We start from the raw sequence: 57,671 nt of genomic DNA on the forward strand, positions 1-57,671 counted from the left end.
TTCTATCCAAATTTTTCGTCTGGGTAGAATTCTATTTAATCTTACAATCTACCAAATATAAAAAAAACAAACGAATAATTCGTTTGTTGTCTTCAATTTTTTGATATATTACAAATTATCTTTAAAGAATGAATCAAATTTATCAAACGGGATCTTATCCATTTGATCGTACAAATCCACATGATCTGCACCCGGGACGACGACTAATTCCTTATGATCCTTAATGTGATTATATGATTCTTCGGCCATATAACGAGAATGAGCATTTTCACCAGTCACAATCAGGGCAGGGCGTGGAGAGATTTCATCAATATGTGCCTGTAGATGGAAGTTATAATATCCCCAAGGCGTCCCTGCTGTCCAACCGTTAGTTGAATTGACTGAACGTGGGTGAACAGCATGATCTTTATAGTAATTGAAGAAAGCTGTCGTTACTGGATCAGTGTTCTCTGGCAATTTAACTGGTAAAACCGCAATTTCCGTCATAGATCTATTGTCAGCATCAAAGTTCAATTCATGGGGACCATTAGCAGGCGTATCAATCACGAATACTATTATTTGGGCGATTTTTTCGGGACCTAACACACTCATAGATTTTTTATATCGGTAGATACTTGTTTACGCAAGGGACTGTTATTGATAGAACTAGCAAGCTCTGTAGCAACTTGTTCAAGGTAAATTGTGGTTGATTTAATTTCATGTTTACCTTTAGCAACATTAATCATTGTTAGTATTTTTTTAAATACAACTTGCTGAAACACGTTCAATTGCAAAATTGTTTAGTGAGTATAGTGCCATGAAGAGGGAACGACCATACAGAGAATTCATATCTTCTCGTTTGTTGGTGTTATCAGGGATACTGGCTAAAATTGGTATCAATTTATCTAGGTCGTTATCCGATAAAAAGCTTTTTTCTGGCAGGTGATGTGTCAGAGCAACGGTAAAAGAGTATTTGGGATGAATTGATCGTAGGTGCGCAAACTCACGAATAATATCGATATAATCATCAGCAGTATCATTTGGAAAGTACTTTTCAAGTACATTATCGTAAATATCACCATAATGTAATAGCCAAATCAAAAAGTCATGACTAGTTACGTATTGTAAGTTCATATTGATTCCAGCATAACGATTAATAACGTCCAAGACATTGTTGAAATCTAGCCAATCCATGAAAGAATGGAAGTATTGTTCAATTTTGTCATTGTTACCATCGCCAATACTAGACAAGCCACCAAAGCTAGCTATCTTCTCTTCAATGATATTTTTCTCAAAGTTCTTCATTAACATACAAGGATCCTCATATTTTTGTTAGTCTTATTTAAAATACAATACAAACATTAGGGAGACAATTACAAGGTTAAATTCTTATGTAGAATTTAACCTTTCATGGTATAAACAAACCGTTTGATATCAACCGATAGAACTAAAAAAAAGATGCCACACGATAAGTCTGAATGAAAATCCTCGTGTGGCATCTTTTTACAATCACTATGTTTTCAATATCTTGGATAAGTCCTACTAGAGACTCAGTCAATTGATTTCACATGAAATCACTAAAACAAAAGTGACAAGGTATTCATATTAATAGTGATAACGACATTGAATAATGGAATCCCTTGTCAGGGTATAAACAATACGATCAGCCTTATTTATTCTTCGAGACCAACAGATATCGAGATTATATTTTAACGGTTCTGTTTTTCCAATTCCTTCAAATGGATGTAGAACTATATCATCAATTATTTTATTCATGGTGATGATTTTCTAAGTAAATAACAAGATTTAGCTTTCGTTGCACATCAATCTGTTTACTGCTAAGTCCATTAAGAATAATCGTATAAATCTAAAAAATAATTAGAACTAAGCCACCGACCAACATTAAAATGTAAAAAATTAATTTATCTGACATAATCTTTCTGCCAAATTGTTTTGAGTTACTAATATTACCAACAATAGCAAAAATTGCTAGGATTATTAATCCTATACCCAAAAATATAGTCATACAAAGCCTCCATATTTATAAAAATTTCAAACTGATAAAGTCGTAGACCTTTTGTTATGAACAATTTTATTCATAACCTTCTAAGCTAATTCAAATGTGTCTTAATAATGGTATAAATGCTATCAATTCCGTACCTTTTTATATCTTCTTTTTCAGAAGGTAAATGTTTATTATATAATAACTCATCAACTAGAGCGGATATATAATCGAAAATAATAGTAGATAAAAGTCTAATTTCATGAACGTCCGTGTTATTCGCATAATATAAAAAATACTCATAGATTAAACTCACAATTTGATCATTATGTTTTTTTCGCAGATCGAATACCTTAGGTACAACAAAGGATAACATCTCAATTTGTAAGTGAAACTCTTTATCCTCTGCATCAGTTAACTGATCTATTAAATAAGATAGCCAGGATTTAGGATCGATTTTAAATGTCTGAAAGGATTTTTGATCATTTATCTTTTTCAAAACGAGTAAAAAATAATTATTATAATCATTTAGGAGTGCAGCAAGAATATCATCCTTGCTAGAAAAATATGAGTAGAGTGTTCCAATTGAGACCCCGGTTTGTTTTGCAATCTCATTCGTCGAAACTTCAAAATAATTTTTTTCTATAAATAGTTTTCTTGCCGTCAGAAGAATTCGATTCTTCTTATCTTTTCCTCTTTTTTGAATAGGGATTCTAGTATCTTTTCTTTTATTCATTCTTCCACTTCATTTATATTTTTTGTAGTAGTTTAGTATATCACATAAACATGAGTTTAAGCTCGCTTATTTTGCAAGTATTTTGATTAATATTATTTTCAAAATACTGTTTTCAAGCTCATCATTTGATACTCTTATTAAAAAGATGAGCTTTTGCTCATATATGAGGTGATGTATGAAGATTACTATCTTAAATTATTCCGGACCATAAAGAATCAACCGATTTAATAATATATTTATCCTTTAAACATATTTAAACGAAAGATCAATTACTGAAATTTATTACGGAGGAATGATTTTGAATAGAAAAATAAATATAACAATAGCAATGGCTTTAGGAATATTTCTTGTTATGCTCGATACCACAATCATGAATATAGCATTACCAGCTATACAAAAGGGAATTGAAGTTGATTACAATCAGCTTTCTTGGGCCTTAAATATTTATACGATTATATTCGCCACATGTACAATTCCTTTAAGTAAATTTGGTGATATTTTTGGAAAGAACAAAACCTATATTGTCGGATTAATTCTATTTGGATTAGGCAGTCTATTTTCAGGTTTTGCTACCACATTTATATATCTGATAATTGGACGAATCTTTTCCAGTTTAGGAGCTTCAATCTTACTTCCACTAGGAAACGCCATAGGTTTATCTACTTGGGATATAAGGAATCGATTTAAAATAGTTGCTATCTTAGGATTGACCCAAGGAGGGGCTGCTGCAATAGGACCAACGTTAGGAGGAATTACCACTGATCTTTTTGGCTGGCATTGGATCTTTTTAATGAATATTCCAATTGTTCTTATTGGAATATTTTTATCTGGTATTTCTTTGAACTTTAACAATGATATAAAATTGAAAGAAAAAATCGATTGGGTAGGTAGTCTTATCTCAATGTTGAGTTTATTTTTTCTAACACTTGGGCTGATTAAACTGAAAGATTAGGGAATTCAAGATTTTAAAACTGTTATGTGTTTTCTAATTAGCATTGTTTTAATAAGTCTTTTCATATTTGCAGAAAGAACCGTGAAACATCCGATGGTAAATCTAAACTTATTCAAAGTTAAGGACTTCTCCGCATCTGCAATTGTCGCTTTACTAGCACAATTTTTTTATATAGGAGTAGTAGTTGTTATTCCAAGTTATTTAACAAATGTAGATCACAAAACGGCGTTGGAAGCAGCATTAATTTTATTGCCGATGTCTTTGACTGTATTTGCATTCGGAGGATTAGGCAGTCTGGTTATTAATAAATTAGGGCCAAGATTATTAGTTCTTGTCGGTATGATTAGTATATTGCTGTCTTACATTTTGATTGTAATGAACGGAGCAACAAATTCTACTTGGCTTTCTGTAGCATTGCTTATATTGGGTATCGGCTTTGGCATAATTGCAGGCCCAATAAATGTATTGGCAGCTTCTAATTTTAGTGGGTCATTACTTACGTCATCACAAAGTGTCATTAGTGTGGTGAGACAAATAGGTTCAGTTTTAGGTGTATCTGTATTTTTATCAATGATGAGTTCAAATCTAAAGATTTTAAGGGTTATAGATCTAACTAAACTTAATCATGCATATCTGTCGATATATAATATTTGGATTCCTGTTTTGATATTATTATTACCAGTTATGTTTTCATTTCCCACAAAGAAGAAGTATTTGGTAAAAGAATAAATTATCATATAACAATATCTACTAGATATGTGAACAGGAACATATAATTTATAAATTATCGGAGTATAGCTTATAATACAATTATTCTATAATATATGTTACTCATCACATAAATATTGAACTAATTGGGGTTAGTAGCAAATCTTTATTTGCATTGTATGTGTCACTGATACGTTTTCTATGATTGCTTCGATATAATATACACCATCAACTACTAATAAAGAGTCATCTGATCCGTCAGAATATTGTTAAGTTAGCAACTAAAAAACACATCAATCAAATTTTTCTGACTGATGTGTTTTTTGATTTTCATTTAACAGAACCAATGTAATAAGTGGGAAATAACAGAGTAGCCAAGATTCATTAAATTTAAGGAAGAGTGCTATTTTTATATTTAAGGTTACATAATATGTATTATAAGAAGTTATGTTATTTGGGGACGTGTCAAGTCCAAGTGCAACATCTTATCAAGCATTCTAATATGAGTTATTCAAAAAAGATCAAAGATATAATAACATCTTTGATCTTTCAGTTGCTAATCATTTTCTAAATGTTTTAAATACGACAAAACATCGGGTTTGTAATCATATTTAGTAATGATTTCATTTAAAGCATCATTATTATGAGTAAAAGCTTTGCCTTCAGTAAAAATACGTTCATATAATTCATAAAATGGTAATTTGTTAGCTTTAGCAAATGCTAACTCATCATCAATTGAATAAGAGACTTTCCGGAAGTCAATTCCACGATAACTTGTCTTATCAAAAGTTAAAATAGCGTACTGAGCGCGTCTGTCAGCACTAAATTTATTCCAAGCAGTATAAGGTTGTCCAATGGAGCCCGGATTGATAATTAATTGATCTTTGCTACTAGTTCGCATTAATTGGTGGTGTGTGTGACCATAAATAGCAATGTCAAAAGTTTTATCAAAAAGAGGCTTGTCAAAGTTCTTTTGCTCTGCATAAGGTAACAGTTCATGACCAAAATTCTTTTTAGGGTAATTGTGAGCCAACACAACATTAAAGTTGCTGATAGTGGTTTGATCATAAATAGGCCATTGACGCATCTCTTTTAGATATTTAGGGTCTAGGTGATCATAAATATACTTGTACAATTCTACTATATAGGTAGTTTGGGGTTCATCAATATAGGCTTTGCTAATAGGTAAAATATCTTCAAAAAGAAAATCGTCCCAGTTTCCTCTTAATTTAATAGGGGCATTTAACGAATCAAGCAATTTTAGAATTGAATTTGTTCCTGGGCCGGGCATTAATAGGTCACCTAGAAACCAATATTCATCAACGCCCTCTTTTTTTGCATCTTCGACTACCCTCTCAAATGCTGTGAAATTCCCATGTATGTCCGAAATTATGGCAATTTTTTTCGTCTTAGTTACCTTCTTTTTTGTTTTTTTGATTTGTGTTTTCGTAAAATATTTAATTTAAAATTAATAATCTAAAAAATCTTGATGTCTGAGAGACGTTCTCAGACATCAAGTTCATCATTTTTAACCAAGAGCTCATCATAAAAATCTATTTTTGAACACATATATAGCTCATAAAATGGTCCTCTTACCTTTTCAAAAGCCTTATTATACTTTTTTCAGCTTCCCTATATTTAATAAAGCTTATTATATCAGTATTTATGAAGAATAAATTATTCTTTGCTGTTTTCGTAAAACAATTAGCTTAACTACTCTATCATTTAACTATTAGACCTTTAATTCCTTCTGATATTGTTCTATTTTCGAAATAAACTTTTCACCGTACTGTTCCAATTTTACTTTTCCTACTCCACTAACGGCCAGAAATTCTTCACTGTTTGTTGGCATACTCTGACACATATTCTTCAAAGTTTTATCGGAAAAGATCATGAACGGTGCTATACCCTGTTCACGGGCTAAATTCAAACGTAATTTACGCAATTGTTCAAAGAGTGCCTCATCGAAACTGCCATCAGCAACGATTGACTTCGATTCTGCGACTACCTTCTCTTCTTTTCTTCTAACAACCGAAGTTTTTCCTTTCAAGACATCTAAGCCCTTGTCAGACAGCAATAAAATGGGATACTTTCCCCCACTACTCTTTAAAAAGCCGTTTGCTGTTAAAAAGTCCAATAGACGGCTAGTTTGTTTCAAAGTAATGTCCTTAAAAATGCCAAAGGTAGATAATTTTTCAAAATGATGCCAATCATTAGCCACGTCATCTTTTCCTACTAAAACTCTTGTCACCATCTTTTTACCGTATTTCTGATCCATTCTCACAACACAGCTCAATGCTTTTTGAGCATCTGAAGTGATATCGACAATTTCACGGTCGTCTAAACAGTTGGAACACTTGCCACACGGTTCAGTATTTTCTTCGCCAAAGTAATCCAAAATAAATTTCATTAAACAGGATTCGGTTTCAGCATACTGACTCATCTTAAATAACTTATTCTTTAAGCTTAATTTATAGTCGTCATCACCTAAAGACTTATCAATAAAGAAACGATGCAAATTCAAATCAGCTGGTGCGTACAACAATACTGCTTCGGCTGGTAATCCATCACGTCCTGCACGTCCAACTTCTTGATAATAATTTTCAATTGTTCCAGGAATGGAATAATGCAAAACATAACGCACATTAGTCTTATTGATCCCCATTCCAAAGGCGTTTGTGGCAACAATGACATCTGTTCGATCATAGAGAAAATCTTCTTGCTGTTGATGCCGTTCTTCATCACTCAAACCGGCGTGATAACGTCCGATACGAACGCCTTTACTTTGAAAATAATTATATAGATTATCAACATCTTCACGTCGACCAGCATAAATAATTCCTGACTCTTTTGCATGACTTTGAAGATAATTAGAAACGAATTTTAATTTATCAACACCATGTTCAATCTTTAAGGTCAAATTAGACCGTTTAAAGCCAGTTTTAACGATATTTTGTTCTGGTATATCTAAGATGCCTGCCAAGTCATCTTGAACCTGTTGGGTAGCTGTAGCAGTCAATGCTAGCCAAGCTGGATTTCCAGGTAGTTTTTTCAAAGACGGTATCATTTCTAAATAACTACTACGAAAATCATGACCCCAAGAAGATAAGACGTGAGCTTCATCAATAGCAATCAAAGAAATATCTAATTGTGATAACCAACTGTAGAATTCATCATTAACGATTTTTTCAGGTGCTACAAATAGTAATTTGACGGCCCCAGTTTCAATATAGCGCATACGCTCTTCACGGTCATGCCATTCAACGGTACTATTCAAAAAGGTTGCTGGAATACCGACTTCATTTAAACTGTCAACTTGATCCTTCATTAAAGAAATCAAGGGTGAAACGACCAAGGTCACTCCGGGTAAAACAGTGGCCGGTAGCTGATAACAAATCGACTTACCACCACCGGTAGGCATTATCCCCATTGCCTTTTCACCGGATAAAACTTTTTCAATTAATTCTTTTTGGCCGATTCTAAATGTATCATATCCAAATTCTTCTTTTAAAATGGCTTCTAAATTCAAGGTAAACTACCCCTCAGACTGTTTAAAATCAATTAAAATAAGCATATCACACTTGGCAAATGGAACTATTTTTTAATTGCTAAAATTATTGTATGTTCGATTTTATTTAAATCAGATTCAATCTGTTTTTGATCATCAATTTGTAAAACACGCTGGCTCTGTAAGAAATACAATAGAATTTGTCCAATTACGGTTCTTAAGAACTGTAATAAATCAAGATCATCCCTCAACTCACCGGTTGCAACAAGTGGTTGCCAAACATTATCAATAAATATATCTTTCATCGTTTGAATTTCATTAAACAACATATTTTTAATTTCATCGTTAATTAGAAGCTGTGAAATCAAAATAATTGCTGCATCCTTGTTTTGAACTAGAAATTGATAGCGATTGAAGACAATAAAATGAATAAAACTAGTTAAATCGTCTCCATTATCCCGTAACTTTTGAGCAAATGATTTACCGTATCCTGGCAAAATATGCTTAATCATTGGCGTTACTATAAATAGCAACAAATCATCCTTTGATTTGAAATATTTAAAGATCGTTGCTTGGCTCATTTTTGACAACTCCGCAATCTGAGCGGTTGAAGTCCCATTGTATCCCTGCTTAGAAAAAAGTGTTATAGCAGCCTGTAGAACCCGCTTTTTACCATTAGGCATCTTCTCTACTGCCAACCAATCATCTAGATCCTGAAATGCTTTCTCCATCCAATCAAACCTTTCTATATTTCTTTAGTCCTAAGACATTCAATATTGTCAAGATGACTAAGAATCCTAATAATATTAAGATTGGTGTTACTATCTGTTCAAAGCCATCTCCTGACATAATAATTCCAGTTAATGCATCACCTGCATATTTCAAAGGTAAGATATATGAAATCACTTTAACACCATTAGCCATCGTGTCTAACGGAATAATTCCCGAGAAAAAGACCTGTGGAACTATTACCAATGGGATGAATTGCATCATCTGAAATTCCGATTTAGCAAATGTCGACATCAAAATACCAAATGCTAATGCGACCAGTGCTAAAACGAAGTTAATTAAAATTACGTAAAAAATACTACCAACAACTTCAACATTTAAAGCCCATACAGTAAATAAAACAATTACCAGCGTCTGCAAAATAGCAATCATGCCATAGCTGAGCATATAGCCGAAGACAATTTCAGATCTTTTGACTGGTGTAGCTAATAAACGACTCAAAGTTCCCGACGTTCGTTCATTTAATAAAGCCATTCCTGAAATTAAGAATACAAAGAAGAAGACGAAAAATCCCATTAAAATAGGTACTATCTTGTCAAAGAAATTTGTCTTCGAGCTTCCATAAACATAACTATTATAAATCTTCGGCTTACTTGCTGACACAGCTTTATTTACTGGTATTCCTAAAGCTAGTTGTAATTTTTGTAACTGATGCCTCATTTGGATAGCTGAGTTACTCAGTAAAGTACTGTTTAAAGCCAATTTAATAGCTTTAGTTTTACTGGCGTCGACGTTGCTATATTCAACGTAAAAATTATTATTACGATAATTGATTATTGCATCGACTTTCTTATCATTTAAAGCCTTCTTAGCTTGTTTAGTTTGATTGTATTTAGAAACTGAAACATGGCTAGCTTTATCCAGACTTTCATTCAAACTAGTATTAACATTTACCGTTGCTACATTAACATCAGTCTGTGAATTAACCGAAAAAACTAATTTCATCAAGAATAATATCAAAATTGGCGCCAAAAACATCAGTACCAAGGTTCTTTTATCCCGAAACAATTCTTTAATAACCCTTTGTGCAATCATCAATGTTCTCATTTTTGTTGTGCCTCCGCTTTTAAAAAGACTTCCTCAATTGAATCTACTTGATAAGTTTGTTTTAGCTTAGTAGGAGTATCGTCAGCAATAATCTCTCCACCCAACAAAAGAGCTACCTCATCAGTCAATTCGGCTTCATCCATGACGTGTGTCGTCACTAGAATCGTTTTTCCTTCTTCTTTCAATTTTTCTAGCTCTGACCAAATCTGTTTGCGCAATGCTGGGTCAACACCTACCGTCGGTTCATCCAAAATTAAGACCTGATTGAAACCTAATAAAGCGATGGCTAAAGATAATCGGCGTTTCATCCCACCAGAATAACCGCCAGCACGTTTATCTAAATCAGCTACCAAATCAACTACCTGTGCTACGTGTTTAATCTGCTTTACAGCATCTTGTTTGGTTAATCCCTTCATGTCGGCATAAAATTTAAGATTTTCACGTCCGGTTAATTGCTCATATAAAGCATCTGTCTGAGCCATATAACCAATTTTTCCCAATAACTTTCGATTAGGCATCTTTTTATCAAAAATCATCGTCGTTCCAGAATCCGGTACTTCCATCCCTAAAATAATCTTAATGACAGTTGATTTACCAGCACCTGAGGGACCAATCAATCCAATAATCCTCCCCTCTGATATCTTCAAATTGACATCTTTTAAGACTAATTGCTTATCAAAGCTCTTAGATACATCGTTTATGGAAATAATAGTTATTGCCATCTATAGTCACCCCTGGGAAAAAGTATAGTGAGTAAGTATTTACTCACCTAAATTCAAAGGTAAGTTTACCCCTTGATTACAAGAAAGTAAACCATTATTAATTAATTGCTCCTTCTAAGGTTAACAGTTCCCGTTTCATTGCTAATCCACCACGATAATTACCTAATTGTTGACTCTTGTTTATAACTCGATGACATGGAATAACAATTAATACAGGGTTTTTGCCCACCGCAGATCCAACAGCCCGAACAGCTTTAGGATTACCAATAGCCTGGGCAATCTCCGTATAACTAGTCGTTTGACCATACGGAATTTTTTTTAATTGTTCCCAGACTGATTCTTGAAATTTTGTTCCAGAAATATCTAATTTTAAAGTAAACTCTTGTCTTTCTTCTAATAAATACTCATTTATCTGACGCCAATAGCTTTCTAACGATCCACTATCTTTTATAAATTTCACATTGGGAAAGAAATCATCCAATTGAGAAAAATTATTTCCTACAAATGACAGTCCCTTTAAAGACCTTGCAAGAACATATTTATCTTTTCCAAAATTAAAATCTCCATAATATAAAGTATGCACTCATACCACTCCTTATTTTAGACAAAAAAGTAGATCTATATTAACTATAGACCTACTTTTGTATTAAGAAGTATTATACCTTAGATTTTACTATCCATTCATGCTGCTCTATCATAAAATTCAAAGCAAAAATAGAACATAACACATATAAGACAATAGATATTAAATTATTCATGTGGGGGAAAACCGCTTTAGGAATAACTACTACTAAGAACGAAGCCGCAGCCCAAACCCAACGATTAATTTTAATACCATGAGATTTACCCCATTTTAAGAAACGTGTACAGAAAAATAATAAAGCAATAAACGCGATAAAAGTCATAAACCAATTAAGGTAAGTCATGTTAACACCTCTTTAAATTAAGCATTCTGAACATTTGTATCTGATGCACTTGCATCAGCATTTTCTGTGGAATCACCATTTTGTTCAGTTTCCAACATATGTTTATCATATGCCTTAACAAATGGATAGTAAATAATTGTTGCTACAACCAAGTTAACTGCAATTAAAACAACTACTCTCCAGTCATTTCCGGCTGACAAATATCCACCAATAGGTGCTGGCAAAGTCCAAGCAGGAATTGTTGTAAATCCATTAACCCAACCAAACTTGACCGTAAAGTAACTTATTGTAGTTAATACAAGTGGTACAAGATTAAATGGAATGAACATATAGGGATTTAACATCATTGGAGCACCGAAAATCATTGGTTCGTTAATGTTAAAGATACTAGGAATGATTGAGAAACGACCTACTTCTTTTAAGAACTTCGACTTACATACTACTAAGAACAAGAATGCAACAACAAGCGTAGCACCGGCACCACCAATAGTAACTGTCCATTGATAGAATTGTTCTGGTGCAATGTATGGCAAATGTGTAGCTGAAGTACCATTAGCCAAAGCCTTGGCATTGCCATCCAACATAATCAACCATAGAGGTCTTACTGCTGAACCAACAATACTCATACCATGAATACCAAATGACCATAAAATATGAATAAAGAACATAGGTAGTAAAGCACCTAACAAATTATTACCCAAGATTTCTGTTAGGGGTTGGAATAATTTCAATAATAAACCATTAACATCAATGTTAGCAATATCACGGATAATCCATACTGATGTTAAAATAACTGCTCCAGGAATCAAAGCCTCAAAACTACGTGCAACTGCGGGTGGAACCTGTTCAGGCATCTTAATCGTTATATGATGCTGTGAAAAGAAACGGTAAATTTCAACAGCAAAGATCATTGCTAAAATACCAGAAAACATACCTGATGCGCCTAAAGAATTCATTGGTAGTACAAAACCAATTGGTGCCTTCTTAGGAGTCAAAATATTAATTGGAACTTGTAACATGAAAAATGCACCTAATGAAAGAATACCGCCAGTAACAGCATCTAATTTATAGGATTTTGCTAAATCCGATCCCATAACAAAAGTTGCATAAATTGACATTAGACCCATAGTAATACGATAAGGCAAAACTATTGTATTAGTATATGGTGCTAAAGCGTTCTTCCATGATTCAACTGGCAAATTAACAAACACCATGAAGAATGTACCAATCAAAATCAATGACAAAGTAGAAACAACACCATTACGGATGGCCAATAAATGTCGTTGTGAACCGATTTTTGCCATTGGTGGAACTACTTTATCTTCTACCCACTTCATAAACTTATCCAAGGAAAATCACCCCTCTATAAAAAATATATATATTGTGTATCCGTTTACAAATTAAATTGTATCACGATGAAATTATATTTCAATAAAATACTTAAAAAACATATTTTTTTGATTATTTTTTTTATTAGCCCTGTAACCCTCTTTTATATTGTTCAATTGCATTATGTGAATCAATAAGCACCTTAGAGCTTGAATCATACGTTTGACTGACAAAATAATAAAAAATTATATCAATTATCATAAATTGTGCCAAAAGAGAATTAGTGGCGGCAATTCTATTGGGACTTTCTTTTGGTTGAGAAGTATGTACCGCAATATCTGATAATTTTGCCAAACTATTTTTTCCAAATCTTGTTAAAGATACAAGCTTCAAATTATATTTCTTAGCATTCTTAGCGGCAATTAAGACCTCAGGTGATTCCCCTGAGTTAGAAATCACCCACAAAATCCCTCCTTTCTTAGCATTTACTAGCTTTGGTACCAAACTATTTAGATCATCATCTGCCACAGTAGGATACCCAATTCTATTCCACTTTTGTGAAATATTTTCTGCCACTAAATTGGAGGCTCCAACGCCAAATAAGAATAACTGATTAGATCCAATTATCGCTTTCACTAACCTAGTAACCTCACCTCTATTTAGTTGATCCGTTGTCTCCCGAATAGATTCCAACGCACTAGTTAAAAGTTTGCCTTTGATTGAATTCAAATCCTCATTAGGCCTAATATCATCATTCATTTTGGGATCAGATTGATTCTTTGTTAAGTCAGATGACAAAAGAATTTTTAAAGTTGTAAAACTATCTATTTCTAAGTGCTTAGTCAATCTTATTACCGAAGCTGGGCTAGAACCGCTAGCCGTAGCCAACTGTACAGCGGTCATTTGAATTGTTTTATTAGGATTTTGCAAAATGAATTCTGCTACCTTCCTTTCAGCTGCTGATAATTCCGATTGTGAGTTCAGTATTCTTCCTCTAACTGACATACCATTACCTTCCATTCCTTAAAAATAAAGGGATACCCTTATAGGACATCCCTTAATTATTTAAACTTTTTATTGCTTTTGCTATAAACCCATCGTTTTTCATAAGAATGTTTCTGGCCATTTCATAATTACAGTTACCCATAATCATTACAATAGCAACTTTGGGATTGTGCCTTGATTCTTCATAATACTTTTGGGCATCTTCTTTGGACACTCCGGTTGCTTCACAAATTATTCTCTTTGCACGATCAACTAGTTTAACGTTGGTTGCTTTAACATCCACCATTAGATTACCATACACTTTACCGAGCTTTATCATACTAGTTGTTGAAATCATATTTAAAATCAATTTCTCGGCTGTTCCTGCCTTCATTCTAGTGGAACCAGTTACTACTTCCGGACCCACAACGGCTTCAATAGATATTTCCGCATGTTGTCCAATTAATGAATCTTTATTACAGCTAAGTGCTGATGTATGTGCTCCAATCTCCTTAGCATAATCTAATCCTCCAATAACATAAGGCGTAGTTCCACTCGCTGCTATTCCTACTACAAAATCTCTTGAAGACAAGTTATGATTTTTTAAATCTTCTGCACCCTTTTGCCTGGAGTCTTCTGCACCTTCAACTGCCTCCAGCATTGCCTCTGATCCACCGGCAATTAAACCTTGTACTAGTTCAGGATCCGTCCCATATGTAGGAACACATTCTGCAGCATCTAGTACACCTAAACGTCCACTTGTTCCGGCTCCCATATAAAATAATCGACCATTATTCTTTAAACAATCAACTATTATGTCTACAGTTGCTCTAATGCTTTTAATAACTTCAGTATCACTAATAACCTTAGGAACTTGCTGATCTTCTCTATTAATTAATTCCAATACCTCAAGTGTAGACATTGTATCAATATGCATACTTTTAGCATTTCTTCCTTCAGTAACTCTACCCATTTTGATTAAAATCTCACTTTCTTTTTAATGATAACCACAAAAAGACCTTTTCTATTTCTGAATTCCAATAATCCCAGTCATGTTTACCTTCTTCAATACTATAAGTAATATTGAGATGTATTTTCGTAGTTAAAAATTCATTGAAAGAATCACTTTGCTTTCTCATAAAATCCTTATTTCCTGTGGCCTGGTACCATTGTATTCTCTCTAAACTGCTAGCATCAGCATTTTGAGACATATATCTCAGATCATTTTTTCTATCACTAATACCATCTTTTCCAAATACCGATTGATAGTCTGGCATTATACTTGGTACTACCGACAAATCAGTAACCGGTGAAAGAAAAGCAACCTTAGAAAACCAATCAGGATATTTAAAGGCAAGTTTTAAAGCTCCATAACCACCCATTGAATTACCAATCAAATAGTTAAATTCTGGTTTACAACTTAATGGGAAATACTCTCTCATTTGAGGTATTAATTCCTTCACCAAATAATCCCAATAGTTATTCCCGTAAATACTATTTGTATAAAAGCTTCGTCCCATATTCGGCATTACTACAGCTACTTCATATTTACTTACAATTTGTTCTAAATTTGTCTTTCTTTTCCATCCAGTACCATTATCACCTAATCCATGAAATAACCAGATTGTTGGTATTTTCTGTTGAAATTTTATTTCATCTGGTAATATAACAGAAACATTGGTTTGCATATTTAATATTTTTGAGGATCTTAGTAGACTTATTACTGCCATTACTTTCCCTCTCTTTATTATTATTCTAACTATATTTATAAAACAAAAAATCAAACATTTCAATTAAATGTTGAAAAAAAATTTCATAATTATATAATTGGGACGTATAAGTTTAAAAATAAATACAGTTTACTTAAGAAGGAGTATCCAACTATGGAGTATGTTATCGGTGTTGATAGTGGTGGCACACATATTGTCGCCCAGGCATTATCACAAGATGGTAAAATCATGGAACAATCGGAATCTGGACCAGGCAACATCCTTTTAAATCCAGAACAGACAATCCAAAATTTAAAAGATGTCATAGAAAGTCTATTTCTAAAGCAAAAAAGAATTGATTGTAAATATATTCTAATTGGCATCGCTGGAATAGAAACCACTGGAAATTCTAGTGAAATATCCCAACTTTTGACTGATTATTTTAAAGTAACCACTTATGTTATAAGTGATGCCAAACTTGCACTTTTAAATGGCTTAGAAGGAAAAGACGGAACTCTTATAATTTCAGGTACAGGATCAGTGGTATATGGTAGACAAAATAAAGAGATGCTTCGTTATGGCGGATGGGGTAACCTCCTTGGCGATACAGGTAGTGCATATAAAATTGTTTCAGCTTCGATGCAATTAATTTTAAAAAAGCATGACCTAGGCTTTATATCCTCACTTGAAGATATATTGTTAAATCTATTAAACGCATCTGACGTAAAAGAAGGCGTCAAAAATTTCTATCAGCTTGATAGAAAACAAGTAGCATCCATCGCAGTGACAATTGCTAAAGCTGCGGACAAAGGGAATCTAGATGCAATAACCATCATTAAAGAACAAGCCATGGCACTGAGTAAAGAAGCTCTAGGTCTCATCTCCAGGTATCAAAAACCATATCCTTCAAAAATAGCCTTTTCAGGATCAGTTTTATTAAACAATGACTTATTCCAAAAAACATTATTAAACAATTTATTAAGTTGGTACCCCAATCTACAAAGTATCACTGTATCTACTAACAACTCTAGAGGGGCTATTTTTTGGCCTATATGGAACAATTGAATTTGATAATTATTTTTTAAATAAAATAGTATAAAAAGGAGAAGTAAAATGACTATGAGAAAACTTGGATTATCAATCTACCCTGATCATAGCAAGTATGAAGATAATAAAAAATACCTTGAGCTAGGACATAAATACGGTTTTTCAAGAATATTTATGAGCATGTTGGAAGTTCAAGGTTCCATAGAGGAAACTAAAGCTAAGTATCAAAAAATTGTAGATGTAGGAAATAAATTAGGTTATCAGACAATAATAGATGTATCACCTAGAATTTTTAAACAACTCAATATAAGTTATAGTGACTTAAAGTTTTTCAGTGACTTACATGTTTCAGGTATTAGATTAGATCAAGGTTTTGATGGAGCTACTGAGGCATTACTGTCTTACAATAAATATGGATTAATAATCGAATTGAATATGAGTAATAATGTAGATTATTTAAACAATATTATGAGCTATCAAGCCAATACGCCATATATCTATGGATGTCATAATTTTTATCCACAGGTTGGAACTGCACTTCCTTACGACTTCTTTATGGAATGTAGTAAAAGATTCAAGAAGTTTAATATTCATACTGCTGCTTTCGTTGCCAGTCAAGTAGGAAACATGGGCCCTTGGAATGTTAATGATGGACTACCTACCCTAGAAATTGATCGACGCTTGCCCATTGAAGTACAAACTAAACATCTATTCGCAACTAATATGATTGACGACGTTATTATCGGTAACGCTTATGCTTCAGAAGCCGAATTGGCAGCAATGGCTAATCTTAATCGATATCAAGTTGAATTTCATATTGATTTTGTTAAAGATATTAATGATATTGAAAAGAAAGTTGCCTTAGTTCCTCAGCATTTCAGAAGAGGAGATGTAAATAATCTAGTAATCCGTTCAACGATGCCACGTGTCACTTACAAAGACATTCCTAATGCTCCCCACGACAATACTCAAGAATTCAAACGTGGCGATGTTCTAGTTGGTAATGATAATTTTGGTATTTATAAAAACGAATTACAAATTGTTTTAGAACCTCACAAAGAAGAAAGAAAAAATAAAATCGGTAGTATAAGTAAAGATGAGTTAATTTTATTGGACTTTATCAAGCCTTGGAGTAAATTCAAACTTTCAAATTAGTAAAAAGGCACTTGCAAATATAATATATTTATCTATAATTGAATTAATGTGTTTTTGTAAGCGCTTTATAAGCCTGCAAAAAAGGAGGAAGATTTAATTATGGGGTTGTTCTCTAGAAAAAAAGTTGATGAATTTGTTGCACCTGCAAATGGTAAATTAATACATTTGGATAAAGTTAGTGATCCAGTCTTTTCACAAAAGCTTATGGGTGATGGTTTTGCCGTTGCTCCATCAGATAATACGATTGTAGCACCTATCGGTGGTGTGATTGGTACAGTGTTCCCTACTAAGCATGCTTTAATGATTACTTCTAAACATGGTCTAGAGATCATGTTACATTTAGGAATCGATACAGTTGAATTAAAAGGTAAACCCTTCGAAATGTTTATTAAAGAAGGTGACACCGTTAAAACTGGTCAAAAATTAGCAACAATGGATCTTGAACAAGTCAAAGCTGCTAAGAAGGATTCTTCAATTATGACAATCATCACCAATTCTGATGCTGTTAAGGAAATGGGTACTTTCGAAGAAAAAGATGTCCTAGCTGGTGACCAAGCTTTAGATGTAACAATCAATTAATACAATAGCATCCCTTAGTGACAGTGATCATAGATTACTGCCACTATTTATTTGGTCAAAATTAGACTAAATTTGGTTAGTCGTTTTAACTAACGGTATAATGTTGACAAAAGGAGGGTCTCACATGGTAAAAATCCCCTATTTAGCTGGTTTTGAAGCTCATTTAAAAACTAGGCATATTTCCGATAAAGCACACACAGAATATCTGAACTCACTGACTGACTTTTTCAATTACACGGTTCAACACAATACTGAATATAAAATATCCGAAAACATTCAAGATGTTCATGAGATGGACGTTCGTCTCTTTAAGGACTTTATGCTCGAAAACTTGCAGCTCAGTCCTAGCACAATCAACAAAGTTATCAGTAACCTCAATGTTTACTTCAAGTATCTCTTTAGTGTTAAAAAAACACCTGAAATACCAACTTTGAATATCAATAGTGTTACAGTCCCCAAGCAAACTGATTTTCCTACGGTTGTCTTCTTGAAACTACCCGAATATTTGAAATCAGATTTGAGTGTTTACACAAGATTACTGATTCTAATTATTTCTAAAGGCTTTAACTACAAAGAAGCGTTGGCACCCAATTTTTATCGTAAGTTTAATCAATTGACTTTTAATTCTGATGAGCAAAAATTTCTTGATACTTATAAAACTTATATTGAACCTTTCAAGTCATTTTGGGATGATCAAAATCTTTTTCTGAGTCGTAATAAGGCCGCCAATACTCCGCTACTGACCGTTCCTGCTCTACACCGTGACCTTAAACGTGATAGTGAATCTACAGGCTTAGATTTGTCACCTAAGAAACTTTATACAACTTTTATCCTGTTGGCCCTGAGTACTAAAGAACTCTCTGACGATCAACTACGTGCCCTGGATGCTCTAGATACTGCTTCAGTTCTTTACTACCGTCGACTCAAGCGAGAAACTAATTTTGATATTTAATTACGAGGCTAAGAAATGAAAAATATTGCTGTTTATTGTGGTGCCTCTACTGGTAACCAAGAAATTTATACTACTAGTGCCCAAGACCTTGGTCACTGGTTAGTTCAAAATAATTATGGTCTAACTTATGGTGGTGGTAATAACGGTTTAATGAACATTGTTGCTAACAGTGTTTTATCTGATAACGGCTTTGTACATGGTATTATTACTCAACAACTCTATGACCGTCATCTAGCACACGCCAATTTATCCAAATTAGACATTGTTCAAACAATGTCAGAACGTAAAGAGGCAATGTTACAAGATTCCATCGCTAATATTGCTTTACCTGGTGGTCCTGGAACACTTGAGGAAATCTCCGAAACATTTTCATGGACCATTATCGGTGTCAGCACACATCCCTGTATTTTTTACAATGTAAACCACTATTATGACAAATTGGAAAGTTTTTTCAATGATATGGTTGACCAAGGATTCATGCTACCTGAGGTTCGTAAAACATTATAATTCAGCGATTCTTTGACAGAAATCTATAATTTTATTCAAAGCTATACTCCACCAAAATTACGGAAATATCAAAAATAATTTCAAGACATTTTATTTAACATTCTTTTTAAAAGGAAGTATATTATAGCCGTCAGATAGAAATAGACAAAAATATCTGGCAAAAATATTCTCCTTAGATATATACATTACAAATGTGATTTTCTCATTAATACTACTTATAATAAATATCCTCCCAATTTGTATAGTATTGAGATACAAATCAATTAAATTTATAAACTCTCTGATATAAAATCAATAAATAAACAAAACACGCCGAATTAATTTTCGACGTGTTTTTTAGTTTATTTGAGAACCGATTCGCGTTTTGGAATTGACGGAAAGGCTCCTAATTTTTGAACCGTTAATGATGAAGCTTTACTTGCATAAACAATTGCATCATGAATGTTGGATAGATTTGGATTCAATTCAGACGCTAACGCACCAATAAAAGTATCACCTGCGGCTGTAGTATCAACGGCTTTGACTTTGAAAGCTGGAATTTGTTCTGACTTACCATTGAGAGAAACAAATGAACCTTTTGATCCCAAAGTAATAATGACACCGCTGATTCCTAAATTATGATAGAACTCAGCTGATTTTTTCAAAGAATCTTCATTAGTAATCTTAATACCAGAAATCAATTCGCTTTCCGTTTCATTAGGAGTAATGATATCTGTCAATTTTAAAAGTTCCTTAGGAATTTCTTTGACGGCAGGAGCGGGATTCAAAATAGTCACCTTCTGAGCTGTATGGGCAACTTTAAAAGCAGCAATAGCAGCAGGAATTGGTGTCTCGAACTCCGTCACGATAAAATCACTCTGTTTAATGATCTCTTGAGCCTGATCAACATCTTCTGCAGTTACCAAAGAATTAGCACCAGCCTGATAAATAATGGAATTCTGACCTGATTTCTGTAAAAGAATGTAGGATTGTCCTGTATCTTCCTTGGGAACCACGGTGATATGTTGTGTATCTATGTGATCTTCTTTTAGAAGTTTCAACATTAGCTTTCCATTACTGTCATCCCCAACGCGACCAATGAAACTAGTCTCCGCTTCTGATCTAGCTGCTGCAACAGCCTGATTAGCACCCTTGCCACCTCCAGCTTTTGAAAAAGAATTCATTTTGATGGTTTCACCAGGTTTAGGTAAATTATCAATATGCATGATGCTGTCAACGTTAATACTTCCAATTACAACTACCTTATTTATCATTTTGCTCTCCTTCAAAAAAAGGGAACATGAAGTAAATTCACATTCCCTTTTAATTCATGTTAATTACTATTTATTTAAACTATCAGTTGTTACTAACTTCAATGGTGATTCAATATTCTTTTTAACCTTTTTACCATTAAAGTGATCATATGCGGCTTGTAGTGCTAAACGTCCCATCTCTTCTGGTTGTTGAGCAACTGTTGCAGCCATCTTACCTGACTTAACAGCTTTGATACCATCCTCTTCACCATCGAAACCAACAATGGCAATATCTTTATTAGCTGATTTAACGGCTTGAACAGCTCCTAAAGCCATTTCATCATTTTGTGAGAAGATCCCAACAATATCTGAATTTCCTTGAAGAATATTTTCCGTAGTACTTAACCCTTTGGCACGATCAAATCCCGCTGTCTGCTTTGCAACGATATCTAGTTTACCTTTAGCATATTTATCAAAACCTTTACCACGTTCACGTGTTGATGAAGCTCCTGGAATTCCTTGTAACTCAGCAACTTTAGCGTTGTTACCTAACTTTTTGATTAAAAACTCGGCAGCCATCTTACCACCTTTTGTAGAGTTAGAAGCAACTAACGTCAAAACTTTGCCGCCATCACTGGAACGATCAACGGTAATAACCGGAATGCCGGCATCATTAGCATCTTTAACGGCCGGTGTAATAGCTGATGAATCCACTGGATTAACAATCAAGACATCAACCTTTTTGGTGATCAAATCTTCAATATCATTATTTTGTTTAGCCGTATCATTTTGTGCATCAGAAACTTGAACACTCGTTCCATTTTTCTTGGCCAAATCATTGATACCTTTCTTAACAGATACGAAGAATGGATTAGACAATGTTGAAAGTGATGCTCCTACTTTAATATCCTTAGGTTTCTTAGTTTCTACTTTGGAATCGCTTGATTCACCTGAATCAAGACCTGATTTTCCACATCCTGCTAGAGTAAACATAGCTAACGCAGAAATACTAACTGCTAAAAGTACACGTTTTAAAGATTTTTTCATAACTGAAAATCCCCCTTAATATGATTAATCATTTGATGAACGTCTATCTAGTAGTACAGCAATCAAAATTACAATACCTTTAACGATTTGTTGATAGAAACTGGAAATTCCCAACAAATTCATACCATTGTTCAATGTACCAATAATCAAGGCACCAATTAAAGTTCCGAAAATTCTACCTTTACCACCAGCTAATGATGTACCACCTAAAACAACAGCGGCGATAGCATCCATTTCATAAGAGGTACCTGCATCCGGTTGAGCAGAACTCAAACGTGAAGTTAAAATAATTCCGGCTAATGATGCCATCAATCCAGAAATAGTATAGATCCACATTGTAACAATTTTTGTCTTAACACCAGCGATGTAAGCAGCTTGTTCATTGCCACCCAATGCATATGTTTTACGTCCAAATGTTGTCTTATGTAACAAGACATATAAAATTAAATAAACAATTGCCATAATAAATATTGGAACAGGAATACCTAATAAGTAGCCACGGCCCATGAATTGGAAAAGAAAACTATTATTCATCTTGGCTCCAGTAATAGGATTACCATTTGTAAATACATATGTAGCACCACGGAAAATGGTCATAGTAGCTAGTGTAGCGATGAATGGTGCAGCTTTACCATAAGCAATCAAAACTCCATTTAGAAAACCAAGGAGTCCACCCATTAAGAATCCAACTAATAAAGCGATAATTGCCGAAGTACCACTGGCTAACATTGAAGCCGTCACCGCACCAGTTAAAGCAAGGATTGAACCAACTGACAAATCAATACCGCCCGTTAAAATAACAAAGGTCATCCCGAAAGCAATCACGGCATTAATTGATACTTGTCTTAATAAATTTAATAAGTTACTAGGTTGAATAAATCCCGGACTTAGAGCAGTAACCAAGATAATCAAAATGATTAAGGCTACCAAAGGTCCTAATTTACTAATAAACTTTTTGAAATTGAAAGTACTCTTTTCGCCTTTTTCAGCGACTTTAGTTTGTTCTTCCATCGTTTGATCCCCCTGTCGCTAAAGTCATAACCGACTCTTGTGTTGCCGTCTTTGTATCAACAATTCCTGTGATTTTACCTTCATAAACAACCGCAGTCTTATCACTCATGCCTAAAACTTCTGGTAGATCACTTGAAATCATAATAATAGCAACATGTCGATCAGTTAATTCATTCATCAAGTCATAGATTTCTCGTTTAGCACCAACATCGACACCACGAGTAGGTTCATCTAATATTAGTACCCTAGATCCTGAACCAACCCATTTAGCTAAAACTACTTTTTGCTGATTACCACCACTTAAACTTCCGGCACTAACATCAGCACTCTGAGCTTTGACCGTTAAGCGCTTCATCAACATATTTGTGAAATCGTTTACTGATTTATCGTCAATAATTCCGTGTTTAACAAAACCATTGATTGATGGTAAAGCAATATTATCACGTAATGAATCATTCAAAATCAAACCTTCATCCTTACGGTTTTCCGTTAAGAATCCAATTTGATTCTTGATAGCTTCCTGGGGAGAATGAATATGCACTTCTTTGCCATCAATTAAAATTTTGCCTTCGTTGTGCGGATCAATTCCAAAGATAGAACGCATAATCTCTGTTCTACCAGCACCCATTAATCCTGAGAAAGCTAATATTTCTCCTTCGTGAACTTGAAAGTTAACATCATTGAAAACACCTTTCTCTGACAGATGCTGAACCTCAAGTGAGACCTTACCAAAATGAGGATTACGATCTGGATAAAAGTCTCCAATTTCACGACCAACCATGTCTTTAACCAGCTGTTTCATGTTTACATCTTTAGTTGAATACTCATTGATAGAAATACCATCACGCATTACAGTTACTTTATCCGCAATTTCAAAAATTTCTTCCATACGATGAGAGATATAGATAAAACCAACACCTTGCTTCTTCAAATCACGTACTACTTCAAATAATTGAGCAATTTCATTTTCAGTTAAAGCTGCCGTTGGCTCATCCATAATGATAATTTTAGCGTTAGTCATCAAAGATTTAGCAATTTCAATCATTTGCTGACGCCCAACACTCAATGTTCCAATTGGCTTATCAACGTCAATTTTAGTACCCAATTTGTTTAAATAGAATCTGGCTTGTTCACGCATTTTACTTTCATTCATAATGCCAAATTTGTTCTTTATCTCCTTGTTCAGGAACATATTATCAACAACTGACATTTCCAAAAAATTATTCATTTCTTGGTGAATAAATGAAATTCCGTGTTGCTCTGCATCGAGTGGGCCACTAAAATGTGTTTGTTTGCCATCAACATAGATTTCTCCACCGTCATCACCATAGAGTCTGGTAAGAATATTCATCAACGTCGATTTACCAGCGCCATTTTCACCCATCAAAGCATGAACTTCCCCGGATTGAACAGTGAAATTAACGCCTTCCAAAACCTTATTAGTACCAAAGGCTTTAGAAATATTTTTCATTTCAATCTTCATAAAAATCACCTCCGGTTAAAATGTGACCCCGCTCTCCAAAATGATGTTTGAATATGGACTAGCCTCTCCAGTACGGATAAAAGCTTTATTAGTGCTCAATTTCTTTTTCATTTCATCATGTGGAATAAATTCAATTGGTACATCGATCAATTTTTTGATATTAGCTAATTGATCAGGATTCTGTGTCTTAATTTCTTCTGCCAAATAAACTTTTTGAATTTGTAATTCCGACAATACATTTTGTAGAACATCAATAAAACTTGGTAAACCCTTCTGAACAGCCAAGTCGATTTTCTTAGTTCCAGCGGGTACCGGCATACCTGCATCTCCAATTGATAAAGTATCAAAATGGCCCATATCAGCTATTACTGCTGAAATTTGAGTATTTAAAACTAAACCCTTTTTCATCGGTTCGTCCCCCTCTTATATTAGTTCTCTCGTAGAATCTCCAATTTTCAATTTGGTATTTAAAATAATTGTCTTCTTAGCACTACTGGGATTCTTGATTCGGTTAATTAATAACCCTACTACTTGTTCACCAATTTCATTTATTGGCTGAGCCATAGTCGTTAGACTCGGTGTTAGATATTTATTTAAACTAATATCATCAAAGCCAACGACCGAGTAATCTTCAGGTATTCTTTTATTTAATAAATTCAGACCTTTGTAAACACCCATTGCCACATCATCATTAATGGCTATAATGGCTGTCGCATTAGTTTGAACAATTTTATGTGCTGCTTCAACACCACCCTTTGGTCCAAAAGTTGCTCTAAAAACCAACTCCTTTTCAATCTTTAAGTTATATCTTTCAAAAGCTTTTTCGTATCCGGTAAAACGTTTTACTAAGTTCATTGTCAACGTTTCAGGTATTACAAACGCAACATGCTTATGTCCTAAAGATAATATATGCTCCGCAATTTTTTCTCCTGATTCTTCCTCATCAATCAAAACTCGATCATCATTAATATTCAAATCGGCTTGATCAGTCAGTACCATGGGAATATTATTATGTGTCGATAATTTATCAACAATTTCTTTAGACGCTCCCGGAGCTGCTAAGATCAATCCCTTTTGCGTTCCAGAAGCAAATTGTTCAATAAAGTAATCGATATTCTCTTTAAAACCATTAACACTAAAGATTTGAGGAAAATAACCCTTGGGGATAGCAGCCTGTTCAACACTTAATCCTAAACTAGCAAAGAAAGGATTCATAATATCTGGAATTACAATCCCAATTGAATTAGTTCTCTGTCCAACCAATCCCCTTGCATAATAGTCCGGATAATAATCTAATTCAGTTTGGGCTTTGTGAACTTTTTCCTTCGTCTCTTCACTGAATCGTTCACCTTTGCCGTTTAAAATTAAAGAAACTGTCGTGACTGAAATACCCGCCTTATTGGCAACATCTCTAATTGTTGTCTTACGATTTCCTTTCAAAATGAATCACCCCTCAAATCAGTAAATCGTTTTACTTAGGTTACGAGCACATCATATCTTTTTGTGTAAGCGCTGTCAATAATGTTTTTGTATACATACTGGAGAAAAATAGTCTCAATCCTTTCGGATCAAGACTTAAATAATTTTTATATAAAAGCTGTGATAATTCCCGCTACAACTACTAAAACCAAACCAGAAATAACCATGATCATTTCTTTATGAGTTTTGCTTTCATGCAAAATATAGATACCACCAAGTGTTCCGATAATAACATTCATTTGAGAAAGAGTAAATCCAGTAGCTAATCCGTTCACATCTTTACGTGATGAGATCAAATATGTCAAAGCAGCAAAAGCAAAGAAGATACCACTAATTATATTTAAATAAGTGCTCTTAGATCTATATGGCTTAGCTTGGCGATTGCTCTTTGTAATAAAGGCAAAAATAGTTGATGCAACTGCCATACCTAAGGCTTGTGGCAAGAATGCTTGAAAACTGTCGACAGACACTGCCTGTGGAAACGCTGAATAACCAACATAACCGATCGTAGCAATTAATACTAAAGAAATACCCTTAACGACGCTTGATTCACTCTCAGCAATTTTTTTCTCACTATATGTTGTTAAGTAAACTCCAATAATAATTAATACAATTGAGAAAAAGCCAATCAACTTAGCCATTACTGAAGGCCATTCACCTAAAACTATTACACCCCACAATGAAGTACCGATCAATTGAAAACCAGTTGAAACTGGCATTGTTTTAGAAACGCCCATTTCGCCAAAAGCATAGAATACTAAACTTTGTGCAATAGACCAACAAGCACCAGATAAAAAAGTAAATAAGAAATTTTTACCTGTTAGCAACGGCGTTTGCATAACGACCGCCACAACAATTGCAGATAGTAAAGTACCATATGTAGCACCAATAATTTGATTAACTGGTTTCCCTCCGAACTTTCCAGTCATAATTGGGAAGACACCCCAACCGATCATTGGCATAAGGCCAATTAAAATATTTACTACATTCATTTTATAAAACTCCCTCTAGTTCTAAAATAAAAAAAGCATTTTTCAGCAATGTTGCCATTATATCAAACTTAAGAATGCGTTTTCAAGGAAAATGTTTATTTTCATTAATTTTATTATCAATATTTTAATTTTAATAAGTCAAATAAGACCGATAGCCATAGCACTTCTTTAAATCTCTTAAATATTCTTTATAAAACTTATTATGAAAACGCATGTTGGAATTTCTGATAGTTTGCTTTCCTATAATATAACGATTTCAAAAAATTCTAGCCACAAAAAAAATAAGAAACCCGAAAAGGATTTCTTATCTTTTTAAAATCATAATATTAAATTAGAATTTAGCATCCAATGGAGGAACAACTTGTTTCTTACGTGATACAACACCAGGTAAACTAGCCTTGTTGTCTGAAACCTTAGTATTAAGTGCTTCTTCAAATGTCTTGATAGCACTATCGTCACCGATAATAATACCAGTTGTGTCGCTTGTTAGGATATTTGTAATTAGCAATACGAACAAATTGTAACCTTTGTCAGCACTTTCAGCTTTAATATCCTTAACAAAATCTGCTTCGCGTTTAAGGGTGTCATCAATGTCAACAGTATTAACTTGAGCAATACGTACACTATTACCCTTCATATCAAAGCTCTTAGCATCCATATCAATTAGTTCTTGTGTTGATTTACTGTCAAGATTTGTACCAGCTTTCAACATTTCAAGACCATATGATTCATAGTCGATACCAGCTGTCTTAGCTAAGCTCTTCAAAGCAGCTCTATCTTCATCAGTTGTTGTAGGTGATTTCAATAATAGAGTATCGGAAATGATTGATGAAGCCATCAAAGCAGCAATCTTAGCAGGAACTTCGACGTCATTTTCGTTGTACATCTTCCAGATGATTGTACTTACACAGCCAAGTGGTTCTGCACGATAATATAGAGGCAATTTTGTTTCGAAGTTAGCAATTCTATGATGATCAACAACATGAGTGATTTGAACATCGTCGATATCAGGAACACTTTGTTGTTTTTCATTATGATCAACTAACATAACCTTTTTAACTTCGCCATTAATGGCTGAGATAATACGTGGGTACTTAGCATCGAAATGATTATAAACAAATTTTGTTTCCAAGTTAGGTTCACCCAAAGCAACTGCTTCAGTATTATATCCTAATTGATTTTGTAAGTATGAATAAGCAACAGCTGCTGAAACTGCATCTGTATCAGGATTTCTGTGTCCAAAAACTAATTCTTTTTCTTTTGGCATGAATTTGTGCGCCCCTTTTTAATATTTATCTAGAAGATTTAAGACGATCAACATAGCTCATCTTATCTAAGAAATTATCCCATTCATTGAGGAAATCTTCAATTCTTGGAATCTTTTCTTTATCCCCTCGATATACAAATGATAAATCACTTGTTATAGCTGGTTCAAGTGGTGTTTGATAAAGTTTAAACATTGATTGATGTGCAATACAAAAACTCAATGGTAAAACCGTATAAACTCCGGATGATTCCTGTGCAAATTTTAATAATTGATAAGGTGCCGAGAATCGAGCAATTACTTTAGGAAAGTCAACCAATGCATCTCGATATCTCTCACTAATCAATTCATAAAAATAATAGCTCTTCAAATAAGTAGCCCACGGCTTAGCCGTAGCATCCTTGTAACTAACACTTTTCTTTTTATTAATCTTTTCATCATCATGAACTAACATAATATTGTCGCTCATAATCTTCTTAGAACGATATATTTTCCAACTCTTAATACTTTTATCCGGCAAGTACATAATGGCTAGATCAATTTTATTATTTTGGATATTATCCCAAAGTTCCTTACGAGTTAGTAAGTTTAAGTCAATGATGACATTAGGATTAACTCGATTGTATTCAACAATAAAATCCTCAATTACAACCGATTCGGCAGTCGACAAAAGTCCAATACTAATTGTACCGGATCTTTCCGAGGATTCTTGTTGAATCTGATCAGTTACATCATTGATCAAGTCAAACATCTGATGTGTTGCTTTTAAAAGCAGAGTACCTGCATCGGTTAAATAAATCTTCTTACCAATACTATAAAACAGCGGTGCACCAACAACTTTTTCAATTTTTTTGATTTGTTGTGTCAATGCTGGCTGCGTGATTCCTAACAATTGAGCAGTTTTTGTATAACTCATATTCTTAGTTAACTCATCAAAATAATTTAATGCTTTAGAACTAAAAACACGTCTCGATTTCTCATCTAACAATAAGAAGATCCTCCTAGTTTGTGGAAGTAAAAAATAATGTAATCAATAAGATAATAATACTATATAAAACAAAAATCTGTCATTCATATTACTTATTTTCTAACATTTTTTTCACAAATCTAAGTGGAATACCATCCGTCTCAGGATCCATAATAAAGGAACCATTAGAATAACGGTCAGCATTCTGATGCATTGCTGGATCAATTTCAATCTCTTTATTTGAATCAGTTATGATCGATAGTTGTATATCATTATTAATATTTGTTACCAAACAGATTCGGTGTGGTTGACGCTTTAACTCTCTGAGAGTCAAAACACCACGACGAGCACGACTAGTTACGGGTATCTCAGATAATTTCATTTGTTTATATGATCCACGTTGTGTCAAGACCGCAATTTTATCACTGTCGTTAGCTGCTAAGAAGTAGCCAGCCAATTGATCATCGTCTTTCAAACTGACAAATTTAACACCCATTGCTTTTCCACTAACAACTGGTACTTCTTCAATTGGAAAGGCTGAAGCATAAGAATGCTCTGTAAAGACATAAACCAATTGTTTAGAATCATTTGGTACATAATAAACATCCATTACTCGTGAAGTATCGGACTTCAACTTACAGTACTTGGAAGCTCTAGATTTGTATGTTCTTCCTGGTAACAAATCACTGAATGCCACTTGCTTAATATAATTTTCGCTAGTTCCTATCAAGAAATTACCAGTTTCTTCCAATTTTTTGAAAACAAAAGCCTTGAGAATTGACTCATCTGTATCCAATCCAATCTCTTGAGAAAGATGTGAACCGGTATCCTTCCAACGACTATCTTCAATTTCAAAAATTTGACGATAAATCAAATTACCTTTGTCAGTGAAAATAAAGACGTGATCCAATGTATTAACATTTTCATCAATAATTGGATAATCTTCATTCTTCAGACCGTTATCACCAGCGTCGGAAGCTTGATAAGAACGTAGACTACTTCGTTTAACATAGCCATCATGACTAACCAATAAGCGAACGTCTTCACTGGCAACCATAACCTTTGTATCAACTTCAATTTCAGCAACTTTGGCTTCAATCTTAGTACGACGTTTATCGGCATAAGTATCACGCACTTGTGTCAATTCTTTTTTGATCAATGTCATTAAAGTAGTGTGGTTATCAATAATTCCGTTTAAATGATCGATTTGCTTATGAAGCTCAGCATCTTCCTTTTCTAATTCCGTTACATCAGTATTAGTTAAACGATATAACTGCAAAGAAACGATAGCTTCGGCTTGTTCATCACTAAATTTATAACTCTTAATCAAATTGTTCTTAGCATCAGACTTATTCTTACTTGAACGGATAGTCTTAATAACTTTATCCAAGATCGATAAAGCCTTGATCAACCCTTCAACAATATGAAGGCGCTTCTTAGCCTTATTCAAGTCAAATCTACTGCGACGTAGGACGACTTCTTCTTGATGTTTAATATATTCCTTCAGGATTTGAATCAAGCCGACCTGTTGAGGACGCATGTCAGCAATGGCAACCATATTAAAGTTATACGAAACTTGCAAATCAGTGTTCTTAAACAAATAGTTCAAGATACCATTAGCATCAACATCACGTTTCAATTCAACAACAATTGATAATCCCTGGCGATCACTCTCATCACGTACTTCAGCGATTCCTTCAACTTTCTTAAGAACACGAATTTCATCCATCTTCTTAGCTAGTTGAGCCTTATTAACTTCGTAAGGAATTTCAGTAATAACGATTTGAGACTTGTGTCCACGAATCTCTTGAATCGAAGTCTTAGAACGAATGTAGACACGTCCTCGACCACTTGTATAGGCATCTTTAATCCCTTGCTTACCTTGTAAAATACCACCAGTTGGAAAATCTGGTCCCTTAACGATCTTCATCAATTCGTCCAAAGTAATATCAGGATTATCAATCATTTTAATTGTGGCATCAATAACTTCACCTAAATTGTGGGGTGGAATTTCTGTAGCATAACCAGCTGAAATTCCGGTAGCACCGTTAACTAATAAATTAGGAAAACGTGCTGGTAAAACCTTAGGCTCTTTTTCAGTATCATCAAAGTTCCATTCTTCATCAACAGTATCTTTGTTGATATCACGTAACATTTCAGTTGAAATCTTACTTAAACGTGCTTCAGTATAACGCATAGCAGCTGGTGGATCACCATCCATCGAACCATTGTTACCATGCATTTCAATCAAAGGATTACGCAATTTCCAATCTTGAGACAAACGAACCATTGCCTCGTAAATTGAGGAATCACCATGGGGATGGAAATTACCCATAACGTTACCAACACCCTTGGCTGACTTACGAAAACCTTTGTCATAAGTATTACCATCCAAAAACATTGAATAGAGAATTCTTCGTTGAACAGGTTTCAAACCATCACGAATATCTGGTAACGCTCTTTCTTGAATAATTGATTTTGAATATCTCGCAAATCGATCTCCCATGATTTTTTCGAGCGAGATATCTTGAATTTTAGGAGAATTTTCAGTCACTATATATCACCTATTCCTTATTCAATAAATCGTCGACAAGTTTACTATCGATAGGATCAGTATCATCATCAACTTTTTCCAAGATATTGTCGCCTTCTTCAGTTCCATTGAAACGAACATTATCTTCGATCCAATCACGTCTAGGCTTAACTTTATCACCCATCAGAGTTGTTACACGACGTTCAGCCAAAGCAGCATCATCAATGTTAACTCTGATTAGGATACGATTTGTTGGATCCATTGTTGTCTTCCAAAGTTGATCGGCATTCATTTCACCTAAACCTTTGAAACGTTGCAATTCATAACCTTTACCCATCTTTTCGATGTCTTTTTGAAGTTCATCTGGAGTCCAGGCATATTCAATTTTAGTTTTAGCACCTTTACCCTTTTGAAGCTTGTAAAGTGGTGACAAAGCAATATAGACATGTCCTGATTCAACTAACGGACGCATGTAACGATAGAAGAAAGTCAACAACAAGATTTGAATATGTGAGCCATCATCATCGGCATCAGTCATGATAATAACTTTGTCATAATTACGATCTTCTAATTTGAAATCGGCACCAACACCGGCACCAATTGTATAAATCATAGTATTGATTTCTTCGTTTTTATAAATATCTTCTAACTTGGCTTTTTGAGTATTTAAAACTTTACCACGCAAAGGCAAGATAGCTTGGAACTTACGATCTCGTCCCTGTTTTGCAGAACCACCGGCTGAATCACCCTCGACAAGAAACAATTCATTCTTATCAGGATTCTTGGATTGAGCAGGAGTTAGTTTACCAGAAAGCAAACCATCAGTTTTTTTATTCTTTTTACCACTACGAGTACTCTCACGAGCCTTACGAGCAGCATCACGAGCTTCTCGGGCCTTCAAAGCCTTTTTGACTAACATTTGAGCCTGTTCACCATTCTCCAATAGATAAAAGCTCATTTGTTCATAAACTAGTTGGTCAACAGCTGATCTAGCTTGAGGAGTTCCCAATTTGCCCTTTGTTTGACCCTCAAATTGAAGAATCTCTTCAGGAATTCGAACTGAAATAATAGCTGATAGCCCTTCACGAACATCGCTACCTTCCAAATTCTTACTGTTTTCCTTTAACAATCCTACCTTACGAGCATAATCATTAAAGGCTTTAGTCAATCCAGACTTCATTCCGGCTTCATGTGTCCCACCATCAGCAGTACGAACATTATTAACAAACGAGATGATGTTCTCCGAATAACCATCATTATATTGACCAGAAAATTCAATTTCAATGTCAGAGTTAGTACCTTCAACGTAGAAAATACCACCTAAAGCATCTTTTCCTTCGTTCAAATACTTTACAAATGATTGAATACCATCTTCGTAATGGAAAATATCTTGTTTCTCTTCTTCACCACGTTTATCAGTAATAGTGAATTTAACGCCCTTTAACAAGAAAGCTGATTCCCGTAATCTTTCAGCTAATGTATCATAGTTAAATTTTGTTGTTTGAAAGATAGTAGCATCTGGTTTAAAGCTTATAGTCGTTCCGCTATCCTCCTTGGTAGTACCTGTCTTTTTCAAAGTTCCAACTGGATGACCACCATTTTCAAAACGTTCTTCATAAACTTTGTGATCACGAACAACTCGAACGGTCATCCATTCTGACAAAGCATTAACAACTGAAGAACCAACACCGTGCAGTCCACCAGACGTCTTGTAACTATTCTCTGAGAATTTACCACCAGCATGCAGAACCGTCAAAATTACTTCAATAGTTGGTTTACCACTAGCGTGCATCCCTGTTGGCATTCCACGTCCATGATCAACGACAGTAATACTACTGTCTTCATTGATAGTAACGTTGATTTCTTTACCAAATCCTGATAGAGCTTCATCGACTGCATTATCGACAATTTCATATACCAAGTGATGTAATCCACGTGAATCAGTGGAACCAATGTACATACCTGGTCTTTTTCGTACAGCTTCTAATCCTTCAAGGATTTGAATTGACGAATCATCATAAGATGATTTTGGCATTTATATCATTCCTTTTCATTTACTACGTAGTGCAATATTTCAATATTATAACACTATTACCTTAACACGAATATATGTTCGCACATAAGAAATCTTTTAATTTCTAACAAAATAGTGGATAATGTCTAGGTTGGTATTTATAATTCTCTAATAAAAGCACCATAGAAATACAATATACCAAAAAAATAAAGCTAAGAGAGTGATTTTTTGATGAAACTTCTCATTTGTGCAATATTAGCCTATCTAATTGGCTCATTTCCAACTGCCTATATCGTTGGAAAAGTTTTCTTTCATAAAAATATTTTTGATTACGGTAGTGGAAACGTAGGGACTACCAATGCTTATCGTGTTTTTGGCAAATTTGCCGGAACAGTTGTCCTAGTTATCGATATTTTAAAGGGAACTTTAGGTGCATTGATGCCAGTCTTCTTTAATCTCGATCGTCACTGGATTTTATTCATCGGTATTTTTGCCGTTATCGGACATTGTTTCTCCATCTTCCTTAAATTCCGTGGTGGAAAAGCTGTCGCAACCAGTGCAGGAATACTTTTGGCTTATAATCCTCTACTATTTGTCATCTGTTTTGCTTTTCTTGCCACAATCGTTTATACAACCAGCATGGTCAGTGTTGCTAGTTTGACCACGATATTATTCTTTACGATTGCCACCTTATTCCTTCACGATTGGATTCTAACTACCGTTGCCGCCATTATTACTGTTATTATTTATGTACGTCATATTCCCAATATCAAGCGACTACTCAAAGGAAAAGAAAATTTAGTTCCAATTGGTTTGAGATATAAGAAACAACAAAAGGAACAACAAAAATAATTACTAATTCTAAAAAACGACCATTTAAATTGGCCGTTTTTTTCTTTCATTTTCTTTAAATTAATCCTCAAAAGCCCTAGTTACTGATAAAATATGATTAAAGTGATTAGCACCGTTTAGGGGGAACATGACAATGGATAAAAAATATCCTAGTAGATCCGAATATCGTCGTTCAAATGGTCTTAAAAAATCTTTCTATCAAAGATGGTGGTTTTGGATCATAATTATTCTTTTAATTGTTGGTGGAGGTGCTGGCGGTTATTATTTATATTCTCATTCCCAGGAAAATACTTCGAATGTTCAAAAGAAAACTACTACTTCAAAGACCAAACCCAAAAAGAAGAAAAAATCAGTAACCACTTCAGGGATAACTTTAAAACAGTACAATAGCATTTATATCAGTGACAAGGACGGTCTATCTTTAGATATTTTAACGAAATTCTTTGGTAAATCTAAAACTAGTACTGTAAGCAAGGTAAATGATAAACAGACTAATATGGAAACATGGTCTAAAATCGCTAACGGTACTAAGAATTCCAAACTGATCGTACAATTTTATAATGATCACGCTATTGAAAAAACTATCTCTGGCCTTATGGTTGATCGAAATTCTAAAATTACTCTAGTCGATTATGCCAAAATTGATAACGATCAAACAACTGATCAAGTTACTCAAACACTTGGCAAACCTAATTATTACTCTGAAACAAATGTTGATGGTACTACAAACACAATATATAAATATACAACTGGATTAGACGGCGAAGATGGTGCTAACTGCACAATCAATTTTACTAATGGTAATGTCAGTGGTAAAAGCCAAACAGGATTAAAATAATGACCTAAGTAAATCACTGTATATCATTTTCACTATGTCATACAATATTCTTATAAAGATAACGTATGGGGGGTTAAATCTTGAAAGTTACTAAATTAGTCATTGGCATACTTATGATTGTTTTATCTCTATTTATTTTTTTCGAAAGTATGGCCGCTGGATTTGTTAATACAGTTGAGAATAAGGGAAATACCAGTGGATCTGCCGGTGTTATAATGGCAATTGGCTTTCTCGCTACAGGAATTGTATACATTGTTACTAGAAAGAAAAACGGTCTTGGTGGGGACATAGCTAATGCAATTATATTAGGACTATTTGGAATCGTTGGTCTAGCAAACTCTGATAAAGTATATCAGGATTTACTAGTTTGGATCATACTTGGATTTATTATTGGTTTTGGCTTCTTGATTTGGCATATTATTGCCAATAAAATTAGCAGTAATAGTAGTATAAAACATCAGAGCCAAGTTAATAATTATTCTTCTAATCAAGGATCTAATTCCATGCCTACTAGAGCTCAATATCGTCAAAGACGCAACCATAAATAAAAAATTAATTTAAAAAGGTATCCTAGAGTAAAGTATTTTCCTTATTCAGGATACCTTTTTAAAAATAGATTGAAATTGTACCTTTAATTCTTTTATCGCCACTCTATTAAACGTTGTACATAAAAAGTCCTAATACCTTAATGGCATTAGGACTTTTATTCTTATTTCACCGATATGCTGAAATATGCTTCGAACTGTTCATTAGGTGCTAAACGGTTAATACCGTATTTGGTCTTTAATTGATTGTCACTATCGTTTTTATCAGCAATCCCCCACCAAGGTTCAATACACATAAAATTGCCTTCTGTGGGATATGAGGACCACATACCAAAGAATTTAGCGTTACCTGTATCTAGAATAACTTGATGTTCACTTTTATCACTTGAAATCGTCACTTGTGTTGGTTCATTCAACCGATAAACAATTGCATCATTAACAAAAGCTTCATGACTCAATGGAAAGTCTTGATTATCAACTTTCTTTTCATTGTTAAGATCAATATTTCCTGTTTCACCATTAATCGGAATCAAAGTTCTAGTTTCCTTAGGGTCAACTTTGACAGTAAAATCTTCATAATTCAACCCCTTCTCGAAAGGCACTGAAAATCCGGGATGTGCACCAATTGAAAAGTACATATCCTCTGATTCTTCCAAACTATCAACTAAGTAAGAAATCTGAAGTGTTTCCTTAACTAATTGATAAACGATTCTTAACTTAAAGTGATATGGGTATTTTTCTAAACTAGCTTCACTTGTTGTTAGACTCAAGACCAATTTAGAATCTGATTGAGAATCGAGTGCAAACTCTTGATCTCTAGCAAACCCATGTTGTGTCATATGATATTCTTTATCGTCAATATAATAATGATTATCTTTTAAACGACCAACAATTGGGAATAATACTGGCGCATGTCTTCCCCAAACATTAGGGTTAGCTTGCCACATGAATTCTACCCCTTTAGTATTCTTGACACTGATTACTTCAGCGCCTAGAGACTCCACCTTAACTGTTAAAAAATCATTTTTTAATTGATAGACTGTCATAATTGCCCCCTATAGAATGTAACGTGAAAGATCTTGATCGCTGGCAATCTTACCAACTTGTTCACGAACATATTCACGCGTAATAGTAATATCTCCCATTTGCATATCAGGACCTTCATAGAGAATATCAGCTAGGATCTTCTCTAATACAGTTGAAAGTCTTCTTGCGCCAATGTTTTGGTTACTATTATTTAACTCAAAAGCAATTTTTGCAATCTCTTCAACTGATTCTTTAGTAAATGTTAAATGTATTCCATCAGCTCTTGTAAGCGCAACATATTGTTTTGTTAAAGCATTGTCTGGTTTTGTCAAAATTTGAATGAAGTCATCTTCAGTCAAGTCTTGTAATTCAACACGAATTGGGAAACGTCCTTGCAATTCAGCAATTAAATCACTTGGCTTGCTTTCAGCAAAGGCACCACTAGCAATAAAGAGAATGTGGTCAGTGTCAACTGGACCATACTTGGTATTAATTCGTGAGCCTTCAACGATAGGCAAAATGTCACGTTGAACACCTTCACGAGAGACTTCACCTGAAGTCTTTTTATCTCCGGCAGCAATTTTATCAAATTCATCAATAAAGATAATTCCGTTGTTTTGAGTTCTTTCAATAGCTTTTTGATAAATTTCATCATGATCAATACGTTTTTGAGATTCCTGTTGAATCAACAATTCACGTGCTTCTTTAACAGGTAAAGTTCTAGTAATAGTCTTCTTAGGCATTAATGAATCCATCATACCGCTCATATCAAGACCCATTTGTCCCATTTGATCATCCATAGGACCAACTTTTTTAGATTCTTCGACCTTAATAGTTACTTCTTCATCTTCAAGTAAGCCTTTATCTAATTGTTCTTTAACTGACAAACGTTGATTACGAATATCATCTGTAACCTCAGCATTAGCATCAGGATCGTCGTCAACTGTATCGGCATTATTAAAGATATTACCTAAAGCTTGGCCTCCACCATTTTGCATGTTGTTAAGCATGCTCATGAAATCATTATTATTTTGTTTCTGTTCTTTTTTAACACCAGGAGCTAATAATTTAACCAGTTTCTTATCAACATTGCGGCGAACTTCTGGTCTGATATCATCAATCTTTTCTTTTTCAACCATTGAAACAGCAACACTAACTAGGTCACGAACCATTGATTCAACATCACGACCAACGTAACCAACTTCAGTAAACTTAGTAGCCTCTACTTTAACAAAAGGAGCATTAACAATCTTAGCTAATCTACGGGCAATTTCAGTTTTACCAACACCTGTAGGTCCAATCATCATTAAGTTCTTAGGTGTGATTTCTTGTTGTAACTTTTCAGGTACCTGCATACGACGGTAACGATTATATAAAGCAATCGCTACAGCTTTCTTTGCATCAGTTTGACCAATAATATAGTTATCCAATTGAGCAACAATTTGTTTTGGTGTCAATACTTCTGTCATTTATTAATCCTCACTCTAATTAAAATTTATCTGAAATAATATTTTCATTGGTAAAGATATCGATTGAAGAAGCAATCTTGATAGCTTCAACGGCCATTTCTTGGGCGTCCATATCTTTAGCGTGGCGTTGCATGGCGATGGCAGCCGCTTGTGCAAAATTACCACCTGAACCAATTGCTACAACATCTTCATCTGGTTCAATAACTTCACCACTACCAGAAATTAAAAGAAGATTATCTTTATCCATAGCAATTAACATAGCTTCAAGCTTTTGTAGAGTTGGATCTTTGCGCCAATCTTGTGCCAATTCAACCGCAGCACGTTTTAAATTACCTGAATAAGCCTTTAATTTCTTTTCTAACCAATCTTGGAGTGTAATAGCATCTGCTACACCACCAGCAAATCCAATGACAACTTGATCATCAAAAATGCGTCTCACTTTATGGGCTGAGCCCTTCATAATATATTTTTCACCTAATGTAACTTGACCATCACCAGCGATTGCGGTGTGTCCATTGTGTTTTACAGCAACTATTGTAGTCATTTATTTACCTTCTATCTTGGAAAATATTTTTTATAATCTTTTTGCAAATGTTCCATTGTGACGTGCGTATATATCTGTGTCGTCGACAAACTTGCATGTCCCAATAATTCCTGAACCGTTCTCAAATCAGCACCATGTTCCAACATGTGAGTAGCAAACGTATGACGAATCATATGCGGATGAATATCAGCTGTTAAACTGGTTTTCTTGATAATTTGATTCAAGATATACTCAATTCCTCTACTTGTCAAACCTTTGCCACGACTATTTACAAAAACATATTGGTGATCCTGATGATTCTTTTGCATCAATTCCTTGCGACCGTCATTAAAATATTTCTCTAACGCACTTTTGGCATAACTTCCAAAGGGAACATAGCGATCTTTATCCCCTTTACCATGTATCAGAACAATATTGTTAGCGAAATCAAGCTGGTCTAGTACTAGATTAGCACATTCACTCACACGCATGCCAGTGGCATAGAGCAATTCTAATAAAGCTGAATTTCGCTGAGATAAAGGATCATCGCCTTTAACTGCATCGAATAATTCTTCCATCTCTTTTTCATAAAAAAACCGTGGTAACTTGCGCCCTTTGTGACGTATCTGTACTAAATCAAATGGATTTTGTTTAATAAATTTATTTCTCACTAAAAAATTATAGAACGATCGCAATGCTGAAATTCTTCGTGCCACTGTATCGGTGGCATAGTTTTCTTCATCTAAATATGTTAAATAAGTTTCAACATCGACTCGTCCAATTTTTGTAAATCCAGTAAAACCACCATTTTTAGACAAAAAAGAAACAAAATTATCTATATCCTCTAAATAAGATTTTTTTGTTTCTTTTGAGTAATGATGATTAACCATTAAATTATCAACAAATTTATCGATTAATTCTTGTTCTATCATTTATTTTTGAATGTCCTCTTCATAATCACCGTTTGGACAGAGTATTTGACGACCACCCTTAACCTTCTTTTCGACTAAGTAATGACCATCTTTTGGACAATCACGTCCAACTGGTTTATCCCATGAAACAAAATCACAATCTGGATATCTTGAACAACCGTAGAAAATACGATTCTTCTTAGATTTTCTTTCGATAACTTGACCCTTTTTACACTTAGGACAAATCACACCAATTTCTTTGACAATTGGCTTAGTGTTACGACAATCTGGGAAACGTGAGCAGGCATAAAACTTACCATAGCGTCCCATCTTAATTACCATTGGAGCACCACAGATATCACAATCCATACCTGCTGGTTCATCTTTAATTTGAACTTTTTCAATCTTATCTTCAGCAGATTCAAGTTCCTTAGCAAATGGTTTGTAGTAACGATCGACTACTTTAACCCAATTTTCTTTACCCTCTTCAATATTATCTAATTCATCTTCCAAATTAGCGGTGAAGTCGATATTAACGATATCTGGGAAGTAACTTTGAATTAAGTTGTCAACGATCTCACCAAGTTCAGTTGGTTCAAAACTCTTACCGTTCAATTTAACATAATAACGTCTCTGAATTGTATCAATAGTTGGAGCATAGGTTGAAGGACGTCCTACACCATTTTCTTCCAGAGCTTTAACTAATGAAGCTTCAGTAAACCTTGCAGGTGGTTGTGTAAAGTGTTGAGCCGGATCATTGGATTGCAATTTAGCCTTATCACCTTCAGCAATCTCTGGCAAGATATTATCCTTTTTGCTTTTTTCAGATGTACTTTGATAGACCTTACGATATCCCTCAAACTTCATTTTAGAACCATTAGCTCTAAACATGACTCCATTTTGAGAAAGATCAACTGTCATAGTGTCAAAAACAGCTGGTGTCATTTGACTGGCAACAAATCTTGACCAAATTAAGTCGTACAAGCGATATTGATCACGACTAAGGACATCTTTTAAAGATTTAGGTGTTCTCATAGTAGATGAAGGGCGAATAGCTTCATGGGCATCTTGAGCCCCTTCTTGATTTTTATCCTTACGTTCCTTAATAGCTGCGAATGGTTCCCCATATTCTTCATGGATGAACTTTGAAGCCTCTGCTTCAGCAACTTTAGAAATACGTTTAGAATCAGTACGCATATAAGTAATTAAACCAACTGTACCCTCTTTACGTCCCAAATTGATTCCTTCGTACAATTGTTGAGCAATCATCATGGTCTTTCTAGTCTTAAAGTTTAGGCGCTTATTAGCTTCTTGTTGTAAAGAACTTGTTGTAAATGGAGCAGCTGGGAATCTTTTACGTTCCTTCTTAGTAACTTTATCAATTTCAAAATCGTTCTTTTTATCGATACGACCTAATACTTCTTGAACTTGATCATTATTTTTTAATTCAGCTTTCTTTCCATCTAGTCCATAGAAATTAGCTTTAAATTTATCTTTACCATGCTTAAATGTTGATTCAATCGTCCAATATTCTTGCGGAACGAAACTCTTGATTTCATTTTCTTTTTCAATTACAAGTTTCAAAGCAATCGACTGAACACGTCCAGCACTGAGTCCCTTTTTAACTTTAGCCCAAAGAATTGGGGAAATTGAATAACCCACTAATCGATCCAATACACGTCTGGCCTGTTGAGCATCAACCAAATTCATATCAATTGATCTTGGAGTCTTAAATGCTTGTTTAACTTTATCTTTTGTAATTTCATTGAAGACGACACGATTCTTACCATCATCTTCTAATCCTAATAAGTGAGAAACATGCCAAGCAATAGCTTCACCTTCACGATCCGGATCGGCTGCCAGATAAACTCGCTTAGCTTTTTTTGCTTCCTTCTTTAAATCTTTAATAACTGGGCCTTTACCACGAATAGAAATATACTTTGGTTCATAGTCATGTTCAATATCGACACCCATTTGACTCTTAGGTAAATCACGAACGTGACCTAAACTAGCAACTACGTGATAATTACGTCCCAAATACTTCTCAATTGTTTTTGCTTTTGATGGTGATTCAACAATCACCAAATTCTTTTGTGTTGATGGCACGCAAAGTGCTCCTTTCCAAAATGAATCAATTAAAACTGTTCAATATATTAATCACAGAATTTTATTTTGTCAATTCAAAAGATACATTTATCTTTCAAACATCGTTTATAAGTCATTGAAATTGATCAAAGGGATGGCTCCCTCCTCAATCAACTTATTACAACCAGCCGAAAGGTTAACGTCGATTCTACCGGGAATGGCTAAAACATCCCGATTATTCTCCAAAGCTAAATCAGCAGTAATTAAAGAGCCACTACGTTTTTTTGCTTCGGTAACAACGACTTTTTGACTGAGACCAGCAATTATCCGGTTTCGTTGAGGAAAATGCCAAGGTTCGATTTTCGTCATTGGTGGATATTCGGTAATAACTAAACCCTTTTTCATAATTTCCGCCTGTAAGTGAAAATTCTCTTTAGGATAAGTCACATCCAAACCACTACCAATCACAGCAATCGTCTGTCCCTGATTCTTTAATGCGGTCTGATGAGCCCAAGAATCAACTCCCTTAGCTAAACCGCTCACAATAGTATAACGATTTACAAGTCGTGGGACAAGACCACTTATGCAACGAAAACTATAATCTGATGCTTGTCTAGCACCAACGATCGCGATGCATTCAGTTTTAAGTAAAGCAATATTCCCTTCAAAAAACAAGAGTGCGGGCGGATTATAAATCGTTCTTAACAATTCCGGATACTCAAAATCCAAATAATTTACAGCTTTTAACGAACCTGTTTTTTGCTTATCAAATAGGAAACGGAAACGTTGAAACTTATCTAAACCCCACTCCTGTTTTAATAAATTAAAGGATTCAGTTATTAGATTAGCACTATTTATAGATTTTTTTATAATTTTTAGCATTATTTGATTCGAAATCATTCCTGTTAAACGACACTTAATTAAAAAACCAGTTAATTCATTCATAATAAAAACATCACTCCCTTAACTTAAATTACGAAAGTGATGTTCCTATTTTAATATAATTTAGAAATTTTTCTAACGGGGGAAAAACTCAAACGATGAATCTTAGTGCGACCAAACTCATCTAAAGCTTTTAAGTGTTGTTTTGTACCATAACCATCATTATTTTCAAAACCAAACTCTGGATAGATTTTGCTATACATCGTCATTAACTTATCACGAGAAACTTTGGCAACAATACTAGCAGCACCGATACTTAACGACTTAGAATCACCCTTAATCAACTTTGTTTGAGGTATATCAACAGGAATCGTCATGGCATCAACTAAGATATGATCAGGCTTTAAATAGAGCTTATTAATTGAATCTCCCATTGTCAATTCTGTTGCATGATAAATATTTTCCTGATCAATTAATTGTGGACTACCCACTGCTACACTGATATCTATTGCTTGTGCACAAATTAACTTATACAGCTCATTACGTTTTGCAATCGACAATTTTTTAGAATCATCAACTTCATACAAAGTATTATCAGCTGGCAAAATAACAGCAGCCGTAACGACAGGACCTGCCAAAGGACCACGTCCCACTTCATCGACTCCCGCTACTGCTAACCCATGATCCCAAAATGGTTTTTCAAGAAATTCTTTTTTGTGAAATTTCTCAATCAATGCTTTTTGTTTCAATTGTCTCTTATAATATTGCTCTAATAATTTTTTAATCCCACTACGTTCATCTTGTGAAAATTCATTCAGTTGCTTTTCACTCACATCAGTTTGTTTCAGAATATCTTTTGCTTCAGCAATCGTATATTTACTCTTCATAAAACTCCCCAGGAATATCAAATGTAAGACGTCCCAATTTCAACTTTCTAACATCGTCGATAATTCTTCTGGAAGCTCGATCGTAGTCATCCTTATAACCAAATTTTTTCGTTAGATCCATTAAAACTTCTGGCGTTGTATGATTAAAAATATCCGACTTATCTAATTTGTAGCTTTCAAGCAATTGATCCATATAATGAGTTTCCATAAAATTAAGCGCATAAATGGCTACATCATCCGGTGCATAGATTTTATCTTTAATTGCACCAGACAAAGCTAATTTCATTCCTACTTTGGGATCATCGATCTTAGGCCACAAAATACCTGGAGTATCGAGTAAATCGATTCCAATATTAGTTTTTAGCCAGTTTTGATTCTTAGTTACACCGGGTTTATTGCCTGTAATAGCAACATTCTTCCCAACAAAACGGTTCAAAATAGTCGACTTACCGACATTAGGAATTCCTATGCACATTGCTTTGATTCGATAATTTTGCACACCATTACGTTCATAACGGTCAATCTTATCTGACAACTCTGAACGAATCAGACTCTTGATTTTACCTAGGCCCTTATTGTGCTTGGCATCTAGCTCAATTGATTTAGTACCTTCTTGTTCAAAGTTGAGTTTCCAGTCAGCCGTTACTTTTGGATCTGCCAAATCTGACTTATTAAGAATAATAATATGTTTTTTTTGATCAATTATTTGTTCCAAAACGGGGTTTCTGGATGAAAAAGGTAATCTTGCGTCAACGATTTCAAGTACGATATCGACTAATTTAAGCCGATCTTGGACTTGATTCTTCGCTTTGTTCATATGTCCTGGATACCACTGTAATGCCATTGTCTTCACCTATTTTCTATCTATTTCTTGATACTTTTGGTACACCTCATCAAAAATTGACATACTGGGTAAATAACCTGCATTCAATTCTAAATAGTCTGAAATCTTTTGATAATTCTCCTCATGCTTAGGAAAAGATTGATCGTGAAATGCATTATTTGCAAATTCTGCATCTGGTTCAACACTGTCCGCATTTCTCAGTGTCATCAAAAATTCATAAAAACTTCTTCGCATCTTTACTCCCTTCTATTGATTGTCGGTGATCTTTGTATTCATTACCTCAAATGATAATTTATCATGCTTCAAATCAATATTCTTTGCACGAATACCGTATCCTTCTTTGGTAGTAAATTTAGTAAATTTCAACAACATTGTCTTGTCTTTACCGTTAATGCTTACCCAATCAGGGGTCTTAAAACTATTCTTAATATAATTCATTACAAAGGAAATTGGCAACGATAAGTCCCCAATCTTCATTTCTTTAGCTTTTAAGAGTACATCCCCGTTAGTCTTAGCATATGGTTGCATCAAAATTGTGAAGTGGATTTTGGCACCCAAGAATTTAATTGCACCAGACAATTCAGCATCTTTTTTCAAAACTAATTGATATTCAGTTTTACCATTATTCAAAGTATTTTTTAAATAGTACTGGGCCATTTTATTGGCCTCACTCTTATTCATATTAACAGTAAAAACTTTATCATCATTATTGATCTTAGAACTAACTTGGTAGTTCTCCGACGGTGAACTTAAGACCTTAGTACCTAAATAACCAAAACCCACTACTAGAATTGCTACTAAAGCAATAAATGCATATTTCCAATAATTCTTATTCTTCATAATTATTTAAAAAGCCACTCCTTTTTCGTAACACTAACTTCATCGAACACTCTTTGAGTCATCATATCGTAACCAGTCCCATTGGGATGAAAATGATCTTTCTTATAAAGATAAGGGTTAGTTCCTGTCTTCTTAACTTTTTTATCAATAGTCTTATTTTGATATAGATTATTGATATCAATGAAATAGGTTTTATTAAATTCACTGGCTACTTTAGCAGATGCTTTATTCCAGTTAATGAATGCTATTTTAGCATTTTTTACATTCGATAAATAGATACTAAAAGGATTATAAATACCTATTAAATAAATTGGGGCTGAATCATTATAATTCCTTAAATCAGTCAATAATTGTTTTAATCTTTTATCAAATTTAACCTGTTCATCAGCAATATCACCTGCAGTTAGATCAATTCCTTTACGCTGCAATAAATGCATAAAGTCATTACCACCAACTGTCACGGTGATGATATCAGCTTTGGGTAAATCTTGGTGCATCTTTTTGTCAGATTTGATACGAGCCATAATCTGATTACTTGTATCACCGGAAACACCATAATTGTGTGACTGTGTAGGAACATTAAACTTTGTTTGCACTTTAGACTGTAAACGAGTTACATAGCCGCCACCTGCTTTAAAAGAATCTCCGACCCCTTGTGTCAGTGAATCTCCAACTGCAACAATACTAATTTGTTTCTTTTTAGGAATAACTTTTTTCTTTGGTTTTACTATTTTCTTGGTTGTTTTAGTTACTTGTGTAGTAGACTGTCCACTTTGCTTATTGTTAGTGAAATAATAGGCTCCACCGCCAACTACGATTAATATTAAAACTATGATTATAATCCAAATACTTTTCTTCTTCATTAATTAATCCATCTTTCAAAAAAAAGCTGATGCATTCATCAGCTTTTACTCTGTATAAAATTCAATTGCAAAGGCTCCAGAACCAGCATGTGTAGCAATAACTGGACTTGTTACTCTTATGAGTAGTGGCACATCAGGAATAATCTCTTCCAATTTGGCCTTTAACTCATTAACATAATCCATTTTATCAACATAAGAAATTCCTACAGCTTTAATATTCTTTAAACCTTTGATTTCTTCCATTACGTTATTCATATACTTTTCAATTGTCTTACGACCACGACCACGCTTAACAATATCTAGACTATTATTCTTCACTGTTAGAACCAAGTTAATATTCAATAAGGTTGAAAGCGTTCCGGCAAATCTGCTCAAACGACCTCCACGTAGAATATTTTCAATACTTGTTACACCCATGTAAAGATAAGTATGCGCACGAAGTTCGTCTAAAGCCTGTTTAATTTCCTCAACAGATTTACCTTCTTGGGCCATTTGAGCGGCTCTAATTACTTGGAAGCCTTGGGCACGGTCTGTAAATTCTGTATCAATAACTTCCATATTGCGATCAACCATATCTTCAACTTGTCTAGCTGCATTAATGGTACCACTAATAGACGGCGTCATAATCAAGGCTAAAATATCTGTATAGTCATCAGGAACCTTATCAATGACATCCATAAACGTTCCAATTGATGGTTGAGATGTCTTAGGCAAATCCTTTGAAGAATCCATTTCTTCAACGAATTTTTCTCGTGTGATATTAACGCCATCAACATAAGTTTTTTCATCAATGCTGATTGTCAAAGGAACGACACTAATATTATACTTTTCTATTTCCTCTGGTGTTAATTGTACCGATGAATCGGTAAGGATTTTTACTTTGCTCATTTTATCCCTCTTTCATAGGGTCTTGTTTCTTATTTCTTTTAATTATTATAACAAACTTAATAGGGTCTAATGATAAATAACTAATCATTTTACTAAAATAAATATGCCAAATCTTTATTAGTTATACAATACCATAATCATATGAAAAGCCCTGTGAGACGTTTATAATAATTATAGTAAACAGTCCAAATAATTGAGGTTTTAACATGACAAAAAAACACGACTTTTCTAGAACTTACTTGATCACAGATCAAGTCTTCAGTGCTGTCACTCATGGCATCGGTATAATTTTAGCAATTATTGGTGCCATATTCCTATTAATCAAAGGATTCCAACAGGGAAAACCTTTGAACATTACAGCCTATTTTATTTATGCATTCACATTATTCTTTTTATACCTTAGCTCAACGTTATTCCACAGTTTATACTTCACTAAAGCTAAAGGTGTTTTTCAGATATTTGACCACAGTTCAATCTTTTTGATGATTGCAGGTACCTATACGCCTTACTGTCTGATTGCTTTACATTCCACATTTGGAATCATTATCTTATCATTCATTTGGTTGTTAGCCATTGGTGGTATTCTCTACAAAATCTTTAATGTCGGTCGATTTAAGTACTTTGAAACATTACTCTATGTTCTTATGGGCTGGGCTATTATCGTCGCCATGAAACCACTCTATTACGCAATTGGTGGAACTGGTATTGCTCTATTAGTTGCTGGTGGTGTTGCTTTTACATTGGGAGCCTGTCTCTATTTAATAAAGAACATTAGATACATTCATGTAATTTGGCACATTTTTGTCATGATAGGCACGGCTTTGATGTACTTTTCAGTATACTTCTATGTAGTTTAAAGTTTGTCCCAAGTCTCGAAGGTATATGGGTAGATATTCTTATCATCCATTTGTCCTTCTTTTTTTTCGACTAATTTAAACTTACTATAGTCGATTGAACACATCTTAGTATCACCTGTAAACTCATGATCGATTTTAGTCAGATACAATCTATCAACATCATCTTGAAATAATTTAAAAATACCACTCCCACCGATAACCATAACTTCGTCGTCAGGTTGTATATATTTTTTCAAGTCGGCCTTATCATTAATAAGAATCACAGAGTCAGGCACTTGATAATCAGGATTTTTAGAAATAACAATATTTAATCTCTTAGGTAAAGGACCATTAGGAAAACTTTCAAAAGTCTTTCGTCCCATAACGATAGGATGGTTGACTGTCACATCTTTGAAATGGTGCAAATCATTAGGTAAAGACCATGGTAAGTGTCCCTTTTCACCGATGATATGATTCTTATCTTCAGCCCAAACAAAACTTATCATTTACATTTCCTCCTAAACAGCTACCGGTGCCTTGATGGCAGGTTGTGGATTATAGTCGTTCACGATTATATCTGAAGCCTCTATTTCAAAAATGCTTTTATCACTTTTAATCTCTAATTGTGGTCCCATAGTTGGTTTACGGCTAAGTTGTTCTTTAACTTGATCCAAATGATTCAAGTAAATGTGAGCATCACCCAATGTATGAATAAATTCTCCCACTTCTAATCCCGTCTCACGTGCAATTAAATGCGTCAAAAGTGCGTAACTTGCAATATTGAACGGTACCCCTAAGAAGAGGTCCCCACTTCTTTGGTAGAGTTGACAGGACAATTTATTTTCATTTACGTAAAATTGGAACAATGTATGACATGGTGGCAAAGCCATCGTAGGTACATCTTCAGGATTCCAGGCACTAACAATTAGTCGACGTGAATCAGGAGTCTTTTTAATTTGGTCAATTACATTGGCAATTTGATCAATAAAACCACCATCACGTTTTTGCCAATGACGCCACTGAGCCCCGTAAACATCCCCTAAATTACCGAATTTTTGAGCAAAGGTTGTATCAGTTAATATGGCTTGATCAAATTTATCTTTTTGAACCTTATACTCTTTGGCAAAATCAGTATCCACTAAACTGCGACGTCCGAAATCACTCATATCGGGTCCAGTATAATCAGCACTTTCAATATAGTTCTTAAAAGCCCATTCGTCCCAAATATGATTGTGATGCTCCAATAAGTACTTGATATTGGTATCACCATGCAAGAACCACAATAATTCACTCTTAATTAAACCAAAAGGAATTTTTTTAGTTGTCAAAATAGGAAATGACTCTTGTAAATTAAAGCGCATTTGATAAGCAAAGGTACTAATTGTTCCCGTTCCTGTACGATCACTTTTTTTGTGACCTTGATTCAAAACATATTGTAAAAGATCTAAATATTGTTGTTCGTTGTGCATTTTCTTCTCCTAGGCAAATTGACTTAAATATTCCCAACGTTCCATCAGTTTTTCTTCAGCTTGGTTCTTTTCATCAAGTTCTCTTTGATAATCCATTAGTTTTTCATAGCCATTATCTGGATTATTCAATTCATCTTGTAAAGCAGATATTTCAGAATCTAATTTGTCGATCTGAGGTTCTAGTTTTTCATACTCTTTTTGTTCTGCATAAGTCAATTTTTTCTTAGGCTCTGCTTTTTGTTCTTGTTCCGCTTTCTGTTTAGCCTCGACGTGCTTTTGTTCCTTAACTTCATGATGCTTAGCTTGCTTCTTAGCCGTCGCTCTTTGTAAGTAAGCCGAATAAGAATCATAACTTTCTTCAATTTGACCTTGACCTTCAAAAATCAACAGTTTGTCTGCAATTTTGTCCAAGAAATAGCGGTCATGAGATACTGCCAGAACAGTCCCTTTAAAACTACTTAAATAATCTTCCAGAATTGTTAAAGTCTCAATATCTAGATTATTAGTTGGCTCATCAAGTAAAAGTACATTTGGTTGATCCATCAAAATAGCTAGTAAGTATAAACGACGCTTTTCACCACCAGACAGTTCACGCACAAAAGCCCCCTGCATTTGATGATCAAATTTAAAAGTATCTAGCATTTGTGAAGCTGACATATGTTCTCCATCAGTATTCTTCACTCCTTGACCGATACTTTCCAAATATCTGATCACACGTTTATCAGGATCCATATCTCGAGTATGTTGCGTATAGTAACCAATCTTTACGGTTTGGCCAGTTTTAATTTCACCTGCATCAAGTGGAATTTGTTTAGCAATGGCATTTAAAAAAGTTGTTTTACCGGAACCATTCGAACCGGTTATTCCAATACGATCACCACGTGAAACTAAATAACTGAAATCGTTTAGAATAATGTGCTTAGCAAATTTTAAATTGGCATTTTTAATATCAAAAACATCATTACCTAAACGCTGTTGCGCAATATCAATCGACATTTCTTTTTGAACATCAGGTTTGTCTTGTAGATCTTCCTTCAAATTAGTAAAGCGATCTTTTCTAGCTTGTTGCTTTGTTCCACGGGCCTTAACACCAGCACGCATCCACTTCAATTCTTGTTTGTAAAGTTGTGTCTTGTGATGTTGTTCTGAAGCATAGATATCTTCATTATCGGCTTTTTGTTGAAGATATTTCTCATAGTTACCGTCGTACTCAGTTATATTACGATTTTCAATTTCAAAGATTCTTGTAGCAACCTCATTTAAGAAATAACGATCATGAGTTACAAACAAAACAGATCCTTTATACTTACTCAAATACGTCTGTAACCAGTCGATGGCTTCATAATCCAAATGGTTAGTCGGCTCATCAAGGATTAAAAGATCAGCTTCAGAAATTAAGGTCTGGGCTAAAGCTACACGTCTTTGCTGACCACCAGATAATTCTGAGATTTTCTTGTCTAATTCTGTAATACCCAGTTTATTCAAAATCGACTTAACATCTGATTCCATTTGCCAAGCCTCAGACGCGTTCATTTGCTCCTGCAACTTGAAGAACTCATTTTGGATTTTAGTATCAGTCGAATTGACATTGAATTTAGCCAAAGAATTTTCATATTGACGAATCAATTGGAACTTTTCGCCACTACCATTAAAAACAGCATCGATAACAGATGAATCATCATCCAAATCTGGTTGCTGCTTCAAGTAAGAAATTTTATAATCCTTAGGTTTATCAACCGTGATTGTATTCAAATCACTATTATTAACGATACCGTCCAAAAGTGTCGTCTTACCAGTACCATTTAGACCCAAAAGACCGATTCGGTCTCCTTCGTTAATTGTAAAAGTAACATCCTTAAAGAGTGTTCTTTCTCCAAAGGACTTTGATGCATTAGTTATATTTAAGGTTTTCAATTAATTTTCACCACTATAAATAAAAAATTCCTCTACCGATGTAGATAGAGGTATCAAACTTATCAATATTTATTATCACATGTCAGCCGCTGATTGTAAAACCTCTTAGTACTCTTTTAATTGATCCAACGCGTAGTATAGCTGCTGGACTCCGCCAAATCTGACTAAAATCTTTTCACGCTTTTCATCAAAATAAACTACGGCTCCAATTTGATCTTTCATACCATCTTCTTGATCAATAATTTTTACCATTGACCCTATTTTTAAATTCCCCATATTAATTCCTCTCAATAAAATACGGAACATAAGTCAAAATAAATCAACCAATGTCCCGTACATTTAATTATAGTTCTTCTTTATATAAATCATATACCGTATTTTCTGGATCAATTGAAATAAACAGGTTGCCACTCTTGCTTGAAATTGTTGAAGTTTGATAAGCATTGTCTAAGCCTTCAGCATCCTTTTGCTTGAATGGGAAGTAAATCTCCATTGGTTCCTTACCTTCATCATCTTCAAAAACAATGTCACATTTTTCGATATCCTGATACTTAATAATACGGTTGAACATACCATCTGCCAAGGCAGCTGTAGAAACATCAGTATCCTTAATGTAGTCAGCTGCAGGTAGAATTTCAATTCTAAAACGTTTACATGGGTGAATCTCTTGCATACGTCCACCTGCGATACGTCCATAACTTGTTGTTACACGAGAAATCCAAACATCACTCATTTCCCCATGATTAACTGTCCAAGTATCATCATTTCTGAAGTAGAATTTCAATTCTTTAAAAACATGCTTAGTCATATTACCACCCTTTCAATCATAAAATACTTACTGATTTCATAATAACACAGGGTTATTGATTACTTAACAAATAATGTCTTAATTCGTCAAAATTATTGTAAACGTTTCCTTCCACGACAGCACGCTCTATTTGCGACATTGATTTTCCAATAATTGGGCCTGGTTTTACATCTAAAATTTCACAAATATCTTTTCCTGTAATAGCCAAATCATGACTATTTTTAATAGAAATTTGTCCTACTTTTTGTTTTAGACCAGTGTAGTCAAATTCAATTTGAAGCATTTGACAGAGTTGAATTACTCGTTCAAAGTTATCTAAGCCAAAATTATAAATATTCCACAAATCATAATCTTGATTCTCAAATAAATGTAGCATATCCAAACTATTCACACTGGCCTCACGAACTTTGTTAGAAACCTTCCAATCACGTAAAAAACTGTTAAATTTGGGATGATTCATGTTTAAAGCATATCCAATTGCTGTCCAAGCAGCATCTTCATCAACAAAAGTGCCTTCAGCGTTTAATAGTTCAGCCAATTCTTCACGTTGATCTTTAAAACCAGGACAATACTCACTCAAATTTAATTTAAGAAAATCAGAAAAACCAGTTTTCCATGATTGACTCAATAATAATTTGACAAACTCTTCACGAATACGTTCAATCGCGATTTTAGACAGTAATGGTGCATTGTCAGCTATTGCTTGAGCCGTTTGGACTTCAATTTGAAAATCTAATTGAGCTTGGAATCTAACCGCACGCATCATTCTTAAAGCATCCTCATGGAATCTAGCCTCAGCACGACCAACTGCACGGATAATTTTCTTATCTAAGTCCTGTAAACCATCAAACTTGTCGATTACATTACCATTTAAATCAACCGCTAAAGCATTAATTGTAAAATCACGTCGCTTCAAATCATCAGCCAATGATCTCACAAAAGTCACTTTATCTGGACGACGATAATCCTGATAACCCGATTCTGTTCTAAAAGTGGTAATTTCATATGACGAATCGTTTAATAATACCGTAACAGTCCCGTGCTGAATCCCAGTATCAATCGTGCGTTTAAAAATTTTTTTAATTTCCTCTGGATAAGCACTTGTAGCAATATCGACATCGTGGATCGGTAATCCTAAAATATGGTCACGCACACTTCCCCCAACAAAATAAGCCTCAAATCCGGCTTGCTCGATTTCTTCTAATACTGGTAACGCCTGTTTAAAATCTTCAGGAAGTTGTTTGATTTGCATATTTTTACCTCACATAATCATAAAAGTCTTTATTTATTATATACCAATCATGAATGTTACTAAATAAAGACCTTATAATGCAGTTAAAATTCCAAAAATAACCTCACTAAGATTAATGTACATCCTAGTGAGGTTATTATTAATTTTTAAATTTGATCCAATAGATTATGCATTTCTTCATTATCAGGATCTTGTTTCAAGTACAGTTGGATAGCTGGCTTGAGAACATCATTATTACCCGTACTACGAAGGATTTCAATTAAATCGGATAAGTAATCCAAGTTATCCTTAAAATCGTCGAGAACTAGTAAAATATTCTCCTGAGCCTTCTTTACATCATCAGTTTCAAATTCTGACTTAGCTAGATTCCAAACTAATTTAGGATTGTTACTGATGTCACGGCCATTCAATAAATCAAGGTTACTCTTAAATTGACCTTTAGTTACGTAATAATCACTCAGTTTAATTACCAAAGGCAATGGATTTTCTACTGTTTTAATTCCTTTTTCAAGTATCTTGATTGCCCCTGTTGGATCTTCTGCAGTCCCAGCATCAAAAGCAATCTGATAAAGATTATCATCTAATTCATTCAGGTTCAGACCTAATTGTGCATACTTAAAGGCATCAGAATTTTTCTTAATATTTAAATAATCCTCAGCCAGAATTGAATATGCTGTCGGATAATCACGATTTGTCTCCAATAATTTTTCCAAAATACTGATGGATTTATTATAATTCTTAACTTGATTGTATAAAAAGCCCAATTGGAATTGAGCATCTTCATTTAATTCGATGGCATTCAAATCTTCATAAACATCAATAGCTTCCTCGTACTGACCATCCCCGGCAAGAGAACTAGCCTTACGTAGGACAATCGAAATACCAGAGTAATTCTTAATTCCCATATCCAGCAACATGTCATAATACGTCAAAGCTTTACTGAATTTGTTCTCGTCAAAGTAAACTTCGGCTAAAGCAAATTTGAAAACCTCTTCATCTGGAAACTCTCTGATACCACTTAATAGTTTTTGCTCACTAACTTCATACAAACCTTGGGATTGATATATATCGGCTGAAACCAGCAAATTTTCGGCATAAGCTGACGAATCAGGTGTGATTTGAGAAATATAGCTTAAAGCTTGATCAGTATCTCCATCAGACACAGAAATCTCAGCTAACCGAGACAAAATTTGCCCTTCAGTTGGATACATCGTTAATAAATGGTCATAGACAGTCTTGGCCTGGAAAGATAAACCACGGCTCATCAAAGTCTCCGCTAGTGAAAATTGAGTTTGGTCATCATCTTGAGCAATTGATTCTTGAATTAAAGCGTCGACTTTTGAAAAGTCACCATCATCAATTGTTTCTATAACTTCATCTGCTTTACTCAAATTGTTACCTCCATATTTTTGCGTAAAAAAAGACGGTCTAATGACCGCCCCTAATTTAAAAAAGAATTATTTAACTGAATCCTTCAAAGCCTTACCTGGCTTAAATGCAGGAACCTTGCTTGCAGGAATCTTAATTTCTTCGCCTGTTTGTGGGTTACGACCCTTACGAGCAGCACGTTGACGTACTTCGAAGTTACCAAAGCCGATCAATTGAACTTTGTTGCCTTCTGATAAGTTTTCTTGGATTGTTTCAAAGACTGCATCAACAGCTGAAGTTGCATCCTTCTTTGTCAAACCAGTTTTACTTGCTACACTATCGATAAGTTCAGCTTTATTTGCCATATGTAAAAATACCTCCGAAATTTGTAAAAAATTTAGAACACATGAACTATTTGAATGCGTTCATTATTCTATTTACAAAACTACCATAGGAATGTCGATGTGGCAAGCATTTAAGCCGTTTTTTACGATAATTTTCTTTAAATATAAATATATTTATAAAAGCGAGTAAAATAGCACCGTTTTAGGCCCTATTTACGTTTTCTAGGCAAAATCTTAATCGGTGTTCCTTCAAAGTCAAATGTGTCTCGTAATTGGTTTTTCAAGAAACGTTCGTATGAAAAATGCAACAATTCATTATCATTGACAAAGACAACGAACGTTGGTGGTTGAATAGCCACTTGTGTCATGTAGTAAATACGTAATCTCTTACCATTAACTAATGGTGTTGGTGCAATTGAAGTAGCACGCAACAATAGATCATTCAGAACAGCTGATTGAATTCGACGGTGACGGTTATCGAAGACACGTGTCACTAGTTCTGGAATTTGGTCTAAACGTTGTCCCTTAATTGCTGAGGTAAAGAGAATTGGTGCGTAAGACAAGTATTGGAACTCAGCTCTAATTTGGTTTTCAAAGTCCTGCATAGTATGGGTATCTTTCTTCAAAGCATCCCATTTATTGACAACGATGATAACACCTTTACCAGCATTATGAGCATAACCAGCTACACGTTTATCTTGTTCACGAATACCCTCTTCAGCGTTCAAAACAACACAAACAACATCAGACTTATCAATCGCACTCAACGCACGCAATACAGAGTATTTCTCTGTATTTTCATAGATCTTACCACGTTTTCTAATACCAGCAGTATCGATCATTGTAAAGTCTTTATCGAGCTTCTCATCATGATACTTAGTATCGACAGCATCACGTGTCGTTCCTTGCATATCGGAAACGATAACACGCTCATCGCCTAGAATAGCATTAACTAAAGATGACTTACCAACGTTCGGACGACCAATAAAACTAAACTTAATTGATTCATCTTCTACATCTTTATCGTCATTAGGAAATGCTTTTACGATTTCATCCAACAAATCACCTAAACCAGTCCCTTGAGAACCAGAAATAGGATTAGGGTCGCCAAAGCCTAGTGAGTAAAAGTCATAAATATTTTCACGTTGTTCTGGATTATCAGCTTTATTAACTGCTAAGACAATCGGTTTCTTAGTTCGATAAAGGATTTTGGCAACATCCTCATCTTCTTTAGTAACACCGTTTTGTCCATTAACAATAAAGACAATAACATCAGCTTCATCAATCGCAATTTCAGCTTGATTCTTGATTTGAACTGACATTTTTTCTCCACTCATTTCAATACCACCGGTATCAATTAAACGGAATTCTTTTCCAAGCCAACTAGCACGTGAATAAATACGATCTCTAGTTACACCTGGTGTATCTTCAACAATAGATAATCTTTCATTAATTATTCTATTGAAAATAGTAGATTTACCAACATTGGGGCGCCCTACTAACGCAACTACTGGAACAGACATAATCTGCCTCCCTACTTATGTTCATTAACAATTTCTGTAACTTTTTTAACAACTTCTTCAATGGTCATATCTGATGTATCAACTTCGATAGCGTCATCAGCCTTCTTCAATGGCGAAATCTCTCGATGTGAATCCTTGTAATCACGAGCAGCAATTTCATCTTGCAATTCTTTCAAAGGTGTATCGATGCCACGTTCAAGGTTTTCCTTATAACGTCTTTGCGCACGTACTTCTACACTAGCAATTAAGAAAATTTTTACTTCGGCATTAGGCAAAACAGTCGTTCCAATATCACGACCATCCATTACGATATTAATGTCGTTTGCCATGTCTCGTTGCATTTGAACTAATTCCGTTCTAACTTCCTTGATTGCTGAGACTTGAGAAACGTTATTAGTTATCTCTTCTGTTCGAATAGCATCTGAAACGTCCTCATCATCTAAGTAAACGTGTTGACCATCTTCCTTATTAAGAAAATGGATCTTATGTTCAGACATTAACTTCAAAATATTGAAAGTATCACCATACCCTACATTATTCTTTTTTGCAAGTAATGTTACTGTACGGTACATCGCACCAGTATCACAATAAACAAAATCTAAGTTTTTAGCAATTAATTTGGCAATAGTACTTTTACCAGCTGAAGCTGGTCCATCGATTGCAATTTGCATTTACTTTTCTCTCCTTAATAAAAGGGCCCAGACAAAATTGTCAGAGACCCTTAATTACTTATCTATTTTACTCTTAATGTTGTACCTGGTGTCAATGTACCAACATTACCATTCATACTCTTCAATTGAGCCGTTGTTAAATTGTTGTTGTAAGCAATTCTGAACCAGTTGTCACCGGCTTTAACTGTGTAATATGAAGTTCCACTATTGGCATTACTATTTGAAGTAGTGCTTGAAGTGTTAGAACCGTTGGAACTATCAGTACTATTTGATTGGTTAGCTTGTGATTGTGAATCCGAACTTGTTGTTGAATTAGCTGTATTGTTATCACTTGCTGTAGTATCACTACTATTTGAAGTAGTACTGTTGCCATCATTTGT

General features: G+C 34.4%; 59 protein-coding genes and 1 pseudogene (1 of these 60 running past the window's edge). 10 read left to right on the plus strand and 50 right to left on the minus strand.

What is annotated here, in order from left to right; genetic code table 11:
- Positions 1 to 108: 108 nt before the first annotated feature.
- The 5 genes from FD33_RS01710 to FD33_RS01720 form a co-directional block, all read right to left on the minus strand.
- On the minus strand, positions 109 to 591 hold the full coding sequence (locus FD33_RS01710) for an alpha/beta hydrolase (RefSeq protein WP_025085728.1): 483 nt from the start codon (positions 589 to 591) through the stop codon (positions 109 to 111).
- A gap of 147 nt (positions 592 to 738) precedes the next feature.
- Positions 739 to 1,290 carry a hypothetical protein gene (locus FD33_RS01715; protein WP_056955701.1) on the minus strand — a complete coding sequence of 184 codons (552 nt, stop codon included), beginning with the start codon at positions 1,288 to 1,290 and terminating at the stop codon, positions 739 to 741.
- Between the two features lie 294 nt (positions 1,291 to 1,584).
- Positions 1,585 to 1,755 carry a Txe/YoeB family addiction module toxin gene (locus FD33_RS12385; RefSeq protein WP_081784532.1) on the minus strand — a complete coding sequence of 57 codons (171 nt, stop codon included), beginning with the start codon at positions 1,753 to 1,755 and terminating at the stop codon, positions 1,585 to 1,587.
- 91 nt (positions 1,756 to 1,846) lie between these two features.
- On the minus strand, positions 1,847 to 2,005 hold the full coding sequence (locus tag FD33_RS12590) for a hypothetical protein (RefSeq protein ID WP_156407816.1): 159 nt from the start codon (positions 2,003 to 2,005) through the stop codon (positions 1,847 to 1,849).
- An 85-nt stretch (positions 2,006 to 2,090) separates the two neighbouring features.
- A complete protein-coding gene (locus FD33_RS01720) occupies positions 2,091 to 2,717 on the minus strand; it encodes a TetR/AcrR family transcriptional regulator (RefSeq protein WP_025085726.1) in 627 nt (208 codons plus the stop codon).
- A 298-nt stretch (positions 2,718 to 3,015) separates the two neighbouring features.
- On the opposite strand from FD33_RS01720, the pseudogene FD33_RS01725 reads away from it, so the two are divergent.
- Positions 3,016 to 4,398: pseudogene (locus FD33_RS01725) on the plus strand (MFS transporter).
- A gap of 535 nt (positions 4,399 to 4,933) precedes the next feature.
- Here the strand turns inward: FD33_RS01725 and FD33_RS01730 are convergent.
- From FD33_RS01730 to FD33_RS01780, 11 genes are all read right to left on the minus strand, one after another.
- A complete protein-coding gene (locus FD33_RS01730) occupies positions 4,934 to 5,839 on the minus strand; it encodes a metallophosphoesterase family protein (protein ID WP_081784531.1) in 906 nt (301 codons plus the stop codon).
- Positions 5,840 to 6,109: 270 nt separating this feature from the next.
- A complete protein-coding gene (gene recQ, locus FD33_RS01735; RefSeq protein WP_025085724.1) occupies positions 6,110 to 7,906 on the minus strand; it encodes a DNA helicase RecQ in 1,797 nt (598 codons plus the stop codon).
- A 65-nt stretch (positions 7,907 to 7,971) separates the two neighbouring features.
- Positions 7,972 to 8,616: a TetR/AcrR family transcriptional regulator gene (locus FD33_RS01740; RefSeq protein ID WP_025085723.1), complete on the minus strand. Its 645-nt coding sequence runs from the start codon at positions 8,614 to 8,616 to the stop codon at positions 7,972 to 7,974.
- Positions 8,617 to 8,620: 4 nt separating this feature from the next.
- Entirely contained in the window at positions 8,621 to 9,721 is a 1,101-nt protein-coding gene (locus FD33_RS01745; RefSeq protein WP_025085722.1) for an ABC transporter permease, read from the minus strand.
- Positions 9,718 to 10,443, minus strand: a complete 726-nt coding sequence (locus tag FD33_RS01750; protein WP_025085721.1) for an ABC transporter ATP-binding protein — start codon at positions 10,441 to 10,443, stop codon at positions 9,718 to 9,720. The genes FD33_RS01745 and FD33_RS01750 overlap by 4 nt, the downstream gene beginning before the upstream one ends.
- Positions 10,444 to 10,540: 97 nt before the next feature.
- Positions 10,541 to 11,026 carry a methylated-DNA--[protein]-cysteine S-methyltransferase gene (locus FD33_RS01755; RefSeq protein WP_025085720.1) on the minus strand — a complete coding sequence of 162 codons (486 nt, stop codon included), beginning with the start codon at positions 11,024 to 11,026 and terminating at the stop codon, positions 10,541 to 10,543.
- A gap of 73 nt (positions 11,027 to 11,099) precedes the next feature.
- The gene (locus FD33_RS01760; protein WP_025085719.1) at positions 11,100 to 11,369 is read right to left on the minus strand and encodes a hypothetical protein; all 270 of its coding nucleotides are present in this window, start codon (positions 11,367 to 11,369) and stop codon (positions 11,100 to 11,102) included.
- 17 nt (positions 11,370 to 11,386) lie between these two features.
- Positions 11,387 to 12,718: a PTS sugar transporter subunit IIC gene (locus tag FD33_RS01765; RefSeq protein WP_025085718.1), complete on the minus strand. Its 1,332-nt coding sequence runs from the start codon at positions 12,716 to 12,718 to the stop codon at positions 11,387 to 11,389.
- 124 nt (positions 12,719 to 12,842) lie between these two features.
- Positions 12,843 to 13,703, minus strand: coding sequence for a MurR/RpiR family transcriptional regulator (locus tag FD33_RS01770; RefSeq protein ID WP_056955702.1), 861 nt, complete (start codon positions 13,701 to 13,703; stop codon positions 12,843 to 12,845).
- Positions 13,704 to 13,755: 52 nt separating this feature from the next.
- Complete coding sequence (murQ, locus tag FD33_RS01775; RefSeq protein ID WP_034544281.1) at positions 13,756 to 14,655, minus strand: N-acetylmuramic acid 6-phosphate etherase; 900 nt, start codon at positions 14,653 to 14,655, stop codon at positions 13,756 to 13,758.
- A gap of 13 nt (positions 14,656 to 14,668) precedes the next feature.
- Complete coding sequence (locus FD33_RS01780) at positions 14,669 to 15,412, minus strand: alpha/beta hydrolase (RefSeq protein ID WP_025085715.1); 744 nt, start codon at positions 15,410 to 15,412, stop codon at positions 14,669 to 14,671.
- A gap of 153 nt (positions 15,413 to 15,565) precedes the next feature.
- Here FD33_RS01780 and FD33_RS01785 point away from each other — a divergent pair, with 153 nt between their 5' ends.
- From FD33_RS01785 to FD33_RS01805, 5 genes are all read left to right on the plus strand, one after another.
- Complete coding sequence (locus FD33_RS01785) at positions 15,566 to 16,456, plus strand: BadF/BadG/BcrA/BcrD ATPase family protein (protein WP_025084908.1); 891 nt, start codon at positions 15,566 to 15,568, stop codon at positions 16,454 to 16,456.
- A gap of 48 nt (positions 16,457 to 16,504) precedes the next feature.
- The gene (locus FD33_RS01790) at positions 16,505 to 17,593 is read left to right on the plus strand and encodes a DUF871 domain-containing protein (protein WP_025084909.1); all 1,089 of its coding nucleotides are present in this window, start codon (positions 16,505 to 16,507) and stop codon (positions 17,591 to 17,593) included.
- Positions 17,594 to 17,692: 99 nt separating this feature from the next.
- Positions 17,693 to 18,172 (plus strand): PTS sugar transporter subunit IIA, encoded by a 480-nt coding sequence (locus tag FD33_RS01795; RefSeq protein ID WP_034543968.1) that lies wholly within the window; start codon positions 17,693 to 17,695, stop codon positions 18,170 to 18,172.
- Positions 18,173 to 18,296: 124 nt separating this feature from the next.
- On the plus strand, positions 18,297 to 19,124 hold the full coding sequence (locus FD33_RS01800) for a site-specific integrase (RefSeq protein ID WP_025084911.1): 828 nt from the start codon (positions 18,297 to 18,299) through the stop codon (positions 19,122 to 19,124).
- A gap of 15 nt (positions 19,125 to 19,139) precedes the next feature.
- Complete coding sequence (locus FD33_RS01805) at positions 19,140 to 19,631, plus strand: LOG family protein (protein ID WP_319792501.1); 492 nt, start codon at positions 19,140 to 19,142, stop codon at positions 19,629 to 19,631.
- 341 nt (positions 19,632 to 19,972) lie between these two features.
- Here FD33_RS01805 and rbsK read toward each other — a convergent pair whose 3' ends face one another.
- The 11 genes from rbsK to parE form a co-directional block, all read right to left on the minus strand.
- Positions 19,973 to 20,884 carry a ribokinase gene (gene rbsK, locus FD33_RS01810; protein ID WP_034543970.1) on the minus strand — a complete coding sequence of 304 codons (912 nt, stop codon included), beginning with the start codon at positions 20,882 to 20,884 and terminating at the stop codon, positions 19,973 to 19,975.
- 66 nt (positions 20,885 to 20,950) lie between these two features.
- Complete coding sequence (locus FD33_RS01815) at positions 20,951 to 21,910, minus strand: D-ribose ABC transporter substrate-binding protein (RefSeq protein WP_025084912.1); 960 nt, start codon at positions 21,908 to 21,910, stop codon at positions 20,951 to 20,953.
- Positions 21,911 to 21,934: 24 nt separating this feature from the next.
- Positions 21,935 to 22,921, minus strand: a complete 987-nt coding sequence (locus FD33_RS01820; RefSeq protein WP_025084913.1) for an ABC transporter permease subunit — start codon at positions 22,919 to 22,921, stop codon at positions 21,935 to 21,937.
- Positions 22,905 to 24,404, minus strand: a complete 1,500-nt coding sequence (locus FD33_RS01825; RefSeq protein ID WP_025084914.1) for a sugar ABC transporter ATP-binding protein — start codon at positions 24,402 to 24,404, stop codon at positions 22,905 to 22,907. The genes FD33_RS01820 and FD33_RS01825 overlap by 17 nt, the downstream gene beginning before the upstream one ends.
- Positions 24,405 to 24,419: 15 nt before the next feature.
- On the minus strand, positions 24,420 to 24,812 hold the full coding sequence (gene rbsD / locus FD33_RS01830) for a D-ribose pyranase (RefSeq protein WP_025084915.1): 393 nt from the start codon (positions 24,810 to 24,812) through the stop codon (positions 24,420 to 24,422).
- A 15-nt stretch (positions 24,813 to 24,827) separates the two neighbouring features.
- Positions 24,828 to 25,844 (minus strand): LacI family DNA-binding transcriptional regulator, encoded by a 1,017-nt coding sequence (locus FD33_RS01835; protein ID WP_148299155.1) that lies wholly within the window; start codon positions 25,842 to 25,844, stop codon positions 24,828 to 24,830.
- Positions 25,845 to 25,990: 146 nt separating this feature from the next.
- On the minus strand, positions 25,991 to 26,875 hold the full coding sequence (gene rbsU, locus FD33_RS01840; RefSeq protein ID WP_056955703.1) for a ribose/proton symporter RbsU: 885 nt from the start codon (positions 26,873 to 26,875) through the stop codon (positions 25,991 to 25,993).
- Positions 26,876 to 27,206: 331 nt separating this feature from the next.
- Positions 27,207 to 28,142: a manganese-dependent inorganic pyrophosphatase gene (locus tag FD33_RS01845; protein WP_025084917.1), complete on the minus strand. Its 936-nt coding sequence runs from the start codon at positions 28,140 to 28,142 to the stop codon at positions 27,207 to 27,209.
- Between the two features lie 25 nt (positions 28,143 to 28,167).
- Positions 28,168 to 29,127 carry a LysR family transcriptional regulator gene (locus tag FD33_RS01850; RefSeq protein ID WP_025084918.1) on the minus strand — a complete coding sequence of 320 codons (960 nt, stop codon included), beginning with the start codon at positions 29,125 to 29,127 and terminating at the stop codon, positions 28,168 to 28,170.
- An 88-nt stretch (positions 29,128 to 29,215) separates the two neighbouring features.
- Complete coding sequence (parC, locus tag FD33_RS01855; RefSeq protein ID WP_025084919.1) at positions 29,216 to 31,660, minus strand: DNA topoisomerase IV subunit A; 2,445 nt, start codon at positions 31,658 to 31,660, stop codon at positions 29,216 to 29,218.
- 10 nt (positions 31,661 to 31,670) lie between these two features.
- A complete protein-coding gene (gene parE, locus FD33_RS01860) occupies positions 31,671 to 33,674 on the minus strand; it encodes a DNA topoisomerase IV subunit B (RefSeq protein ID WP_025084920.1) in 2,004 nt (667 codons plus the stop codon).
- 210 nt (positions 33,675 to 33,884) lie between these two features.
- On the opposite strand from parE, the gene plsY reads away from it, so the two are divergent.
- The 3 genes from plsY (at position 33,885) to FD33_RS01875 (ending at position 35,891) form a co-directional block, all read left to right on the plus strand.
- A complete protein-coding gene (gene plsY / locus FD33_RS01865; protein ID WP_025084921.1) occupies positions 33,885 to 34,505 on the plus strand; it encodes a glycerol-3-phosphate 1-O-acyltransferase PlsY in 621 nt (206 codons plus the stop codon).
- Between the two features lie 133 nt (positions 34,506 to 34,638).
- A complete protein-coding gene (locus FD33_RS01870) occupies positions 34,639 to 35,343 on the plus strand; it encodes a DUF3862 domain-containing protein (protein WP_025084922.1) in 705 nt (234 codons plus the stop codon).
- Between the two features lie 80 nt (positions 35,344 to 35,423).
- On the plus strand, positions 35,424 to 35,891 hold the full coding sequence (locus tag FD33_RS01875; protein ID WP_025084923.1) for a hypothetical protein: 468 nt from the start codon (positions 35,424 to 35,426) through the stop codon (positions 35,889 to 35,891).
- 161 nt (positions 35,892 to 36,052) lie between these two features.
- Here the strand turns inward: FD33_RS01875 and FD33_RS01880 are convergent, their stop codons facing one another.
- From FD33_RS01880 to FD33_RS01935, 12 genes are all read right to left on the minus strand, one after another.
- The gene (locus FD33_RS01880) at positions 36,053 to 36,934 is read right to left on the minus strand and encodes an aldose 1-epimerase family protein (RefSeq protein WP_025084924.1); all 882 of its coding nucleotides are present in this window, start codon (positions 36,932 to 36,934) and stop codon (positions 36,053 to 36,055) included.
- 9 nt (positions 36,935 to 36,943) lie between these two features.
- Entirely contained in the window at positions 36,944 to 38,383 is a 1,440-nt protein-coding gene (gene hslU, locus FD33_RS01885; protein ID WP_025084925.1) for an ATP-dependent protease ATPase subunit HslU, read from the minus strand.
- Positions 38,384 to 38,402: 19 nt separating this feature from the next.
- Positions 38,403 to 38,927: an HslVU peptidase proteolytic subunit gene (gene hslV / locus FD33_RS01890; protein WP_056955704.1), complete on the minus strand. Its 525-nt coding sequence runs from the start codon at positions 38,925 to 38,927 to the stop codon at positions 38,403 to 38,405.
- Positions 38,928 to 38,938: 11 nt separating this feature from the next.
- Entirely contained in the window at positions 38,939 to 39,838 is a 900-nt protein-coding gene (gene xerC, locus FD33_RS01895; RefSeq protein WP_025084926.1) for a tyrosine recombinase XerC, read from the minus strand.
- Positions 39,839 to 41,923, minus strand: coding sequence for a type I DNA topoisomerase (gene topA, locus FD33_RS01900; RefSeq protein WP_025084927.1), 2,085 nt, complete (start codon positions 41,921 to 41,923; stop codon positions 39,839 to 39,841).
- Positions 41,924 to 42,028: 105 nt separating this feature from the next.
- The gene (gene dprA / locus FD33_RS01905; protein WP_025084928.1) at positions 42,029 to 42,847 is read right to left on the minus strand and encodes a DNA-processing protein DprA; all 819 of its coding nucleotides are present in this window, start codon (positions 42,845 to 42,847) and stop codon (positions 42,029 to 42,031) included.
- Between the two features lie 50 nt (positions 42,848 to 42,897).
- Complete coding sequence (locus tag FD33_RS01910) at positions 42,898 to 43,671, minus strand: ribonuclease HII (RefSeq protein WP_025084929.1); 774 nt, start codon at positions 43,669 to 43,671, stop codon at positions 42,898 to 42,900.
- Positions 43,661 to 44,515: a ribosome biogenesis GTPase YlqF gene (ylqF, locus tag FD33_RS01915; protein ID WP_025084930.1), complete on the minus strand. Its 855-nt coding sequence runs from the start codon at positions 44,513 to 44,515 to the stop codon at positions 43,661 to 43,663. Before ylqF ends, FD33_RS01910 begins: the two co-directional genes overlap by 11 nt.
- Before the next feature lie 9 nt (positions 44,516 to 44,524).
- Positions 44,525 to 44,749 carry a YozE family protein gene (locus FD33_RS01920; protein ID WP_025084931.1) on the minus strand — a complete coding sequence of 75 codons (225 nt, stop codon included), beginning with the start codon at positions 44,747 to 44,749 and terminating at the stop codon, positions 44,525 to 44,527.
- Positions 44,750 to 44,761: 12 nt separating this feature from the next.
- Positions 44,762 to 45,355: a YpmS family protein gene (locus tag FD33_RS01925; protein WP_056955705.1), complete on the minus strand. Its 594-nt coding sequence runs from the start codon at positions 45,353 to 45,355 to the stop codon at positions 44,762 to 44,764.
- A gap of 2 nt (positions 45,356 to 45,357) precedes the next feature.
- Entirely contained in the window at positions 45,358 to 46,218 is an 861-nt protein-coding gene (locus FD33_RS01930; protein WP_056955706.1) for a DUF459 domain-containing protein, read from the minus strand.
- 45 nt (positions 46,219 to 46,263) lie between these two features.
- Positions 46,264 to 47,106 carry a DegV family protein gene (locus FD33_RS01935; protein WP_025084933.1) on the minus strand — a complete coding sequence of 281 codons (843 nt, stop codon included), beginning with the start codon at positions 47,104 to 47,106 and terminating at the stop codon, positions 46,264 to 46,266.
- Positions 47,107 to 47,312: 206 nt separating this feature from the next.
- On the opposite strand from FD33_RS01935, the gene trhA reads away from it, so the two are divergent.
- Entirely contained in the window at positions 47,313 to 47,963 is a 651-nt protein-coding gene (trhA, locus tag FD33_RS01940) for a PAQR family membrane homeostasis protein TrhA (RefSeq protein WP_025084934.1), read from the plus strand.
- Here the strand turns inward: trhA and FD33_RS01945 are convergent.
- From FD33_RS01945 to FD33_RS01990, 11 genes are all read right to left on the minus strand, one after another.
- The gene (locus FD33_RS01945; protein ID WP_025084935.1) at positions 47,960 to 48,448 is read right to left on the minus strand and encodes a dihydrofolate reductase; all 489 of its coding nucleotides are present in this window, start codon (positions 48,446 to 48,448) and stop codon (positions 47,960 to 47,962) included. The two genes, trhA and FD33_RS01945, sit on opposite strands and share 4 nt — an antisense overlap.
- Positions 48,449 to 48,460: 12 nt before the next feature.
- Positions 48,461 to 49,411, minus strand: coding sequence for a thymidylate synthase (locus FD33_RS01950; protein WP_056955707.1), 951 nt, complete (start codon positions 49,409 to 49,411; stop codon positions 48,461 to 48,463).
- Positions 49,412 to 49,420: 9 nt separating this feature from the next.
- Positions 49,421 to 51,325 carry an ATP-binding cassette domain-containing protein gene (locus FD33_RS01955; protein WP_025084936.1) on the minus strand — a complete coding sequence of 635 codons (1,905 nt, stop codon included), beginning with the start codon at positions 51,323 to 51,325 and terminating at the stop codon, positions 49,421 to 49,423.
- A 105-nt stretch (positions 51,326 to 51,430) separates the two neighbouring features.
- A complete protein-coding gene (locus FD33_RS12595) occupies positions 51,431 to 51,601 on the minus strand; it encodes a hypothetical protein (RefSeq protein ID WP_156407817.1) in 171 nt (56 codons plus the stop codon).
- A 67-nt stretch (positions 51,602 to 51,668) separates the two neighbouring features.
- Positions 51,669 to 52,133 (minus strand): hypothetical protein, encoded by a 465-nt coding sequence (locus FD33_RS01960; protein ID WP_025086352.1) that lies wholly within the window; start codon positions 52,131 to 52,133, stop codon positions 51,669 to 51,671.
- A 52-nt stretch (positions 52,134 to 52,185) separates the two neighbouring features.
- Entirely contained in the window at positions 52,186 to 53,385 is a 1,200-nt protein-coding gene (locus FD33_RS01965; RefSeq protein WP_025086351.1) for a CCA tRNA nucleotidyltransferase, read from the minus strand.
- Positions 53,386 to 53,531: 146 nt separating this feature from the next.
- On the minus strand, positions 53,532 to 54,776 hold the full coding sequence (locus FD33_RS01970) for a tetratricopeptide repeat protein (RefSeq protein WP_025086350.1): 1,245 nt from the start codon (positions 54,774 to 54,776) through the stop codon (positions 53,532 to 53,534).
- Between the two features lie 66 nt (positions 54,777 to 54,842).
- Positions 54,843 to 55,118: an HU family DNA-binding protein gene (locus tag FD33_RS01975; RefSeq protein WP_010019909.1), complete on the minus strand. Its 276-nt coding sequence runs from the start codon at positions 55,116 to 55,118 to the stop codon at positions 54,843 to 54,845.
- A 188-nt stretch (positions 55,119 to 55,306) separates the two neighbouring features.
- Positions 55,307 to 56,620, minus strand: a complete 1,314-nt coding sequence (der, locus tag FD33_RS01980) for a ribosome biogenesis GTPase Der (protein WP_056955708.1) — start codon at positions 56,618 to 56,620, stop codon at positions 55,307 to 55,309.
- Positions 56,621 to 56,631: 11 nt separating this feature from the next.
- Positions 56,632 to 57,291 carry a (d)CMP kinase gene (gene cmk, locus FD33_RS01985; RefSeq protein ID WP_025085499.1) on the minus strand — a complete coding sequence of 220 codons (660 nt, stop codon included), beginning with the start codon at positions 57,289 to 57,291 and terminating at the stop codon, positions 56,632 to 56,634.
- A gap of 62 nt (positions 57,292 to 57,353) precedes the next feature.
- On the minus strand, positions 57,354 to 57,671 hold the 3' end of the coding sequence (locus FD33_RS01990) for a LysM peptidoglycan-binding domain-containing protein (RefSeq protein WP_025085498.1). 849 nt of this gene lie beyond the right edge of the window; the window shows 318 of its 1,167 coding nt (coding positions 850-1,167); its start codon lies off the right edge, out of view; it ends in the stop codon at positions 57,354 to 57,356.

The organism is Companilactobacillus paralimentarius DSM 13238 = JCM 10415, assembly GCF_001434985.1.
GTDB classification, from domain to species: Bacteria; Bacillota; Bacilli; order Lactobacillales; family Lactobacillaceae; genus Companilactobacillus; species Companilactobacillus paralimentarius.

What these genes read in the sequence shown, in the direction of transcription:
- FD33_RS01880 (WP_025084924.1), bottom strand. Translation starts at nt 36,934, where the DNA reads ATGACAGTCTATCAATTAAAAAATGATTTTTTAACAGTTAAGGTGGAG.
- FD33_RS01820 (WP_025084913.1), bottom strand. Translation starts at nt 22,921, where the DNA reads ATGGAAGAACAAACTAAAGTCGCTGAAAAAGGCGAAAAGAGTACTTTC.
- der (WP_056955708.1), bottom strand. Translation starts at nt 56,620, where the DNA reads ATGTCTGTTCCAGTAGTTGCGTTAGTAGGGCGCCCCAATGTTGGTAAA.
- FD33_RS01720 (WP_025085726.1), bottom strand. Translation starts at nt 2,717, where the DNA reads ATGAATAAAAGAAAAGATACTAGAATCCCTATTCAAAAAAGAGGAAAA.
- FD33_RS01910 (WP_025084929.1), bottom strand. Translation starts at nt 43,671, where the DNA reads ATGAAGAGTAAATATACGATTGCTGAAGCAAAAGATATTCTGAAACAA.
- FD33_RS01815 (WP_025084912.1), bottom strand. Translation starts at nt 21,910, where the DNA reads ATGAAAAAATCTTTAAAACGTGTACTTTTAGCAGTTAGTATTTCTGCG.
- FD33_RS01710 (WP_025085728.1), bottom strand. Translation starts at nt 591, where the DNA reads ATGAGTGTGTTAGGTCCCGAAAAAATCGCCCAAATAATAGTATTCGTG.
- hslV (WP_056955704.1), bottom strand. Translation starts at nt 38,927, where the DNA reads ATGACTACAATAGTTGCTGTAAAACACAATGGACACACCGCAATCGCT.
- FD33_RS01780 (WP_025085715.1), bottom strand. Translation starts at nt 15,412, where the DNA reads ATGGCAGTAATAAGTCTACTAAGATCCTCAAAAATATTAAATATGCAA.
- FD33_RS01845 (WP_025084917.1), bottom strand. Translation starts at nt 28,142, where the DNA reads ATGCCAAAAGAAAAAGAATTAGTTTTTGGACACAGAAATCCTGATACA.
- FD33_RS01930 (WP_056955706.1), bottom strand. Translation starts at nt 46,218, where the DNA reads ATGAAGAAGAAAAGTATTTGGATTATAATCATAGTTTTAATATTAATC.
- FD33_RS12385 (WP_081784532.1), bottom strand. Translation starts at nt 1,755, where the DNA reads ATGAATAAAATAATTGATGATATAGTTCTACATCCATTTGAAGGAATT.
- murQ (WP_034544281.1), bottom strand. Translation starts at nt 14,655, where the DNA reads ATGGGTAGAGTTACTGAAGGAAGAAATGCTAAAAGTATGCATATTGAT.
- FD33_RS01870 (WP_025084922.1), top strand. Translation starts at nt 34,639, where the DNA reads ATGGATAAAAAATATCCTAGTAGATCCGAATATCGTCGTTCAAATGGT.
- FD33_RS01750 (WP_025085721.1), bottom strand. Translation starts at nt 10,443, where the DNA reads ATGGCAATAACTATTATTTCCATAAACGATGTATCTAAGAGCTTTGAT.
- FD33_RS01790 (WP_025084909.1), top strand. Translation starts at nt 16,505, where the DNA reads ATGACTATGAGAAAACTTGGATTATCAATCTACCCTGATCATAGCAAG.
- FD33_RS01960 (WP_025086352.1), bottom strand. Translation starts at nt 52,133, where the DNA reads ATGACTAAGCATGTTTTTAAAGAATTGAAATTCTACTTCAGAAATGAT.
- FD33_RS01800 (WP_025084911.1), top strand. Translation starts at nt 18,297, where the DNA reads ATGGTAAAAATCCCCTATTTAGCTGGTTTTGAAGCTCATTTAAAAACT.
- xerC (WP_025084926.1), bottom strand. Translation starts at nt 39,838, where the DNA reads ATGATAGAACAAGAATTAATCGATAAATTTGTTGATAATTTAATGGTT.
- FD33_RS01945 (WP_025084935.1), bottom strand. Translation starts at nt 48,448, where the DNA reads ATGATAAGTTTTGTTTGGGCTGAAGATAAGAATCATATCATCGGTGAA.
- cmk (WP_025085499.1), bottom strand. Translation starts at nt 57,291, where the DNA reads ATGCAAATTGCAATCGATGGACCAGCTTCAGCTGGTAAAAGTACTATT.
- FD33_RS01805 (WP_319792501.1), top strand. Translation starts at nt 19,140, where the DNA reads ATGAAAAATATTGCTGTTTATTGTGGTGCCTCTACTGGTAACCAAGAA.
- hslU (WP_025084925.1), bottom strand. Translation starts at nt 38,383, where the DNA reads ATGACAGAAGTATTGACACCAAAACAAATTGTTGCTCAATTGGATAAC.
- FD33_RS01770 (WP_056955702.1), bottom strand. Translation starts at nt 13,703, where the DNA reads ATGTCAGTTAGAGGAAGAATACTGAACTCACAATCGGAATTATCAGCA.
- rbsU (WP_056955703.1), bottom strand. Translation starts at nt 26,875, where the DNA reads ATGAATGTAGTAAATATTTTAATTGGCCTTATGCCAATGATCGGTTGG.
- FD33_RS01950 (WP_056955707.1), bottom strand. Translation starts at nt 49,411, where the DNA reads ATGCACAACGAACAACAATATTTAGATCTTTTACAATATGTTTTGAAT.
- FD33_RS01935 (WP_025084933.1), bottom strand. Translation starts at nt 47,106, where the DNA reads ATGAGCAAAGTAAAAATCCTTACCGATTCATCGGTACAATTAACACCA.
- FD33_RS01785 (WP_025084908.1), top strand. Translation starts at nt 15,566, where the DNA reads ATGGAGTATGTTATCGGTGTTGATAGTGGTGGCACACATATTGTCGCC.
- FD33_RS12595 (WP_156407817.1), bottom strand. Translation starts at nt 51,601, where the DNA reads ATGGGGAATTTAAAAATAGGGTCAATGGTAAAAATTATTGATCAAGAA.
- FD33_RS01925 (WP_056955705.1), bottom strand. Translation starts at nt 45,355, where the DNA reads ATGAAGAATAAGAATTATTGGAAATATGCATTTATTGCTTTAGTAGCA.
- parE (WP_025084920.1), bottom strand. Translation starts at nt 33,674, where the DNA reads ATGCCAAAATCATCTTATGATGATTCGTCAATTCAAATCCTTGAAGGA.
- plsY (WP_025084921.1), top strand. Translation starts at nt 33,885, where the DNA reads ATGAAACTTCTCATTTGTGCAATATTAGCCTATCTAATTGGCTCATTT.
- FD33_RS01715 (WP_056955701.1), bottom strand. Translation starts at nt 1,290, where the DNA reads ATGTTAATGAAGAACTTTGAGAAAAATATCATTGAAGAGAAGATAGCT.
- FD33_RS01920 (WP_025084931.1), bottom strand. Translation starts at nt 44,749, where the DNA reads ATGCGAAGAAGTTTTTATGAATTTTTGATGACACTGAGAAATGCGGAC.
- rbsK (WP_034543970.1), bottom strand. Translation starts at nt 20,884, where the DNA reads ATGATAAATAAGGTAGTTGTAATTGGAAGTATTAACGTTGACAGCATC.
- FD33_RS01760 (WP_025085719.1), bottom strand. Translation starts at nt 11,369, where the DNA reads ATGACTTACCTTAATTGGTTTATGACTTTTATCGCGTTTATTGCTTTA.
- FD33_RS01965 (WP_025086351.1), bottom strand. Translation starts at nt 53,385, where the DNA reads ATGCAAATCAAACAACTTCCTGAAGATTTTAAACAGGCGTTACCAGTA.
- rbsD (WP_025084915.1), bottom strand. Translation starts at nt 24,812, where the DNA reads ATGAAAAAGGGTTTAGTTTTAAATACTCAAATTTCAGCAGTAATAGCT.
- FD33_RS01745 (WP_025085722.1), bottom strand. Translation starts at nt 9,721, where the DNA reads ATGAGAACATTGATGATTGCACAAAGGGTTATTAAAGAATTGTTTCGG.
- FD33_RS01975 (WP_010019909.1), bottom strand. Translation starts at nt 55,118, where the DNA reads ATGGCAAATAAAGCTGAACTTATCGATAGTGTAGCAAGTAAAACTGGT.
- FD33_RS12590 (WP_156407816.1), bottom strand. Translation starts at nt 2,005, where the DNA reads ATGACTATATTTTTGGGTATAGGATTAATAATCCTAGCAATTTTTGCT.
- dprA (WP_025084928.1), bottom strand. Translation starts at nt 42,847, where the DNA reads ATGAATGAATTAACTGGTTTTTTAATTAAGTGTCGTTTAACAGGAATG.
- FD33_RS01795 (WP_034543968.1), top strand. Translation starts at nt 17,693, where the DNA reads ATGGGGTTGTTCTCTAGAAAAAAAGTTGATGAATTTGTTGCACCTGCA.
- FD33_RS01825 (WP_025084914.1), bottom strand. Translation starts at nt 24,404, where the DNA reads ATGAAGATTGAAATGAAAAATATTTCTAAAGCCTTTGGTACTAATAAG.
- trhA (WP_025084934.1), top strand. Translation starts at nt 47,313, where the DNA reads ATGACAAAAAAACACGACTTTTCTAGAACTTACTTGATCACAGATCAA.
- ylqF (WP_025084930.1), bottom strand. Translation starts at nt 44,515, where the DNA reads ATGGCATTACAGTGGTATCCAGGACATATGAACAAAGCGAAGAATCAA.
- FD33_RS01740 (WP_025085723.1), bottom strand. Translation starts at nt 8,616, where the DNA reads ATGGAGAAAGCATTTCAGGATCTAGATGATTGGTTGGCAGTAGAGAAG.